49 protein-coding genes and 1 pseudogene (2 of these 50 cut by a window edge) are annotated in these 57,275 nt (G+C 63.5%); 21 read left to right on the forward strand and 29 right to left on the reverse strand.

Annotated elements, in window-relative coordinates; genetic code table 11:
- On the forward strand, window positions 1–418 hold the final stretch of the coding sequence (locus tag DXK50_RS17135; RefSeq protein WP_212631162.1) for a glycogen/starch/alpha-glucan phosphorylase. The gene continues 2,048 nt to the left of window position 1, outside the view; only the last 418 of its 2,466 coding nucleotides appear in the window; its start codon lies off the left edge, out of view; the stop codon is at window positions 416–418.
- Window positions 419–477: 59 nt separating this feature from the next.
- Here the strand turns inward: DXK50_RS17135 and DXK50_RS17140 are convergent, their stop codons facing one another.
- The 11 genes from DXK50_RS17140 to glgA all read right to left on the reverse strand — a co-directional run bounded on the left by DXK50_RS17140 (window position 478) and on the right by glgA (window position 16,556).
- Window positions 478–699 (reverse strand): hypothetical protein, encoded by a 222-nt coding sequence (locus DXK50_RS17140; RefSeq protein WP_161866865.1) that lies wholly within the window; start codon window positions 697–699, stop codon window positions 478–480.
- Between the two features lie 168 nt (window positions 700–867).
- Window positions 868–1,842: a lysylphosphatidylglycerol synthase domain-containing protein gene (locus tag DXK50_RS17145; RefSeq protein ID WP_161866866.1), complete on the reverse strand. Its 975-nt coding sequence runs from the start codon at window positions 1,840–1,842 to the stop codon at window positions 868–870.
- Complete coding sequence (gene clsB / locus DXK50_RS17150; protein WP_161866867.1) at window positions 1,839–3,041, reverse strand: cardiolipin synthase ClsB; 1,203 nt, start codon at window positions 3,039–3,041, stop codon at window positions 1,839–1,841. Before clsB ends, DXK50_RS17145 begins: the two co-directional genes overlap by 4 nt.
- Window positions 3,038–3,826 (reverse strand): endonuclease/exonuclease/phosphatase family protein, encoded by a 789-nt coding sequence (locus DXK50_RS17155; RefSeq protein ID WP_212631163.1) that lies wholly within the window; start codon window positions 3,824–3,826, stop codon window positions 3,038–3,040. Before DXK50_RS17155 ends, clsB begins: the two co-directional genes overlap by 4 nt.
- 16 nt (window positions 3,827–3,842) lie before the next feature.
- Complete coding sequence (locus DXK50_RS17160) at window positions 3,843–5,111, reverse strand: zinc-dependent alcohol dehydrogenase (protein ID WP_212631164.1); 1,269 nt, start codon at window positions 5,109–5,111, stop codon at window positions 3,843–3,845.
- A 955-nt stretch (window positions 5,112–6,066) separates the two neighbouring features.
- Window positions 6,067–8,187: a glycogen debranching protein GlgX gene (gene glgX / locus DXK50_RS17165; RefSeq protein WP_212631165.1), complete on the reverse strand. Its 2,121-nt coding sequence runs from the start codon at window positions 8,185–8,187 to the stop codon at window positions 6,067–6,069.
- Window positions 8,188–8,197: 10 nt separating this feature from the next.
- Window positions 8,198–8,461, reverse strand: coding sequence for a DUF2934 domain-containing protein (locus tag DXK50_RS17170; protein ID WP_212631166.1), 264 nt, complete (start codon window positions 8,459–8,461; stop codon window positions 8,198–8,200).
- Window positions 8,458–11,223, reverse strand: coding sequence for a malto-oligosyltrehalose synthase (locus DXK50_RS17175; RefSeq protein ID WP_212631167.1), 2,766 nt, complete (start codon window positions 11,221–11,223; stop codon window positions 8,458–8,460). Before DXK50_RS17175 ends, DXK50_RS17170 begins: the two co-directional genes overlap by 4 nt.
- On the reverse strand, window positions 11,216–13,270 hold the full coding sequence (gene malQ, locus DXK50_RS17180; protein WP_212631168.1) for a 4-alpha-glucanotransferase: 2,055 nt from the start codon (window positions 13,268–13,270) through the stop codon (window positions 11,216–11,218). The genes DXK50_RS17175 and malQ overlap by 8 nt, the downstream gene beginning before the upstream one ends.
- Window positions 13,267–15,021: a malto-oligosyltrehalose trehalohydrolase gene (gene treZ, locus DXK50_RS17185; protein WP_212631169.1), complete on the reverse strand. Its 1,755-nt coding sequence runs from the start codon at window positions 15,019–15,021 to the stop codon at window positions 13,267–13,269. Before treZ ends, malQ begins: the two co-directional genes overlap by 4 nt.
- Window positions 15,021–16,556, reverse strand: coding sequence for a glycogen synthase GlgA (gene glgA, locus DXK50_RS17190; protein ID WP_212631170.1), 1,536 nt, complete (start codon window positions 16,554–16,556; stop codon window positions 15,021–15,023). The genes treZ and glgA overlap by 1 nt, the downstream gene beginning before the upstream one ends.
- A gap of 227 nt (window positions 16,557–16,783) precedes the next feature.
- On the opposite strand from glgA, the gene DXK50_RS17195 reads away from it, so the two are divergent.
- On the forward strand, window positions 16,784–17,266 hold the full coding sequence (locus DXK50_RS17195; protein ID WP_212631171.1) for a CinA family protein: 483 nt from the start codon (window positions 16,784–16,786) through the stop codon (window positions 17,264–17,266).
- Between the two features lie 47 nt (window positions 17,267–17,313).
- Here DXK50_RS17195 and DXK50_RS17200 read toward each other — a convergent pair whose 3' ends face one another.
- On the reverse strand, window positions 17,314–17,838 hold the full coding sequence (locus DXK50_RS17200) for a DUF4142 domain-containing protein (protein ID WP_212631172.1): 525 nt from the start codon (window positions 17,836–17,838) through the stop codon (window positions 17,314–17,316).
- Between the two features lie 276 nt (window positions 17,839–18,114).
- On the opposite strand from DXK50_RS17200, the gene katE reads away from it, so the two are divergent.
- Window positions 18,115–20,253, forward strand: coding sequence for a catalase HPII (katE, locus tag DXK50_RS17205; RefSeq protein WP_212631173.1), 2,139 nt, complete (start codon window positions 18,115–18,117; stop codon window positions 20,251–20,253).
- Window positions 20,254–20,265: 12 nt separating this feature from the next.
- Here katE and DXK50_RS17210 read toward each other — a convergent pair whose 3' ends face one another.
- The 7 genes from DXK50_RS17210 to coxB form a co-directional block, all read right to left on the reverse strand.
- Window positions 20,266–20,448 carry a hypothetical protein gene (locus DXK50_RS17210; RefSeq protein WP_161866878.1) on the reverse strand — a complete coding sequence of 61 codons (183 nt, stop codon included), beginning with the start codon at window positions 20,446–20,448 and terminating at the stop codon, window positions 20,266–20,268.
- Between the two features lie 2 nt (window positions 20,449–20,450).
- Window positions 20,451–20,780, reverse strand: a complete 330-nt coding sequence (locus DXK50_RS25000) for a four-helix bundle copper-binding protein (protein ID WP_249186914.1) — start codon at window positions 20,778–20,780, stop codon at window positions 20,451–20,453.
- Between the two features lie 333 nt (window positions 20,781–21,113).
- Complete coding sequence (locus DXK50_RS17215; RefSeq protein WP_212631174.1) at window positions 21,114–21,497, reverse strand: hypothetical protein; 384 nt, start codon at window positions 21,495–21,497, stop codon at window positions 21,114–21,116.
- A gap of 82 nt (window positions 21,498–21,579) precedes the next feature.
- Window positions 21,580–21,897: a hypothetical protein gene (locus tag DXK50_RS17220; RefSeq protein ID WP_212631175.1), complete on the reverse strand. Its 318-nt coding sequence runs from the start codon at window positions 21,895–21,897 to the stop codon at window positions 21,580–21,582.
- Window positions 21,898–22,514: 617 nt separating this feature from the next.
- Window positions 22,515–22,868 (reverse strand): hypothetical protein, encoded by a 354-nt coding sequence (locus tag DXK50_RS17225; RefSeq protein ID WP_161866881.1) that lies wholly within the window; start codon window positions 22,866–22,868, stop codon window positions 22,515–22,517.
- Window positions 22,868–25,399: a cytochrome c oxidase subunit I gene (gene ctaD, locus DXK50_RS17230; protein WP_212631176.1), complete on the reverse strand. Its 2,532-nt coding sequence runs from the start codon at window positions 25,397–25,399 to the stop codon at window positions 22,868–22,870. The genes DXK50_RS17225 and ctaD overlap by 1 nt, the downstream gene beginning before the upstream one ends.
- A complete protein-coding gene (gene coxB / locus DXK50_RS17235) occupies window positions 25,396–26,286 on the reverse strand; it encodes a cytochrome c oxidase subunit II (RefSeq protein WP_212631319.1) in 891 nt (296 codons plus the stop codon). Before coxB ends, ctaD begins: the two co-directional genes overlap by 4 nt.
- Before the next feature lie 147 nt (window positions 26,287–26,433).
- Between coxB and DXK50_RS17240 the strand changes: the two genes are divergently transcribed.
- A complete protein-coding gene (locus tag DXK50_RS17240; RefSeq protein ID WP_161866883.1) occupies window positions 26,434–26,892 on the forward strand; it encodes a DUF2231 domain-containing protein in 459 nt (152 codons plus the stop codon).
- A 79-nt stretch (window positions 26,893–26,971) separates the two neighbouring features.
- Here the strand turns inward: DXK50_RS17240 and DXK50_RS17245 are convergent, their stop codons facing one another.
- On the reverse strand, window positions 26,972–27,385 hold the full coding sequence (locus tag DXK50_RS17245; protein ID WP_212631177.1) for a CopD family protein: 414 nt from the start codon (window positions 27,383–27,385) through the stop codon (window positions 26,972–26,974).
- A 405-nt stretch (window positions 27,386–27,790) separates the two neighbouring features.
- On the opposite strand from DXK50_RS17245, the gene DXK50_RS17250 reads away from it, so the two are divergent.
- The 3 genes from DXK50_RS17250 (at window position 27,791) to DXK50_RS17260 (ending at window position 29,480) form a co-directional block, all read left to right on the forward strand.
- On the forward strand, window positions 27,791–28,360 hold the full coding sequence (locus DXK50_RS17250) for an ATP-dependent Clp protease proteolytic subunit (RefSeq protein WP_212631178.1): 570 nt from the start codon (window positions 27,791–27,793) through the stop codon (window positions 28,358–28,360).
- 129 nt (window positions 28,361–28,489) lie between these two features.
- Entirely contained in the window at window positions 28,490–28,954 is a 465-nt protein-coding gene (locus DXK50_RS17255) for a PA2169 family four-helix-bundle protein (RefSeq protein ID WP_212631179.1), read from the forward strand.
- Window positions 28,955–29,042: 88 nt separating this feature from the next.
- On the forward strand, window positions 29,043–29,480 hold the full coding sequence (locus DXK50_RS17260) for a DUF2383 domain-containing protein (RefSeq protein WP_212631180.1): 438 nt from the start codon (window positions 29,043–29,045) through the stop codon (window positions 29,478–29,480).
- Between the two features lie 24 nt (window positions 29,481–29,504).
- On the opposite strand, the gene DXK50_RS17265 is transcribed toward DXK50_RS17260, so the two are convergent.
- On the reverse strand, window positions 29,505–30,986 hold the full coding sequence (locus DXK50_RS17265; protein ID WP_212631181.1) for an FAD-dependent oxidoreductase: 1,482 nt from the start codon (window positions 30,984–30,986) through the stop codon (window positions 29,505–29,507).
- Between the two features lie 278 nt (window positions 30,987–31,264).
- On the opposite strand from DXK50_RS17265, the gene DXK50_RS17270 reads away from it, so the two are divergent.
- Window positions 31,265–31,774 (forward strand): ferritin-like domain-containing protein, encoded by a 510-nt coding sequence (locus DXK50_RS17270; protein ID WP_212631182.1) that lies wholly within the window; start codon window positions 31,265–31,267, stop codon window positions 31,772–31,774.
- A gap of 38 nt (window positions 31,775–31,812) precedes the next feature.
- Window positions 31,813–32,067: a DUF2061 domain-containing protein gene (locus DXK50_RS17275; RefSeq protein WP_212631320.1), complete on the forward strand. Its 255-nt coding sequence runs from the start codon at window positions 31,813–31,815 to the stop codon at window positions 32,065–32,067.
- A gap of 52 nt (window positions 32,068–32,119) precedes the next feature.
- On the opposite strand, the gene DXK50_RS17280 is transcribed toward DXK50_RS17275, so the two are convergent.
- Window positions 32,120–32,839: a ferritin family protein gene (locus DXK50_RS17280; protein WP_212631183.1), complete on the reverse strand. Its 720-nt coding sequence runs from the start codon at window positions 32,837–32,839 to the stop codon at window positions 32,120–32,122.
- Window positions 32,840–32,849: 10 nt separating this feature from the next.
- Window positions 32,850–34,022, reverse strand: coding sequence for a hypothetical protein (locus DXK50_RS17285; RefSeq protein ID WP_212631184.1), 1,173 nt, complete (start codon window positions 34,020–34,022; stop codon window positions 32,850–32,852).
- A 234-nt stretch (window positions 34,023–34,256) separates the two neighbouring features.
- Between DXK50_RS17285 and DXK50_RS17290 the strand changes: the two are divergent.
- Window positions 34,257–35,221 (forward strand): annotated as a pseudogene (locus DXK50_RS17290) (bifunctional GNAT family N-acetyltransferase/nucleoside diphosphate kinase regulator).
- A gap of 195 nt (window positions 35,222–35,416) precedes the next feature.
- Here the strand turns inward: DXK50_RS17290 and DXK50_RS17295 are convergent.
- Window positions 35,417–36,436 (reverse strand): GlxA family transcriptional regulator, encoded by a 1,020-nt coding sequence (locus DXK50_RS17295; RefSeq protein ID WP_249186925.1) that lies wholly within the window; start codon window positions 36,434–36,436, stop codon window positions 35,417–35,419.
- A 329-nt stretch (window positions 36,437–36,765) separates the two neighbouring features.
- Between DXK50_RS17295 and DXK50_RS17300 the strand changes: the two genes are divergently transcribed.
- On the forward strand, window positions 36,766–37,290 hold the full coding sequence (locus tag DXK50_RS17300; RefSeq protein ID WP_233787610.1) for a DinB family protein: 525 nt from the start codon (window positions 36,766–36,768) through the stop codon (window positions 37,288–37,290).
- Here DXK50_RS17300 and DXK50_RS17305 read toward each other — a convergent pair.
- Window positions 37,287–38,189 (reverse strand): LysR family transcriptional regulator, encoded by a 903-nt coding sequence (locus DXK50_RS17305; RefSeq protein ID WP_161867137.1) that lies wholly within the window; start codon window positions 38,187–38,189, stop codon window positions 37,287–37,289. The two genes, DXK50_RS17300 and DXK50_RS17305, sit on opposite strands and share 4 nt — an antisense overlap.
- Window positions 38,190–38,392: 203 nt before the next feature.
- On the opposite strand from DXK50_RS17305, the gene DXK50_RS17310 reads away from it, so the two are divergent.
- From DXK50_RS17310 to pdeM, 4 genes are read left to right on the forward strand one after another with little or no spacing between them, the layout of a single operon-like run.
- Window positions 38,393–39,400 (forward strand): ligase-associated DNA damage response exonuclease, encoded by a 1,008-nt coding sequence (locus DXK50_RS17310; RefSeq protein ID WP_003246911.1) that lies wholly within the window; start codon window positions 38,393–38,395, stop codon window positions 39,398–39,400.
- Window positions 39,397–41,055 carry an ATP-dependent DNA ligase gene (locus DXK50_RS17315; protein ID WP_212631185.1) on the forward strand — a complete coding sequence of 553 codons (1,659 nt, stop codon included), beginning with the start codon at window positions 39,397–39,399 and terminating at the stop codon, window positions 41,053–41,055. The genes DXK50_RS17310 and DXK50_RS17315 overlap by 4 nt, the downstream gene beginning before the upstream one ends.
- The gene (locus tag DXK50_RS17320) at window positions 41,055–43,667 is read left to right on the forward strand and encodes a ligase-associated DNA damage response DEXH box helicase (protein WP_212631186.1); all 2,613 of its coding nucleotides are present in this window, start codon (window positions 41,055–41,057) and stop codon (window positions 43,665–43,667) included. Before DXK50_RS17315 ends, DXK50_RS17320 begins: the two co-directional genes overlap by 1 nt.
- Before the next feature lie 13 nt (window positions 43,668–43,680).
- Window positions 43,681–44,361, forward strand: coding sequence for a ligase-associated DNA damage response endonuclease PdeM (pdeM, locus tag DXK50_RS17325; RefSeq protein ID WP_212631187.1), 681 nt, complete (start codon window positions 43,681–43,683; stop codon window positions 44,359–44,361).
- A gap of 2 nt (window positions 44,362–44,363) precedes the next feature.
- Here the strand turns inward: pdeM and DXK50_RS17330 are convergent, their stop codons facing one another.
- Window positions 44,364–44,783 (reverse strand): DUF1810 domain-containing protein, encoded by a 420-nt coding sequence (locus DXK50_RS17330; RefSeq protein WP_212631188.1) that lies wholly within the window; start codon window positions 44,781–44,783, stop codon window positions 44,364–44,366.
- A complete protein-coding gene (locus DXK50_RS17335; RefSeq protein WP_212631189.1) occupies window positions 44,780–45,106 on the reverse strand; it encodes a hypothetical protein in 327 nt (108 codons plus the stop codon). Before DXK50_RS17335 ends, DXK50_RS17330 begins: the two co-directional genes overlap by 4 nt.
- Window positions 45,107–45,292: 186 nt before the next feature.
- On the opposite strand from DXK50_RS17335, the gene imuA reads away from it, so the two are divergent.
- The 4 genes from imuA (at window position 45,293) to DXK50_RS17355 (ending at window position 52,555) form a co-directional block, all read left to right on the forward strand.
- Window positions 45,293–45,910, forward strand: a complete 618-nt coding sequence (gene imuA / locus DXK50_RS17340; RefSeq protein ID WP_212631190.1) for a translesion DNA synthesis-associated protein ImuA — start codon at window positions 45,293–45,295, stop codon at window positions 45,908–45,910.
- 7 nt (window positions 45,911–45,917) lie between these two features.
- Window positions 45,918–47,327, forward strand: coding sequence for a Y-family DNA polymerase (locus DXK50_RS17345; protein ID WP_212631191.1), 1,410 nt, complete (start codon window positions 45,918–45,920; stop codon window positions 47,325–47,327).
- Entirely contained in the window at window positions 47,324–50,392 is a 3,069-nt protein-coding gene (locus tag DXK50_RS17350; protein ID WP_212631192.1) for an error-prone DNA polymerase, read from the forward strand. Before DXK50_RS17345 ends, DXK50_RS17350 begins: the two co-directional genes overlap by 4 nt.
- Window positions 50,393–51,301: 909 nt before the next feature.
- The gene (locus tag DXK50_RS17355) at window positions 51,302–52,555 is read left to right on the forward strand and encodes an OprD family porin (protein ID WP_212631193.1); all 1,254 of its coding nucleotides are present in this window, start codon (window positions 51,302–51,304) and stop codon (window positions 52,553–52,555) included.
- 34 nt (window positions 52,556–52,589) lie between these two features.
- Here DXK50_RS17355 and pdxR read toward each other — a convergent pair whose 3' ends face one another.
- Window positions 52,590–54,089 carry a MocR-like pyridoxine biosynthesis transcription factor PdxR gene (gene pdxR, locus DXK50_RS17360; RefSeq protein ID WP_212631194.1) on the reverse strand — a complete coding sequence of 500 codons (1,500 nt, stop codon included), beginning with the start codon at window positions 54,087–54,089 and terminating at the stop codon, window positions 52,590–52,592.
- Between the two features lie 123 nt (window positions 54,090–54,212).
- On the opposite strand from pdxR, the gene DXK50_RS17365 reads away from it, so the two are divergent.
- On the forward strand, window positions 54,213–55,418 hold the full coding sequence (locus DXK50_RS17365; protein ID WP_212631195.1) for an NAD(P)/FAD-dependent oxidoreductase: 1,206 nt from the start codon (window positions 54,213–54,215) through the stop codon (window positions 55,416–55,418).
- Window positions 55,419–55,486: 68 nt separating this feature from the next.
- The gene (locus DXK50_RS17370) at window positions 55,487–56,524 is read left to right on the forward strand and encodes a hypothetical protein (RefSeq protein ID WP_349292102.1); all 1,038 of its coding nucleotides are present in this window, start codon (window positions 55,487–55,489) and stop codon (window positions 56,522–56,524) included.
- Window positions 56,525–56,583: 59 nt separating this feature from the next.
- Here DXK50_RS17370 and DXK50_RS17375 read toward each other — a convergent pair whose 3' ends face one another.
- A protein-coding gene (locus DXK50_RS17375) for an SDR family oxidoreductase (protein ID WP_212631196.1) crosses the window boundary here: on the reverse strand, window positions 56,584–57,275 show its 3' portion. Its footprint extends 139 nt past the window's final position; 692 of the gene's 831 nt are visible here — the last part of the coding sequence; its start codon lies off the right edge, out of view — the gene reads right to left on this strand; it ends in the stop codon at window positions 56,584–56,586.

Genomic DNA, 57,275 nt, shown 5'->3' on the forward strand with positions numbered 1-57,275 from the left:
GGAAATGAGCGAGCAGGTCGGCGATGAGCATATGTTCATCTTCGGCATGACTGCCCAGCAGGTGGCTGCCCGTCAGCGCCTGGGCCTTGACATGGGCGACGTGGTCGCCGATTCCGAGCGGCTGGAGGCCGCGCTCGGCGCCATCCGGGCCGGCGTATTCTCGCCGGACGATCCGTCGCGTTACGTGGGGTTGGTCGATTCGTTGCTGTACGAAGACCGCTTCATGGTCTGCGCCGACTTCGATGCGTACTGGAAGGCGCAGCGCCAGGTCGATCAACGCTGGCAGCGGCCCGAACACTGGTGGCGTTCGGCTGTGCTCAATACCGCGCGCATGGGCTGGTTCTCCTCTGATCGCACCATCGCCGAATACGCCCGGGACATCTGGCAGGTGCCGCTGCCGCCTCGTGAAGGGGACTGAGGCCTGCAGCCGGTTCAACCTCTGCTGCTCAAGATGCGCAGCAGAGGTTGAACGGGTACTCAGCGCTGCACGCGGTGCGCGGGTGTCGTGCCGCTTTTCTTCGGGTGCAGGATGCGCGTGACCTGCACGTCGGTGAACTCATTGGGCCACTCGAAGGTGTGCAGGGCACTGAGGTAGTGGCGCGCCTGGTCTGGCGTGAGCTGCTCGCGGTCCGACTCGACTTCGACGCTGTGTGGCTGGTTATGCAGGATGTAGCTGATCAGATGCAGTGGCTTGGCCATGGTATGCCTCCGGTTTTGCTGAGTAATGTGTGATAGACCAGACCTTCACGCTCGCAAGTTCCCGCTATCCGCCAGATGGTGCTTCCCCGGGCCTGCTTATGCGCACCAGCCTCGCGCCTTGACCGGGTGGCGAAGGCACAGGCTGCGTCGGTACGGGCTTTACTGGCGCTAACCGGGCTGGGTTTCGGCCGTTTGCTCACCGCGCTTGCGCAGGGTTTTCGCGCGTTTCTCCAGCACCAGATAGGTGACGCTGGCCACCAGCAGCGGCAGCAGGTAATAGAGCACGCGATAGGCGAGCAGGGCGGCGATCAGGCTGGCCTGGCTGTACTGGTGTTGCAGCAGGGCGAGAAACACTGCTTCAAGCACGCCAAGTCCGGCAGGAATGTGCGCCACCACCGCCGCCATGCAACTGATCAGCAGCACGCCGAGCACGGAAGGGTAGGAGGCGCCGTCCGGCAGCAGCCAGAAGATCAAAGCCGCCATCAGCGCCCAGTTGCTGGCACCCAGGCACAGCTGCAGCAGCGCCATCTTCAGCGAGGGCAGGGTGATCGCACGTTCGCGCAAGTGCCACACGCGTTGCCGGGCAAAGGCGCAGATGCCGATGTAGGCGCTTACCACCCCCAGCAGAGCGAATCCCAGCAATTGCAGGCCGGTGACGCCCAACCCCCAGTTGTCGGGTAGCTGCACCAGGCGCAGGGAGAAGATCACTCCGGCCAACGCCATATAGCCAGTCCAGTTGGTCAGCAGGCTGAGGCTGAGAATGCGCGTCACCGTCGAGGCGCTCAGGCCCAGACGCATGTACAGCCGGTAGCGCATGGCCACGCCGCCGATCCAGGTGGTGAAGTTGAGGTTGAAGGCGTAACAGACCATCGCCACCGGCATGACCTGACGCGCCGGCAACTGGTGCCGGCTGTACCGGCGGCCGAGTAGGTCATAGCCGCTGAACACCACATAACTGGCGAAGGCGATCAGCACTCCAACCAGCAGAGTCTGTGCACTGTAATCACTGAGCGACTGGCGTACTTCGCCCCAGTCCAGATTGCGTATCAGCATGTACAGCAATGCCGGCACCGCCAGGAGGAAGAACAGGGTCAGTGCGCGTTTGCCCCAGCGCATCCAGGGGTTGTTCTGAGCACTGTTCATCCGGTTTTTTCCTCTTCGTAGCCGCTGACCTTTTCGGCAGGCTCCAGCGGTTTCAGTCTTTTGCGGTGCGCTGGCAGCCAGCCGGCGATAGCCGGGAAGCGGCGCAGAAAGTGAAAGCACAGGAACACAATCGGCGCGCGCCACCAGTAGCCGCGTATCACGCGTTCGAGCTCGATGCGTTTGCAGTGCGCGGCCGAAAGCTGGGTCAGGTGCTCGTAAAGGTACTGGTTGAACGGCCGGTCACGGATCACCAGGTTGGCTTCCAGGTTCAGCGCCAGGCTCAGTGGGTCGAGATTGCTCGAGCCCACCGTGGACCAGTCGTCGTCCACCAGCGCCACCTTGCCGTGCAGCGGGCGCTGGCAGTATTCGTAGACCACCACGTTGTGGCGCAGCAGGTAGTTGTAGAGCAGGCGAGAGAAAGCCTGGACCCAGCGCATGTCCGGCTGCCCCTGAAGGATCAGCGTTACCTCCACGCCGCGTTGCGCCGCGTTGCGCAAGGCGCGCAGCACGCGGTAACCGGGAAAGAAATAGGCGTTGGCGATTACCACGCGCTTGCGTGCGGATTCGAACGCACGCAGGTGTTCATCCTCGATATCGGTGGTGTGGCGCTCGTTGTCACGCTCGAGCAGCATCACCCGCGCATCGCCCATCGGCTTTCTGGAGGGTTGAGCAGGGCTCGGTTCGCTGACGGCAGGACGCAGCAGTCGCAGCATGGCCACGTGCAGATCGCTGACGACAGGGCCCATGACCTCGACGGCATAGTCCTGCTTGGCCATCTCGCCGAAGTCGCCGAGATGATCGGCCGAGTAGTTGATACCGCCGACGAAGGCGCGCTCACCGTCGATCACCACCAGCTTGCGATGCAGACGCCGGAACAGGTTGGTGCGCATGCCCAGGTGCCTTGGGCTGGGATCGAAGACATGGATCTTCACCCCTTCGCGGGTCAGCGCGGCGACGTACTCGTGCTGCAGGTCGGCGGTGCCGTAGCCGTCCACGGCAATGACCACGCGCACGCCGCGCCGCGCCGCCTCGATCAGCACTTGCTGCAGTTCGAGGCCGACCTTGTCCTCACGGATGATGAAGGTCTCGAGCAACACTTCGATGCGTGCCGCGCGGATGCATTCGAACACGCGCGGGTAATAGCCTTCGCCATTGATCAGCAGGCGCAGCTGGTTGCCGTCTCGCCATATGCCGCTCACAGATGAATCTCCGCTGCCAGTGGCGCGTGGTCGGACAGGTGCGACCAGGGCCGGGTAGACAACACCTGCGGCTCATGCGCCGTGGCGTTGCGGGTGTAGATACGGTCCAGGCGCAGCAGCGGCATGCGCGCCGGGAAACTGCGTGCGGGCTTGCCGAGGCGATGTTCGAAGGCTTCGCGCAGGCCGTGCGGTGCCAGCTGTTCGTCCGCACGCAGGCGCCAATCGTTGAAGTCGCCGGCAACGATCACTGGTGCGTCCGGGTCGAAAGTGGCCAGCAGGTCGAGCAGCAAGCCCATCTGCTGACGGCGATGCGCCTCACGCAGGCCCAGATGCACGCATACCGCGTGCACAGCGTTCTGCCCCGGCACGTCCAGGCGACAATGCAGCAGACCGCGCTGCTCGGTGCCGCTGACCGTCACGTCGAGGTTGTGGTGTTCGACGATGGGAAAGCGCGAGAGCAGGGCGTTGCCGTGGTCTCCGGCCGGGTAAACGGCATTGCGTCCGTAGGCGAACTGCGGCCACATGCTGTCGGCGAGAAATTCGTACTGCGGCACGCTGGGCCAGTCATGGAAGCGCTTGGCGTGCAGGGCATGATTGCCGAGCACCTCCTGCAGGAATACCAGATCGGACCCTGTGGCCTGCACGGCGCTGCGCAGCTCCGGCAGGATGAAACGTCGGTTGAGAGCGGTGAAGCCCTTGTGCGTGTTGATCGTCAGCACGCGCAGGCACTTGACCGGCGTCACGCGGTCGATGATCACCTCCGGTTTGGCAATGGTGTTGTTCATCTTCAGCCCCGCTCAGTCACAGGCTGCCGGGCTTCTTCGAGCGTGATTCGCCAAGCGGGTCGGCTTCGGCGATGGCGCGATCAAGAATCGCGCCGCTGTGCACGCACTCTTCGCTGCCGTGGCTGGCGTCGTTCTTCGCCGGCTGCAACTGCACCTTGATCCAGCCGCTGTCACGCCGGTCGAAGGCCTTGAAGGCTTCGATGGCATCGCTCATGGGTTTGACCTGGGTGAGGATCTTCGCCGGGTCGATGCGACCGGCCTGGACCATCTCGATCAGCAGGGGGATGTAGCGGCGGTGGTTGCAGTTGCCCATATTGACGCTGAGGTTCTTGTTCATCGCCTGACCGATGGGAAACTCACGCGCCTGCTGCGGATAAACACCGATGATGCCCAGCGTACCGGCCTTGGCCAGCGCGTCCACAGCCCATTGCAAGGCCTGCTCGGGGGCGTCGCCAGGTTGCCATTCATGACCTTCGGGCTGGCGTGGCGAGTGACCGTGGGCAGGGCACTGCGCGTCGACGCCTACGGCATCGATAGCACGATCCACGCCGATGCCGTTGGTCAGGCGGCGCAGGGTTTCCACCGGGTCCTCACGGTCGAAGTTGATCACTTCGGCGCCCTGGCGGCGCGCCATGTCCAGACGGTCGTCGAGGTGATCGATGGCGAACACCCGCGCGGCACCGAGCAGCTTGGCGCTGGCGATGGCGAACTGGCCGACCGGGCCGGCGCCGAACACTGCGACGGTGTCGCCGCTGCCGACTTCGGCCAGTTCGGCACCGAAGTACCCGGTGGGGAAGATATCGGAGAGCAGGATGGCCTGGTCGCCGCTGATCTCGCTGGGCAGCTTCACCAGGCCGATGTTGGCGAAGGGAATGCGCGCCATCTCGGCCTGCAGGCCATGGAACGCCCCGGTGATTTCCGGGCCGCCGTAAAAGGAGGTGCCGGCCTGTTTGCCGTTGGGGTTGGCCTCGTCGCATTGGGCGTAGTAGCCGGCGCGGCAATAGCTGCAGTTGCCACAGGCGATGGTGGAGGGCACCACGACGCGATCGCCGATGTTCAGATTGCGCACGTCACTGCCCAGCGCCTCGACGATGCCCACGGCTTCATGACCGAGGATGGTGCCCTTGCGCATGCCGCCGACAGTGCCGCGCACGAAATGCAGGTCAGTACCGCAGATGGCCGAGGCAGTGATGCGGATGACCGCATCGGTACTGGCCTGCACCTCAGGCTCGGGTACGTCGTCCAGGCGAATATCGCCTATGTCATGGAATACCACTGCTTTCATGATTGTCTCCCGTTGTCGGTCAGATGCCGTGCGTATCGCTGTCGCAAGGCAGCTGCCATAGGGCACGCCCGTACGCGCCAGAAAGAACGGCGCCACGGTTTACCCGACGTCTTTGTTTTTCGAGTCGACGGACAAAAGCAGGGTTCAGGCTTTTTTTCGGTTCTTCGTATAGCTTGGGGGAAGTGCGGGTTGAGATCGGACTGGCAATGTAAGTGTTAGCTGCCGATGACTCGGCACTATCCGTTAGCGCGCCGCCTGTCCTGATGGTTTCGCCCCTACGGGCGAGTCACTTTCTCTTGCTTGCCCAAGAGAAAGTAACCAAAGAGAAGGGCACCCCGACATCCGGGTTTCGCTACGCGAAACTTCCCTCGTTCCGGCGCTGCTCCGGGGACCGGCTTACAAGGGCCGTCCATGGCCCTTTAAGCCTTTCGCCGCATCCATGCGGCTCATCCCCCTACGCAACACCTCCACTCGGCCTCCTGACGGGGACTTGGGCGCCGTCTGTGAGATCGCGCTTCAAGAACAAAAGCCAAACGCTACCGACTTTGATCTTGTGGAGATCTCGCAAGCTCGCGAACTGGCCCCCTTCAGGAGGCCGAGTGGAATCGCCGTGGAAGAGGTTGAGCGACATGGATGTCGCGAGAGCCGTGATGGGCCAGGGATGGCCCTTCACGGCGTGCCCCTGGAACGGTGATGGAGCGAGGGAACCCCGGCGCAGCAGGGCGGGGGCGCCTAGCTCGTATGCAGGGGGTGTGTTTCTTTGCTTACTTTCTTTGCACAAGCAAAGAAAGTGAGTCGCCCGTAAGGGGCGAAACCCATCAGATCAGACGATCTCGCTAACGAAGAGTGCCAAGTCATCGGCAGCTAACACGTAATTGTCAGTCCGGTATCAAGCGTATCCTCCCCGCGAGAACGCGAAGGACCTCTTTCCTGCCTGCCATCCATGGCTCCGTTTTCAGCGCTGCAATTCCAGCAGTTGCAGAGAGCGGCCGGCCAGTTCCAGGGTTTCGCTGTACAGCGGACGCTGTTCACCGGCCTCGTCGGGACGATGGGTGTCGAGCAGGCAGATCCAGTGCTTGCCGCCGGCCACTTCCGGCAGTTGGAAACTGCGGCCGTCGTGATAGGCATTGAGCAGCAGCAACAGGGTGGCGTCGGCGCCGCTGCGCTTGATGCCGGTTGGCTGAGCGCGGCCGTCGAGCAGCATGCCCATGCAGCGCGCCTCGCCGTCGTGCCAGTGCGCCTCGGTCATTTCCTCGCCGCCGGGGGCCAGCCAGGTGACGTCCTTGACCCCCAGTTCCTCGTTGTAATGACCGACCAGAAAGCGCCCGCGACGCAGGATCGGGTAGCTGCGGCGCAGGGCGATCAGGCGTTGGCAGAACGCGGTCAGCGCCTGACCTTCCTCATCGATCGCCCAGTCGACCCAGCTCAGCTCGTTGTCCTGGCAGTAGGCGTTGTTGTTGCCGTGCTGGGTGCGGCCAAACTCGTCGCCGGCCAGCAGCATCGGGGTGCCCTGGGCGAACAGCAGGGTGGCCAGCAGGTTGCGCATCTGCTGCAGGCGCAGCTGGCGAATGTCCGGATCATTGGTCTCGCCCTCGCAGCCGTGGTTCCAGGAGATGTTGTGGTCGGTGCCGTCCTGGTTGTTCTCGTCGTTGGCCTCGTTGTGCTTGTGGTCGTAGGACACCACGTCGCGCAGGGTGAAGCCGTCGTGGGCGGTGATGAAGTTGACCGAGGCGAACGGCCGCCGCCCACGCTGGTTGTAAAGATCGCCGGAGGCGGTGAGGCGACTGGCCAGTGCGGCCAGCTCGCCTTCGTCACCCTTCCAGAAGGCGCGCACGTTGTCGCGAAACTTGTCGTTCCACTCCGCCCAGCCTGGCGGGAAGCCACCGACCTGATAGCCGCCGGGGCCGCAGTCCCAGGGCTCGGCGATCAGCTTGACCTTGCTCAGCACCGGGTCCTGCCTGCAGGCGACGAGAAAGCTGTGGCGTTCGTCGAAACCGTCGGCATAGCGGCCGAGAATGGTCGCCAGGTCAAAACGAAAGCCATCCACGCGCATCTCGGTGGCCCAGTAGCGCAGCGAGTCGGTGACCATCTGCAGCACACAGGGGTGGCTGAGGTCCAGGGTATTGCCGGTGCCGGTGTCATTGACGTAGTAGCGGCGCTCGTCGGGCATCAGGCGGTAGTAGCTGGCGTTGTCGATGCCGCGCATGCACAGGGTCGGGCCGCGTTCATTACCCTCGGCGGTGTGGTTGTAGACCACATCGAGGATCAGCTCCAGACCCGCTGCATGCAGGTGGGCGACCATTTCCTTGAATTCGCTTACCTTGCCACTGGCGAGGTAAGCGGGGTGGGGCGCGAAGAAACCGATGCTGTTATAGCCCCAATAGTTGTTCATGCCCTTTTCCAGCAGATGCTGGTCGTTGACAAAGGCATGCACCGGCAGCAGTTCCAGGCTGGAGATGCCGAGCTCGCGCAGGTAGCGCAGCAATTGCGGGTTGGTCAACGCCGCGCAGGTGCCGCGGTGCGTGTCGGGCACCGCCGGATGGCGCATGCTCAGGCCGCGCAGATGCGCCTCGTAGATCACCGTGCTGTCCCAGGGGATGCGCGGCGGCGGTTGCTCGCCCCAGGTGAAGGCTGGGTCGATCACCTTGCACTTGGGCACGAAGGGCGCGCTGTCGCGCTCGTCAAAACTGAGGTCGCCGTCCGGGTCGCCTATGGTGTAGCCGAACAGCGCTTCCGACCACTGCAGCTTGCCCACCAGTTGCTTGGCATAGGGGTCGATCAACAGCTTGTTGGGGTTGAAACGGTGCCCGGCTTCCGGCTCGTAGGGGCCATACACGCGGTAGCCGTAGACCTGCCCGGGACGTGCATCGGGCAGATAGCCATGCCAGATCTCGTCGGTGTATTCCGGCAGTTCGATGCGTTCGATTTCGGTCTTGCCCTGTTCGTCGAACAGGCACAGCTCGACGCGCGTGGCATGCGCCGAGAACAGGGCGAAGTTGACTCCAAACCCGTCCCAGGTGGCGCCCAGCGGAAACGGCCGGCCTTCGGTAACGCGTGAGCGCTGCTGCTTGCGCATGGTGACGACCTCAGGCTTTCGGCGTTTTGGGCGTGCGTGGGGCACGGGGTTTCTTCAGCAATGCCGGCTGTTCGGCTTCGCTCAGCGGCACCGTCTTAGGTTTGCTGATGCGTCGCGGCTTGGGTGCGGCCTGGGTTTCGGCTTGCGCTTGCGCCTCGGCTTCGGCCAGCTTGCTGGCCATCTTCCAGTGCCGTTCGTGTTGGCCTTGGGGGCGGCCTTCGGACTCCCAGATCTGGAAGGCAAATTCACGGATACGCTGTTCATCGATGCTCATGGCGTGGCTCCTTTGGTAACAGGGGTGATGCGAAGCAGGTTGAGCGGAAATTTGGCCAGGGCCGCGGCAAGCGCTATGCCCTGACCCGTGGCGACATGGCAGTCACCGAGCAGGTCCACGGCCTGTCGGGCATGCAGCTCTTCGGGCAGCACGACGGTGGTATTGCCCCAGCGTTGTGGCGGCACGTGCGGCACATCGTCCTCACCGAGAAGACCGGCGGCCAGCCGCGGCACGATGACCAACAGGTGTTCATCACCCTGGCTGCGCAGGAACGCGAGTACCTGAGCGGCGTGCTCACCCCTGACGCCCAGCGGGCGGTAGCTGCCCTGGCTGAACAGCTGCGGACGCTCGGCGCGCAGCGCCAGGGTGCGTCGGATCAGCCACTGCTTGATGCGTCCGTCCTGCCAATTGGCCAGTTGAGTTGCCGGCGCATCTTCGGCCTGCAGGGCTGCCAGTCGTGCGGGAAAGTCCACCGGACGGCGATTGTCCGGGTCGACCAGGCTGAAATCCCACAATTCACAGCCCTGATAGAGATCGGGCACGCCGGGAGTGGTCATGCGCAGCAGGCATTGCGCAAGGCCATTCAGGGCTCCGGCCGGCGCGATGGAGGTCACCGTGCTGACCAGTTCGCGACGCAGCGCCAGGCCCTCGGGCTCGACCAGCAGGCGCTTGAGAAAGTCCGCGCAGGCATTTTCGTGCTCGTCATTCGGGGCGCTCCAGGCGCTATTGAGCTTGGCCTCGCGCAGCGCCTTGCGCTGCCATTCGAGCAGGCGCTGCAGGTAAGCGTCCAGGCCTGCGGCGTCGTCAGCCTGCAGCCCCAGCGGCCAGCTGCCGATCAGCGCCTGATAGAGAATCGCTTCTTCGCCGCCGTCCGGCGCCTGCTGCACATGGCCGCTGCGCAACGGTTGAGCGAGGCGCTGCCATTCCCGGACACGCTCGGCGTACCAGGCGGCACGTTCGCTGAGCACCGCCAGGCGCGCGCGGCAGTCTTCGCCGCGCTTGTGGTCATGGGTGGCGGTGGCCAGCAGGTTCAGCGGGTGGTGGGCCGCACGCTCGGCGCAGGCCTGATGAAAGCGCTCGATGCTGGCACTGAAATGCTCGGCATCGAAGCCGACGTCATAACGTGACAGCAGTATGCCGGCGCGATACAGCGCGGTATCTTCCACTGCCTTGGCCGCGGCCGGCGAGGTCAGCTGCTGGAAGCGCGTCAGCGCCTGGGCCCGCAGACGGCGCGCACGGCCGGGCGGCAGCGCGCGCAGGACGGCACCGCCAAGCCAGTCGTCGAGATGCGGCAGCAAGGGCCAGTCGGCCTCGGCCAGGGTCTGCCGTGCGCCGTCCAGCGCCTGCTGGAAGAAGTGCCGATCCTGCTGTGAGCGGCCACAGGCCTGGGCATAGGTGCGGTACACCGGGAAATGCACGATCAGCTCGCGCAGCGCGCGGCGGATCGCGCCCAGGGTCAGGTCGCGCGTGTCGATGTCATGGCGCGCGACGTGCAGCAGGCGCTGGGCAACTTCTTCCAGATCACCGGCCAACGAGCCTTCCAGCACCAGGCGGCGTGCCTGCTGAATTTCCTCCTCGAACGCCGTCGGACGGCCACTGAGCGCTTGCCAAAGTTCGCTGAGCGGCAGCTCGCCGTGCGGGTCGTGCTGCAACAGAGAAACCTGATTCATGAACTCGTAGCCGGTGCTGCCGTCCACCGGCCATTCCTGCGGCAGGTGTTCGCCTGCGCCGAGGATCTTCTCCACGAAAATGGGGAAGGGCGCGTCACCGCGCAGTTGCCGGACACGACGACGCAAACGGCTGCAATAGGCTCGCGGATTGGCCAGCCCGTCGATATGGTCGATGCGCAGGCCGTCTATCAGGCCGCGCTCGATCAGTTCGAAGACCTTGGCGTGGGTCTGTTCGAACACCTGCCGATTCTCGGCGCGCAGCGCGCCAAGCTCGTTGATATCGAAAAAGCGCCGCCAGTTGATGTCATCCGCGGCGGTACGCCAGCTGGCCACGCGGTAATGCTGACGCTCGAGCAGCGCGTGCAGGCGCTTCTGCGCCGCTTCGTCACTGCCCTGAAAGCCGGCGAGCAGGGAAGGCACCTTGTGCGCCTGAGCGGCCAGTTCTGCGCACAGTTGCTCGGCCTGTGCCCGGCTGGCGTCATCGTTGCCCAGACGGGCGAAGCGCTGGCCCAGTTCGCGCAGCGCGGCGTCGTCACTGCTGCGCAGGATGCTAGCGTAGCTGGAAGGGGTCAGTGGCAGGCGGTGCTCGAAGTGCTGCGCATGAAAGCGCCCGCGCTGCGCATCGAAGTGCAGCTCCAGGGTGCCGTCGCGCAGCGCCGCGCCGTAGTCGCTGCGCAGGAAGGGCACCAGCAGCTGGCCGCTGAGCAAGGGATCGTGGGATTGCCACTGAATGTCGAAGAAGGCCGCATAGGGGCTGCCTTGCCCCCATTCCAGCACGTCCAGCCACCAGGGGTTGCCGTCGCCACCAACGGCCATGTGATTGGGCACGATATCCAGGATCAGCCCCATGTCATGGGCGCGCAGGGTGTTAACCAGCTGCACCAGTGCCTCTTCACCGCCCAGTTCGGGGTTGATCCGGGTCGGATCGATCACGTCATAGCCGTGTTGCGAGCCGGGACGGGCGGTGAGAATCGGCGAGGCGTACAGGTGGCTGATGCCCAGCTGTGCCAAATAGGGCACCTGAGCTGCCGCGTCGTGCAGGGTGAAATTCTGGTGTAGCTGCAGGCGCAACGTGGCGCGCAATTCAATCATTGCCAGCCTCCCGGCGTGCGTCATCTAGGGTGGCCAGGCGCGCACTGGTGGCGGTTTGTTCAAGCAGTTCGCTAGCCGCCAGCGGATAGCGCCGGCGCCAGTTCGGGTGGATATCGCCAGGTCCGGGCAGGTTGGGTTGCTGCTCCAGGCCGCAGGCGTCCTCCAGCGGCAGCAGCGCCAGTGGCGCGGGGGTACGACCGACATGTTCTATGCAGGCTTGCAAACAGGCATCGTCATCACCGCCGGCCACCATGCCTTGACGTTCCAGCAGTTGGCGCAGCGCCACGCGCTCACCGGCACGCTCGGCGTGGTCGCCCTCAAGCCGTTCGGCGTCACGCTGGCCGGCGCGCACCCGCCACTCCAGATCGCGGCCGGCGAGCCAGCCCTTGATCGTCGGCAGGTCGTGGGTCGTGGTGGTCGCCAGGGCATCGTCGGGCCAGCGCTCGGCCGGGACGAAGCCGAGGTCGTCCTGCTCGAACAGCAGCACTCGGGTACCGAGTATGTTGCGTGCGGCGAGCTTGTCGCGCAGCCCCTCGGGCACGGTGCCGAGGTCTTCGCCGATCACCAGCGCCCGATGACGGTGCGACTCCAGAGACAGCAGGCGCAGCAGGTCGTCCAGCGGGTAGCGCAGGTAGGCGCCGTGTTGCGATTCCGCGCCCTGGGGGATCACCCACAGTCGCTGCAACCCCATCACATGATCGATGCGGATACCGCCGGCATGTGCCAGGTTGGCCTGGAGCATTTCGATAAAGGCGCGAAAGCCATGCTGACGCAGGCCCTGCGGCGAGAAAGCGGCGACGCCCCAGTTCTGCCCCTGGCGATTGAGCACGTCTGGCGGGGCGCCGACCGTAACTCGCGGCAGCAGTTCGTCCTGGCGCGACCAGGCCTGGCTGCCGGCGCAGTCGGCGCCCACCGCCAGATCGGCGATCAGGCCGATGCCCATACCGGCGCCGCTGGCACTGGCCTGAGCCGTTTCCAGGCCGTGGGCGATCAACCATTGGCAAAAGGCATGAAAGCCCAGCTCATCGGCATGCTCGAGGGCGAAACGGGTCACCGCGCCCTGAACCGGGCTGCGCAGGGCATCGGGCCAGGTACGCCAATCGCCGCTGGCGCCATCGCGCAGGCGCTGCGCATGGATGGCCTCGAAGCAGCAATGTTGCTCGAGAGCTTCGCCGCCAGCTGCGCGAAATGCGTCGAAACGCGTTTGCAGCTGCCCGGGGTTCTGGCAGAAGTCCGCGTACAACTGGCGCAACAGGCGCTGACGTGTGGCAGCCGCGGCGGGCCAGTCGATCAGTTCCAGTGACTCCAGGCGCGTCATTTCGCTGTGCACTCCGGCGGCCTGTACGGCGCGTCTGACGCGCTCCTCACCCAGCAGGGTGACCGGGGCGGCGTACAGCGTATTGAAGAACAGGCGGCTGGACGGCGAGTAGGGGCCGTAACTGTGCAGATCGGCGCTGAATTGCGCGTGCACCGGGCTCAAGCCAATGGCATCGGCACCGTGATTGGCCGCATGCTTGGCCAGGTCGGCCACCGCCAGGGTATCGCCCAGCCCGCCGTCGCCTGCGCGGCGCAGGCCATAGAGCTGGGCGGTCAGCCCCCAGATGCGTGGTTTGCCGCACAGCTCCTGCACCGACATACAGGCCTGGGGGGCCACCGCAAGCGCGTGCCGAGTGTCGCGAATTTCCAGTTGGTAGTAGCCAGGCTGCTGCTGGGCCGGCAGGCGACCATCCTGATCGAGTCGCCCCTCGCTGACGTTGCCTTGCTCGTCGGTCAGCCGGTAGGGGCTCTCGGCCGGGTATAAGGCGAGGGCCAATGGCTGGCCCTGGTCCTGCAGGAGCAGGTTGGAATCTTCCGGCACATGCTGGCGGTGCACCAACGAGGTCAGGCTTTCACGCAGCTGTTCGGGGCTTTGCGCGGGGTAGCCCAGCGCTTCCAGCAGGTTGCGTTGCGCCTCTGGAGTGACGCGTTGTGGCTGGCCATAGGCATCGATCCAGTCGACGCTGATATCCGCAGCCTGAGCCAGTTCGGCCAGTAGTTGATCGCTCATCGGGCGGGCTCCAGGGTGACCAGGACGCTGCGCGACGGTAGTTGCGTTTGGCGCAGGTCGGCATCGTCGATTCGCAGCGTGTACAGGCGCTCGCCGTGCATGGCATCTGCAGGCAGGGACACGGCGCTGCTGCCCAGATTGATGGCGATGCTCAGCGCTGACCCGTTGCCCAGCCGCCAGCGCGCCAGCACCGCGCCGTCGCCCAGTACCTGTGCGCCGAGGCTGCGCGTTTCCCGCAAGCCCGGTAGCAAGCGGCTGTGGCGCACCTGCAGAAGGCCGCGATAGAAGGCCAGCCACTCACGTTGCTCGGGTTCCAGCGCCGGTGCCAGGTCCGGCTGCGAACGCTGGAAGCTGGCCTCGGCATTGGGATCGGCGATGGCCTCGCGGCTGTGCGCGGAATTGAACTGGGAGAAGTCGGCGAACTCGTTGCGCCGACCTTCGCGCACGGCATTGGCCAGTTCGTCGTGGTAATCGGTGAAGAACAGGAACGGTCGCTTGCTGCCCCATTCCTCCCCCATGAACAGCAGCGGCACCATCGGGCACAGCAGCATCAGCACCGTCGCGGCCTTGAGCGCGTCGCTGTCGGCGAGCAACGTCAGGCGTTCGCCAAAGGCGCGGTTGCCCACCTGATCGTGGTTCTGCAGAAACAGCACGAAAGCATGCGGCGGCAGATCGGCACTAGGCTCGCCGCGTGGCTGGCCGTGGCGATTGGCCTGGCCCTGATAGACGAAGCCCTGTTCCAGGCAGGTGGCCAGCTTGCGCGTCGGCGCCTGGGCGTAATCGGCGTAGTAGCTTTCGTTCTCGAAGGTGAGTAGCGCATGCAGGGTGTTGTGGCCGTCGTCGTTCCACTGCGCATCGAAACCATCGCGCAGCAGATGCGCGGCGTTGTGCTCGTTCTCCAGCACCAGGTGAACCTGGCGTTGTTGCGGCACTGCCGAGCGCACGCGCGCTGCCAGTTCCTTGAGAAAGTCGTCATCGTCGATGGCGTGCACGGCATCCAGGCGCAGGCCGTCGACGCGATAATCCAGCAACCACATCAGGGCGTTTTCGCAGAAGAAGTCGCGCACCTGCGGTCGGCTGAAATCAATGGCCGCGCCCCAGGGCGTGATGCGCTCCTCGTGGAAGAACTGCCGCGCGTAAACGCCCAGATAATTGCCGTCGGGGCCGAAGTGGTTGTAGACCACGTCGACGAACACCATCAGGCCATGGGAATGGGCGCTGTCGACCAGCTGCTTGAGTTCTTCGGGCGTGCCGTAGGCGTTGGCCGGGGCGAAAGGCAGCACACCATCGTAGCCCCAGTTGCGCGCCCCGGAGAAGGCATTCAGAGGCATCAGCTGCAAGGCGGTGACGCCCAGATCGGCCAGGTGCGGCAGATGCTCGATGACCTGTTGGAAACCTCCGAACAGGCCCACGTGCAGTTCGTACAGCACTGTCTCGTGCCAGGGGCGACCGTTCCACTCAGGGTGATGCCAGAGGTAGGCCGAATGGTCGACCACCTGGCTGAAACCATGCACGTCCTCGACCTGTCGGCGCGAGGCCGGATCCGGAACCGACCACTGACCGTCGATACGGTAGCGATAGCGGGTATCGGCCGGGCACTCCAGCAGTGCCACGAACCAGCCGTCTTCCTGCGCCTGCATCGGTTGCAAGCCACCGTCCTGCAGTTCCACATCCACTTGGCTGCTGCTGGGCGCCCAAAGGGCGAAGCGCACGCGTCCATCGGCCAGTGGCCGGGCTCCATGGCTGTACATCAACGCAGGGCCCGACGGGCGCTGACCTGGCTCAGCAGGCTCTGGAACAGCCGGTCATACGGCTGCACCGACTGCCGCCAGTAGAGCGGTGAACGCATCGCCTGGCAGCGCATGGCCTCCAGCAGTTCGGGGTGCTCGAAGACCTGCAGCGCACGGTCGATGGCTTCGCGGTAGGCATCGGCGTGCGGGGCATCGAAGAGAAAGCCGTTGACGCCGTCCTCGATGGTGTCGGCCAGACCGCCGGTGCAACGCGCGATGGGCAGCGAGGCATAACGCTGGGCGTACATCTGGCTGAGGCCGCAGGGCTCGAAGCGCGAAGGCATGAGCAGGAAATCGCTGCCGGCATACAGACGCCGCGCATCGCTCTCGTTGAAGCCGATATGCACCCCGATGCGACCAGGGTGACGCCGGCCGAGCTCCGCCATGGCGGCTTCCAGCGCCGGCTCGCCCTGGCCGATCACGCCGATGCGGCCGCCGCGGGCAACGATGTGCTCGGCCACTTCCAGGGTCAGATCTATACCTTTCTGCTGCACCAGGCGCGACACCACAGCGAACAGGGGGCCATCGGCGTCGAGATTCAGCCAGCGCTGGACGTATTCGGTATTGGCCTGTTTGCCGGCCCAGTCGCCAACGCTGAAACCCTGCTGCAGGTGCGGGTCACTTTCGGGCTGCCAGCTTTCGTCGATGCCGTTGGCGATGCCGCTGAGCTGATTGGCCAGTACCTTGGCCCGCAGCAGGCCGTCCAGGCCGCAGCCCTGTTCCGGCGTGGTGATTTCCCGGGCATAGCGGCGGCTCACTGTGGTCACGTGCTGGGCGTAGGCGATACCGGCCTTGAGGAACGACAGCTGGCCATAGAACTCCAGGCCGTCGACGCCGCAGGCAGACTCCGGTATTGCCAGCTCACTGGCGCAGCGCATGTCGCACAGCCCCTGATAGGCCAGGTTATGAACCGTCAGCACGGCCGGCGCGCTGGCCTGGCGCCAGGCCATGTAGGCCGGAGCCAGCGCCGCGGGCCAGTCGTTGGCGTGTACCAGATCCGGACGCCACTGGATGCCGGCATCGCCGGTGGCGATTTCCGCGGCGGCCAGGCCGAGGCGGGCGAAACGAATGTGGTTGTCGGCCCAGTCGCGTCCCTGTGCATCGACGTAAGGCGAACCGTCGCGCTCGTACAAGGCGCTGTTGAGCAGTACGTAGACGATCAACCCATCGGCCAGATCCATACGCCCGATCTGGCAGGGCGGCAGGGCGGCCACGCCTGGCAATTGCCCTACGATGCGGATCGGTCGACCGCTCTCCACGACCTTGCGATAGCCGGGAATCAGCAGGCGCATGTCGTGTTGTGGCGACAGCGCGCGAGGCAGCGCGGCCGAGACGTCGCCCAGCCCGCCGCACTTGATCAGGTCGGCGAACTCCGAGGTGACGAACAGCACGCGCTTGCGATCGGGATGCTCGCTGTGCATCTGCAGGGGAGGCTTGGCGGCGGCGCAGAACGTGGGTGTGGACGGAATATGTGCGGAGGCTGCAGCACTTGCCATGTCTCTCTCCAATTGGGGTGAACCTGAGGACGACTCGCCTGCTCGGCGAGGGCCTTTGGAGGAGCGCGATGAACATGATCGGAAATCTCCCCCGTACCCTTCTCCTGACGGGGCGACTGCGACAAAGGTTCGACCTTTTTTTAACAGGCAAGCGCAACGTGAAAGATTGAACTTAACGCACGGCTGGCGCTTCCACAGAGCTCACGGTTAGTCGAGGAGAACTGCAGATGCACAGCATCGAGCAGGTGGTTAATTTTCTGAGCAAATACAAACTGCGCCTGGCCACCGCCGAGTCCTGCACGGCCGGCCTGATCAGTTCACTGGTTGCGGACGTTCCCGGCAGCGGCCAGGTGCTCGACTGCGCATTCGTGACCTATTCGCCGCAGGCCAAGCAGCGCTGTCTTGGCGTCAACCCGGAGACTATCGAGCGCTTCGGCCTTACCAGCGAAGAGGTCGCGCGGGAAATGGCGCTCGGCGCCCTGCAGCGCAGCGATGCCGATATCGTGCTGGCCAATACGGGGCTGGCGGAAGCGGAAGGGGATATGGATGGCGTGCAGTGCATTGCCTGTGCGATCCGTCTCGACCAGCACCAGGGCATTGTCAGTGAAACGGTGCAGTTCAGCGGTGCTCGCAATGAAGTGCGCGAAGAGGCGGCGCGCTATGCCTTGATGCAACTGTCCTATTACTACGAGCGCCTGCGCCAGGTCTGATCGGCAAGAGCCTGCCGAACCGCATAAGCGGCCCGGCAGGTGAGCGATCACTCTTCCGGCAACTGACCGTTGATCTGCTCGGCACGCTGCAGATGTTGCTCAAGCTTGGGCAAGGTTTCGCGAGCGAAGGCGGCGATTTCCTCGTCGTCGGCATTCACGCCACGACGAAACAGCTCGATGGTTTCGCGGTGGGCGACCACCTGGTTGTTCATGTAAGCCTTGTCGAAACTCGCCTCACCGCGCATTTTCAGCACCATGGCCTTGGCCTGGTTGAGCAGTTCGGCGTCGTCAGATACTTCCAGGTCCTTGCTCTTGGCCAGATCGGCCAGTTTCTGATTCGCCTGACGGTGATCGTCGATCATCATCTGAGCGAAGCCCTTGACCGTTTCGTTCTGCGATTTTTCCAAAGCCAGCTTGGCCGTTTCGATCTCGGCGACGCCCTTCGCCGAAGCCTCCTCGACGAACTCTTCGCTGCTGATCGACTCAGCCTGGTTGGCAGCCTGCAGGCTGGTGATGGTGCAGACGGCGAAGGCGGCAGCGGCCAACAGGGCCATTGGTTTCAATAGGTGCATGTTCGATCCTCCAGGGTGGGTGTTCACAGGGGTAGAAGGGCCTGGCGCCGACGAAGTTCAGGACAAATTTGCTTCAGCGAAACCGCCTCACCACAAGCGAAACGGTCGAAAGCCGCTGCCTGCATAAGAAAATTCAAGTCGAACGGAACAGCCACCGCTTGCCTCAAAAATTACCCGTGGCGACCTGTCGTCGCCTGCGTGGCCGCCATGCCTGGCATGGCCACCGACAACCAAGCGCGCGGTCCTATGCGTGCCTCCAACAGCCGGGAGTAGCCGATGAGCAAGCAACCGAAAACCGCCGGACCCAGCCAGATGGCCGGCAGCGATACGCTCGACAGAAGCAATAGCAACGCCAAGCTCGAGCAACTCGAGCGATTCCGCGAGGACGCCACCGGAGAGGCGCTGACCACCAATACCGGCACGCGCATCGCCGATAACCAGAACAGCCTGCGCGCGGGTGAACGTGGACCGACGCTGATGGAAGATTTCATCATGCGCGAGAAGATCACCCACTTCGATCATGAACGCATTCCCGAACGCGTGGTGCATGCGCGCGGATCGGCAGCCCATGGCTACTTCGAAGTCACCGATCCGGCAACCGATCTGACGTGCGCCGACTTCCTCAGCGAAGCCGGCAAGCGCACGCCGGTGTTCGTGCGCTTTTCCACCGTGCAGGGGCCGCGGGGTTCGGCCGATACGGTGCGTGACGTACGCGGCTTTGCCGTGAAGTTCTATACCGATGAAGGCAACTTCGACCTGGTGGGCAACAACATGCCGGTGTTCTTCATCCAGGACGCGATCAAGTTTCCGGACTTCGTTCACGCGGTCAAACCAGAGCCTCACAACGAGATTCCCACCGGCGCATCGGCCCACGACACCTTCTGGGATTTCGTCTCGCTGACGCCAGAGTCCGCGCACATGGTGCTCTGGACCATGTCCGACCGCGCCATTCCCATCGCCTATCGCTCGATGCAGGGTTTTGGCGTGCACAGCTTTCGTCTGGTCAACGCCGAAGGCCAGAGCAAACTGGTGAAGTTTCACTGGCGGCCCAAGGCCGGCGTCTGCTCGCTGGTGTGGGACGAGGCGCAGAAACTCGCCGGCAAGGACCCGGATTTTCACCGCCGCGGCCTGTGGGAAGACATCGAACGCGGCCTCTATCCGGAATGGGAACTGGGCCTGCAGGTGATGAACGAGGAGGACGCGCAGAGTTTCGGCTTCGATCTGCTCGATCCGACCAAGCTGGTACCCGAAGAGCTGGTGCCGGTGCGCGTGGTCGGGCGCATGGTGCTCAATCGCAACCCGGATAACTTCTTCGCCGAAACCGAGCAGGCGGCGTTTCACGTTGGCCATGTGGTGCCGGGCATCGACTTCAGTAACGACCCACTGCTGCAGGGCCGGCTGTTCTCGTATACCGACACCCAGCTGCTGCGTCTTGGCGGCCCCAACTTCAACGAAATCCCGATCAACCGGCCGCTGTGTCCATTTCACAACAACCAGCGCGACGCACCGCACCGCCAGCAGATCAATCGGGGGCGTGCGTCCTACGAGCCGAACTCGATCGACGGCAACTGGCCGCGCGAGACGCCTCCTGCGCCAAGCGGGGGCGGTTACAGCTCCTATCCCGAGCCGGTTCACGGCACCAAGATCCGCGTGCGCTCGCCAAGCTTTGCCGACCACTTCTCCCAGGCCACGCTGTTCTGGCGCAGCATGAGCGAGGCCGAACAACAGCACATCGTCGACGCCTACAGCTTCGAACTGTCGAAAGTCGAGCGCCTGTACATCCGCGAGCGCCAGGTGAAGGAAATACTCGCCCACATCGACCCGCTGCTGGCGTTGCGCGTCGCGCAGAACCTGGGCATCGATCTGGACAGTACCTCGACGCCGACGTTGGAAGGCAAGCCGCAGGTTTCGCCGGCGCTCAGCCAGATGAACCTGCTGCCTGGCGATATTCGCGGACGTCGCGTCGCAGTTCTGCTGACGCCCGGCTGCAAGGCCGACGAAGTCGCCAGCCTGAAGAAGATGCTCGAAGGGGCCGGCGCCGTGGCCAAGCTGCTGGGGCCTTCGGCTGCGGCCTTGAAGGACTCCGACGGTCAGCCCATGCAGCCTGATGGCAGCTTCGCTTCGGAACCGTCGATCACCGTCGATGCGGTGTTCGTGCCGGGTGGCGAATACGTGCTCAAAACCCTGCAGGACGATGGCGTCGCCAAGCATTACCTGCTGGAGGCCTACAAGCACCTCAAGCCCATCGCGCTCAGCGGGGATTCCGCTCAGCTGGCGGCGATGCTGGGCCTGGACGAGGATGACGGCATGCTTTGCGGCGATAGTTTCGATCCGCTGTACATGCGCTTCGAGACGGCGCTCAAGCAACATCGGATCTGGGCGCGGGAGATGCGCGCCAAGAGCATCCCTGCCTGAGCCGACGCCCGGCTAGCGCGCTTTCGGAGCGTGCTGCCGGGTACTCTTTTCGCGCCGGGCCTTGGTCGATGGGTACAGCGGTACCGGTGCATCGAGCTGCGAGCCCGGGTCTTCGTTACCAGGGTCGTCCAGTAGCGCTTCGCTGGAACGCGCCACTGGCGCTTTATTGGGTGCGTCCGGCTTTTGCCTGTTCATGATCAATCTGCCTCCAGCAAGGGATCTTCTGCGCATACCTGGCAGGTTCGCGCACACTCCTGGCAGTGCTGACTGGCGTGCCGAGCGCATTCCTCCGCGCAGGCCAGGCAGGCCACCCGGCACAACTGACTGGCCACCGACGCATAGGGGCTGTTGCGCAGCATCAGTGTTGCTGTCAGGCGGCACAGGTCGGCGCAATCACGACATAACTCGATGCAGCGATAATGACCTGCGTCCCCTTCGTTAAGACAGGCCGATGCACATTGCTCACATGCATTGGCGCAGCTGCTGTAGGCAGTAATGTGGTCCAAATAATTGTACTGCTCTGTCATATTGTCACCCACCCGTATAAATACTGCACAAATATTGGGTCGCGCCAATAAAAACGCGACTTCAACTTACGCTCCTCAGCATGCGACATAACCTTCTCTTTCTAGGGAAGAAATAACGCGCTTATCTGATCCTTGCCTATGAATTCAGCAGAGCAATTAACAGCGCCGCTGTAACGAAGGCGTAAATCACTGAGCAGTCATGACATGCCAATTGCAGATCGAGCCTATGCATATCGACAACCACTGCGACCATTTCGCTCAAACAATTGGATACGTGAAGCTATAAGGGGGCAGGATGAAGGCTGGAAATACCAGCCGAGGGTCGCCAGGCGACTAGAAGGAGTGATTGGTTCTGATCACTTCGATCATCATGTTTTGGGGTCTATCGCCGCTGCGGTCATCCAGAGTCTCGCCACGAGCGTTCATGCAGGTGAGAATCGAGCGGGTGAACTGAAAGGCCGGATCAGGCATGGCACTCACCGAATCGTTATCGCAGCTCTCGCAACTCGGACCGCTGAGCATTTCGCTACGCACCTGATAGCAGTTCGAATCAATCTCCTGCAGCGAGCGCGGTGCGGCATGGGCGCCGGGCTGTGGCTGGGACAACATCCCTGCCAGCCCAGACGGCTGTAAGGGTTGCCAGACCAGAAGTACTACCAGGCAGGTGGAGCCTGCGATATAGGGCCATTCATACATCAGCTGATGCCGATAGGGCATGTGCCTTCTGATTCGTCCCATCAGATCTTCGGGCGTGTTCCGAGTCGTTGCTGAATCCTTGCATCTGGGCACGTGCGTATCCTCAATCTTTCGTGAGCTTTCTCATGGCCCACAAACGGGAGGTGCGCGTGCGGAAAATCGGCTCGCGCGAGTAGGTTGGCAATTGCATGGCGTTACAATGCTTGACCGCTTCGTTTATCGATTCGCCATCTTCCTCCAGTGTCATATCGAAATGAATCAGCCGGATCACCTCCTGGGTGGGGCAGGTCCCATCGAGAACGCGAACGAGCTGTCGTTCATTATGTGCGACGGTAAGCACGATGCTGCCGTCCGGCCTTGGCGTCATATCAACTTCATAATTGGATAACGCCGATCTAATGCTTTCCAAGTCGTGTTTCATGAGTATCTCCTTAGTGGCACTCATGAACATAGCGATGTATCTAGCGCATACCAACAGCTGGGACGATTGGTAAAAAATAAATTCAAAGTGACAGCATTTACCAAAATTATACGCCTGGCGCCGCTTGCGACTTTCATTCGAGACGAAAGAAATCCATATGAATTTCCGTTCCAATTTTTCGTTTGGCCACAGCGTGTTGCGCGGCGTAATAAAATATTGGGTTGGCTGTGACGAAAAAAATAACCTGAACCAAATGTGAACCATGTGTTCGCCGAGCGCTTACGACAACCGCTGAACTTGGATGAAAGTTGTACAAAACGTTAGCACGCCCGAAACATGCGCTAATGGGAGTTAAGGGGGTTCTCGCACTGTTGCCATCGAACGCTGCGCTGACAGGCGCCACAGGTCCGGATCAGCTGCAGGCTGCGTCCGGGCATCGGCGGGGCCATTTATCAGTCAGGGTGCCGAGCGTTGTCCTGCATCCATCCCGGTTACCGAAGCACACCCTTGCGACAACTCCGGAAAAGACCGTCAGCCGGGCGGCACGGCACTCAAGACGGCTGAATGTTTCCACTCAGCTGCATGGCCATATGGGCAGCAGCAAGGAGGAAAGGGGTTCACAGGCATGGCGGCAGGGTGAGGATCGGCAAGGCGACGAAGACGGTGGCGATGGCACCGATCAGGTTGATACCGGCTGCGAGACGGGCGACGAAACGCTCGGATTGGCTCGCATGGTCTTGTCTGGCGGCGCGCTGAAACAGGCGCGCCAGCATGAGCAGCGCGATCGCGGTAAGCAGGCTGAGCAGGGCAAGCAGCCCGTTCAGCCAGGTCCATTGGCCCTGTGCAGGCTCCGGCGGCAGCAGCGCGCAGCCCACCGATAGACCGCCGTAGATCATGACGAACCAGATACTCCAGAGTACCAGCCCGAGTGGGATGTGGACCGGGTTGTAAGGGCTGCGTAGTGGTTGCATCACGCACCTCCGAAGGTGGACGGGAACAGCACCACGCTGCCATAGGTGATCCATATCACCGCCAGGTTGTATTGCCAGAGCTGCTGCACCACCAGCGGCTCGTAAGGGGTGCGTTTGCATACATAGCCGTAACGCACGCGCAGCGCCTGCAAGGCGCTGAGGATGGCCGCCAGCACGCCATGCACCAGGCTGTAGCCGAGCATGACGGTGATCACCGCATCGTGTGCGGTAGCACTTGGCGCCAGTTCGCCAGCCAGCAAAACCCAGAGCAGCAGCCCGGCGTGCAGTGCGCCGAGTAGCGCCACGCCGGCAAAGCAGGTGAGCAGCGCGCGCGGTTCGCCCTGGCCCTGACGCAGGCGGCGCAGCACCGGCCGCTGCCAGAACACGGCGGCGCTCAGCAGTATCGCGCTGGCCAGGAGCAGGCGCTGATCGATCACCGGGTCGTCCGGCACCAGCCAGTTCGGCGACACGGTCCACAGATAGAACCAGCCGAACAACAGCGACAGATAAAGGGCACCATTGGCCAGCAGGGTCACGCCCATGCCCCAAAGTCCCGGTCCGTCACAGGTACGTGAGTGCAGCGGGGGTTCACCAGGCTGCACACGGGCATCCGGCGCCGCCAGCGGATGCGCGCCGTTCTCCCAGCTCCAGCGCAGCAGCACCGCCACCGCAATGATGCAGGCCGCCAACGCAACCCAGTAGAACTTGCTCAGCAATCCCAGGCACATGATCGCGATGAATGCCGAGGCCGCGAAGGGCAGCCAGCTGTTGCCGGGCAAATGGACGATCTCGCGAACCTTGCCGGTCAGCGGTTCGACGCCCCAGGTTTCGCGCCGGCCATGGTCGATCACGGTCAGGGCGAACTCGCCTCTGTCGATGCGCTCCGCCAGATCGGGCTGGTCCCACATCGGGTGGCGGGTAGGCACCGGCGGCAGGCTGACGAAGTTGTAGGCGCTGGGCGGCAGGTGCGTGCTCCACTCCAGGGTGTCCGCGTTCCACGGGTTGTTGGACGCCTTCTGGCCGAAGCGAAAGTGCAGGACGATATCCAGCAGCACCGTGGCGATGCCGACGGACATGATGAAGCTGCCGACTGAGGAGATCAGGTTGGGCAAGTCCCAGCCCAGGCCGGACTGGTAGGTGTAAATGCGCCGCGGCATGCCCATCAGCCCTGTCCAGTGCATGATCAGGAAAGTCAGGTTGAAGCCGATGAACACCAGCCAGAAACCCCACTTGCCGAGGCGCAGCGACGGCATGCGCCCGGAAAAGTGCGGCAGCCAGTAATAGATGCCGGCCAGCAACGGAAAGAACATGCCACCGACCAGCACGTAGTGCATGTGCGCCACAACGAAGTGGGTGTCGTGTACCTGCCAGTCGAAGGGCACCAGGGCCAGCATCACGCCGGTCAGGCCGCCGCAAACGAAGATCACCAGAAACCCTACCAGCCACAGCATCGGCACGTGGTACAGCGGCCTGCCGACCCACAGCGTGGCGATCCAGGCGAACACCTGGATGCCGGTCGGAATCGCCACCAGCATGCTCGCGGCTGAAAAGAACACCTGAGCCAACTGCGGGATGCCCACGGTGAACATGTGATGCACCCACAGGCCGAAACTGATGAAGCCGGTGGTCAGGACCGACAACACCACCCAGCGATAGCCCACCAGCGGCCGTTGGCAGAACACCGGCAGCAGGGTCGAGACGATGCCCGCCGCCGGCAGGAAGATGATGTACACCTCGGGATGACCGAACAGCCAGAACAGATGCTGCCAGAGAATCGGGTCGCCACCGCGCGCCACCTCGAAGAACGGCATGCCGACGGCGCGCTCCAGCTCCAGGAGGATGCTGCCGAGGATCAGCGGCGGGAAACCGACCACGATCATCATGGCCATGACCAGAATGTACCAGGCGTAGATCGGCATCTTGTTCAGGGCCATGCCTTCGGCGCGGGTACGCAGGATCGACACCACCAGCTCGACGCCGGCCGACACGGCGGATATTTCCACGAAGGTGATGCCGATCAGCCAGAAATCCGAATTCGGCCCCGGCGTGTGTACCGCGCTGGACAGCGGCGTATACATGAACCAGCCGGCCTTGGGCGCTATGCCCAACAGCAGGCTGGCACACAGGATCAGCCCGCCGAACAGGTAGCACCAATAACCCAGCGCCGACAGACGCGGGAACACCAGGTCACGTGCGCCGAGCATTTTCGGAATCAGGTAGACCGCCAGGCCCTCCATCATCGGCACCGCGAAGAGGAACATCATCACCGTGCCATGCATGGTGAACACCTGGTTGTAGACGTCCGGTTCCAGGAACTGATAGCCGGGTATCGCCAGCTGCGTGCGTACCAGCATCGCCAGCAGGCCGCCGAACAGGAAGAAGCCCAGCCCGGTGAGCATGAAGCGAATGCCGACGGTGGTGTGATTGACGATGGTCAGCGACTTCCAGCCGCGCGGGTTACCCCAGACATCGTTGAACTGATCGTGCAGTTGCTCGGGGTCGGCAACGCCCTGGTTGCTTGGTTTGCTCACGGGTTCAGGGTCTCCAGCCAGTCGGCGATGGCACTGAGGTGGTCAGGGTCGAGATCGTCGTGCAACGGCATGGCGTTGCCGGGTTTGAGCCGCTGGTGCTCCTGCAGCCAGCGCAACAGCGCGCCCGGCTCGTTGTTCAATACGCCGGCGCCGAGCATCGAGCGTGCGCCGATATCGCTCAGATCCGGAGCACGATTGCCATCGCTGACGCCCGCCACACGGTGGCACTGACCACAGCGCGCGGCGAAGGCTTCGCCGGCAGGGCCGGGCAGGGCGCTGGCCTGCCAGTCGCTGCGGGTCTGCAGCCAGTTGGCGAAGTCCTCTTCTTCATGGGCCTGCACGTCGAGAATCATGTGGGTGTGCTGGGTGCCGCAGAATTCCGAGCACTGCCCGCGAAAGGTGCCGGGACGGTCGGCCTGCAGGCGGATACGGTTGTGCCGGCCGGGAATCATGTCGATCTTGCCGCCCAGACGCGGCACCCAGAACGAGTGGATGACATCGGCGCTGGTGACATCGAGGTCCACCGGGCGATCGACCGGCAGGTGCAGCTGGTTGGCGGTGACCACGCCGCTGTCCGGATAGCGCACTTCCCACCACCATTGATGGCCGATCACTTCGATGCGCAACGGCTGCTCGCCGCTCAGCGGCAAGGGCAGCATACGCTGGCCAATGGGAATGCCGAACACAAGCAGCGCCACGATGCTCAGGGTCGGCAGCAACAGGCCGCCGCCGATCAGCCAGCGCAACGTCAGCTGGCGTGCCCGTGCGGCGTCCACCTGCGGGCCGGTGCGGCGCATGGCATGCACCCACAACGCGGTCACCACGATCAGTACCAGGGTGGCGAAAGCGCACATCGCCCACCACAGGATGGCCACCTCGCGCGCGATCGGCCCGGCGGGGTCGAGTGCCGATTGTGGCCCCTGACAGGCAACGAGAAACGGAACTGCCAGCGTCAGCGTGGTCAACTTGAAACAGGGCGTCAGCCAATGACGCTCCCGTTTCACCCCATCATTCACCTGTTCAGGGAGGCCGGGATGGCCGAAATAAAGGAAGTTATCGTCAGTCGCGCCGCCATCGCCGGGCATCCGTTGCATCCGATGATGATCCACTTTCCGGTGGCCGCACTGCTGGGCCTGGTGGCGACCGATGTTGCTTATCTGCTGCTGGCCGATCCGTTCTGGGCGCGGGCCAGTCTCTGGCTGGCGGGCGTGGGCGCCTTCGGTGGCTGGGTTGCGAGCATGGCCGGACTGGTCGATCTGCTTACCGTCGGCAGTATCCGCCGCAAGATCACCGCCTGGTGCCACGCCATCATCGCCGTGATGATGCTGTCGCTGGCATCGCTGAACTGGCTGCTGCGCTACGCCGGCCCGGAGCAGGGCATGGAGCGCTGGGGTTTGTACTTGTCGCTGCTGACCGCTGCCCTGATCGGTCTGGCGGCTTATCTGGGCGGGCGCCTGGTGTATGAACACGGCGTCGGTGTGGATACACGCTGAACGACTCACCCCCTGCTTGCCGGCCACTGGTGGGTAGGGGGAGAGGGGCAGGGCATGCATGTTCTCGAATACTCCGTGGTCAGAAAGGTTTGGCCAGCACCAGCCACAGCGTGGCGCTGATCAGCGCGACCAGCAGCAGGCCGATCAACAGGCAATCGCGGCGCAGCGCAGGGTCGGTGACGCGTTCGATTCGCAGAATCAGCACGCCGCACAAGGCATGGCACAGCACCATGCCGGCGACGGTGCTGAGCTTGACGATCAGCCAGGCATCGAAGATCGACTCACGCAGGAACAGCGCCGTGCCCGAGCCGATGGCCAGCAGCGCAGCTGGCGTGGCGATCAGGTTGAAAATGGTGCGGGTAAGGTGGGCGTGGTCGCGGTAGAACAGTTCGTCGCTGCTGCGCGTGCCTGCTGCGATCATCGCGGGCAGGTACAGCAGCGCGCCGCACCATCCGATCAGCGCCATGAAATGCAGCAGTTTGAGCAGTGGCATCGATGCTTTCCCGTGCGTCCGTTCGTTTCGAGCACATGGCCCTGGAGGGGCAGGCCACGACTGTGTGACTGCCTGACGGTGTCTGAGTTCGGCCGCTCTCCTGAACGAGCCGCGATCGTCCCCCTGAAGGAAAAGAAGGAACCGCCGCAAGGAGAAGGAGGGAGACGCTGCGGCGGCCCGGGGGAAGCAGAGATGCTCGTTCGTCGTGGCGCTAGTGCGCCGGCCAGGCCGAGGTGCGAAGCCCGGCACGCCTCCCTTGAAACAAACAGAGTTGCAGCACCTCGCTTGCGTTCAAGCTTTTTTGCCTGAATTGTGCAGGGCGCCACGGATCATGACGGGCAGAAAAATTGAAACCCAGGGTTTAGTTTTCACTCACTTCAAGAGACGACATCGCAAAGGTGCTTCATGGCAGAGGAGAACATCATGAGAACTCACGTCGTGCACTTCACCGCACCGATCAATTCCTACACCTGTGGCCAGTTGATCGATAAATGCAGCCAGGCCATCCATCAGGGCGCCGATGAGCTGGTGCTGAAGATCGCCACCATGGGCGGGGAGTGCAGTTACGGCTTCTCCCTATACAACTTCCTCATCTCGCTGCCGGTACCGGTCAAGACGCACAACCTCGGCACCGTGGAATCGATGGGCAACATCATCTTCCTCGCCGGGGAAACCCGCACCGCCTGCCCGCACAGCAAGTTCCTGTTCCACCCCTTTCACTGGACGGTCAACGGCGCGGTGGACCATGCGCGCATGTCCGAATACGCGATGAGCCTGGACTACGACCTGCAGCTCTACGCCGACATCGTCGCCGAGCGCACGGCCGGCGCCGTGGCGCCCCTGGATGTGCTGCAGTGCCTGATGTCCGCCCCACGCATTCTCAACGTCGAAGAGTCGTTGGCTGCCGGCGTGATCCACCGCGAAGACTGCCTGGGCATGCCGGCCGAGTCGGTGAACTGGTGCGTGCATACCTGAGCGCCGTTCAGACGACCGCTTGGAATTTTCCCTGAACGATCAGCGAAGCCTGAGCGTCGGAATCCATGTACGCCCCGCCAGGGGACATACCACCAAGCAATGGCCGTTTAGCCGGCCCGGAGGCGACTTATGGATCTCACAGACGATCGCAAAGACCTGGTACGCACCCTCAACAAGCTGATCGAAACTTGCAAGGACGGTGAGGAGGGCTTCAAGGTCTGCGCCGAAGACGTCAAACGACCGGATATGAAGCAACTCTTCTCGCAACGCTCGCGGCAGTGTGCCGAAGCGGCTGCAGAGCTGCAGCGTACCGTCTTGGAACTGGGCGGCCAGCCCGAGGACAGCACCAGCATGGGCGCTGACCTGCACCGCCGCTGGGTCGACCTGAAATCGCTGATTACCGGCAAGGATGAAGAGGCGATCCTCAACGAAGCCGAGCGTGGCGAGGACGTGGCCAAGGAGCGCTACAGCGAAGCCCTGACTCAGAATCTGCCGCCGCAAATCCGCACCCTGGTGGAGCGCCAGTATCAGGGCGTACTGCGCAATCATGACGAGGTCAGAGCCATGCGTGACGTGGTCCGCGCCAAGAGCTGATCTCGCTATCTGCCGGGTGTCGCGCATCACCGCGCGCACCCGGCTGGTTCATTATCGTAAGTGTCAGCAAGCGTAGGAGGCGCAACGCATGCCGACCTTGGACAAGACCATCACCCAGCTCAACCACCTTCTGATGACCAGCCACGACGCCAGCCTGAGCTATGGGCGCCTTGCAGGCGGCACTGGCACGTCCGAGCAGCAGCGACTGCTCAGCGAACGAGCGCAGCAGTGCGCGCTGCTGATGGACTGCCTGCATGACCAGATTCTCACCTACGGCGGCATTCCGGCTGAGCGTCCAAGTGTGCCGGGCGTGCTTCGTCACGCGTGGAACCGCTTTATCGCTGCGCTACACAGACCCGAGCGCGGCCGGGCTCGCTTGCGCGCTGCACTGCGCACCGAAAAACAGATTCGCCACGGTTTCGAGCAACTATTGGCCGAAGAGCTGTCACCGCAGTTTCGTCAGCAGTTGCAGGAGCACAACAGCCGCAGCATCGAGTTCGAAAGACTGATCCGCGCGCGGCTCTAGGTTACTGACGAAACGAAGGACGGCTCAGCCCGGCACGGAACGTTTGGCCAGCGGCTCACAGGCAGGCCCGTGCCTTACCTTGCCGTCAGCCTCGAAGATTGAACCATGGCACGGACAGTCCCAGGTGCGATCAGCATTGTTCCAGGTCACCGGGCAGCCCATGTGCGTGCACTCCGCGTTGAGCGCATGCAGCTTACCGCTGTCATCCCGCCACACTGCCAGCTTGTCCTCGCCATGGCTGATGACGCCGCCCTGTCCGGGCGTCAGCGCCTGCACGTCATCGATCAGAGTATGGCTGTCGCTGCTCTGATTGAGATCTTCCCCCGCATCACGCTTGGGATCGAAGAGCGTACCCCAGGGCCAGTGGCCGCTAGCGATCTGCTGCGCCAAGCCGATTCCGGATGCGGTGCCATTGGTGATCCCCCAGGCGCTGAACCCGGTGGCCAGATAAAGGCCGGGCGCTTTCTGCGCATCCGGCTCGCCGACGTAGGCCATGCGGTCGGGGGTGTCGTAGTCCTCATTGCACCAGCGCCACACAGCCTCGTCGACCGGCAGGTGCTGCCGCGCCCAGCGCTCCAGTTCGACGAAACGCTGCGCCACGTCGGCGTCCTGGCCCGTATTGAAACGTGGGCCGAGCACCAGAATCAGCGGCCCGTCGTTGTCCTGCGCCATACGGATGGAGTGCGTGGGCTCGTCAGCGGCGATGAACATGCCGTCCAGGGTCTCCTCATCACTCGGACGAAAGGCGATGGCGACGTGGCAACGCGGCTGTGTCGGGCTGACATAGTCCACCGGCGTCTTGACCGGCATATGGGTCGTGATCACCAGCTTGTCGGCGCTGAGGAGGCCGCCTTCGAAACCGATCTCCCAGCGTTCATGGTGTTCGAAGTCAGTGGCGCGGGTATTTTCGAATATTCGTCCGCCCTTGGCCTGCACCGCTTGTGCAAGACCCAGCAGATAACGGGCTGGATTGAACTGTGCCTGCTGCGGAAATTCCAGCGCACTGGAGGTCGCGAACGGCAGCGGCGCCCGCTCAACGACGCGCGCATCCAGGCCCAGCGAACGAGCGGCCTCGGCTTCGCTCCTCAAGGCTTCGTCCTGTTTTTCGCTCAGCGAATAGACATAGGCCGAACGACGCTGGAAATCGCAGTCGATCGCGTATTGCTCGACCCAGTCGGCGATGCGCTGCAGAGCCTGCTTGTTGGCGTCTGCATAGGATTGCGCCGTAGCGCGGCCGGCCTTGGCGATCAGGTCGCGGTAAATCAGCGCGTGCTGCGTGGTGACCTTGGCGGTCGACAGGCCGGTCACCTGACGGCCGACCTTCCTCGCCTCGAGCACCACCACCGACTTACCGGCCTCGCGCAGCGCCAGCGCAGTGCTCAAGCCGGCAATGCCGGCGCCGACGACCGCGACCTCACATTCGCAATGACCGGAGAGACGGGGGAAGTCGCTTTCGGGCGTGGAGGCGGGCCAGCAGCAGCCAGGCTTGGCAGATAGCGCGGTCATGGGCTTTTCCTCGTTTCTGTAGGAACAGGTTCCCGTGTAGAAACCCCTTCATGCGGCGCGGTTCAACCTTTCTGCCCGTCGGTACAAGCGCTACGCCGCTCGTCAAAGGCCTTCGCAAATAACCTGAACCGGCGCGGCCGAGGGCGACTCAGCACTAGAGAGGGCCAACGCAATCGCGACCGCCCTTTACAGATACTTCGTCATCACCGTTCTGTTCTGCCTGTTACCAACAGGCGTTGGAGCAGGGCGGCCCGATCAGACCGACAGGAGAAATTCCAATGTCCACCGCCAAAGACAACCTGCTGGATTGGCTGCGCGACGCCCATGCCATGGAGCAGCAAGCAGAGAAAATGCTCACCGCTCAATCAGAGCGCCTGGAACACTACCCGGACCTGAAAGCGCGAATCGTCCAGCACATCGATGAGACCCGCGGCCAACGCGAACTGCTGGAGTCTTGCCTGCAGCGGCTGGGCAGCAGCCCGTCGTCCTTCAAGGACCTCTCCGCCAAGGTTACGGCGTTCGGCCAGGCTGTTGCCGGCATGACCGTCAGCGATGAGGTGGTCAAAGGTGCGATGAGCGGCTACGTCTTCGAGAACGTGGAAATCGCCGCCTATACGGTGCTGATCGCCGCCGCCAAAGAGGTCGGCGACGCCCAGACCCAGACTGCTTGCGAGCAAATCCTCAAACAGGAAGTGGCGATGGCGGACTGGCTGCGCGAGCACCTGCCTCAGATCACCACGGCGTTTCTCCAGCGTAGCGCCTCGCCGGATCTGGAAGCCAAGCGTTGAGCAAACCCAGCACCGGCAAGCCGGTGCTGGGGCCTTCCATGCTGAAGACCTTCACCTTCGCCATCCTGCATTTTTCCATTGCCTTCGGTATCGCCTTTGCACTGACCGGCGACCTCCTCACCGGTGGCCTGATTGCGCTGCTGGAGCCGGCGTGCAATACGGTCGCGTACTACTTCCACGAGAAATTCTGGAATCGCCTCGAAAACAAGGCAGACCAGCAGAACGACAGCGCGGGGAAGGGTAGTCATGGCCGCATACTGACCAGCTTGCGGCAATTGTTGCGCGGCGATTAAAGCCCCTTATCAGTGCCGCGCGGGGGGCCGTCGGCCCCTCCGCGCTGCTGCGCTATACCTGCCTTACGATCTCATCCCTGAGCCAGCTTCGTATCGTTTCCAGGTGCACCTGTTCCTGATTCAGCGCCTTGTAGAAGCTCTCGGCAATCTCAGGTTGGCCGCAGGTGTCGGCGAGCTCGATCAGCAGTTCCCAGCCAGCATTGTCGGTAAGCTCTGCCGTGAGCAGGGCGTTGAGCGACTGCGCCAGGTTGGTTCGCGGATCGCTGATGGTTTGTAAAACACCAATCCCGGTCACCCCCACGACATCGGCGCAGGGCGTCATCGCCGATGGGTCAGCCCCGAGCTTTTCCATGGCAGCCACCACCAGTTCGAAATGCTCGGCTTCCTCGGCGCGAAAGCGCTGCAGGGTTTGCAGCTGAGTCTTGTCGACCACCTCGATCACCGATGCCTTGGCCAATAGCGCTTCGTACAGACGCACCCCGGTGCGCTCGAAGGCCAGCCTCTCACCGAGTTTGTCGATGAGCATTTCCGGACTGACGCCGGTCAGCTTGTTCAGCGCGGCCTTCATCATGCCCTTGACCGATCCTGGCAAGGGCACCGAGCCAATGCTGTCGGCCCGCGCCACTTCCTCGCTGCGGACCGCCGCCAGCTTGCCCTCATTGCCTGGCACGTCTGGTGGCACTTCCTGGCTGGCCTTGAGCATGGCTTCACTGTCTATTGGCGACATCTGCACGCCGGTGTAGTTGAGTCCCATCTTGGTAGCGTTTTGCATGACGTGATCCTCAGGATATTTTCTTCTGGCTGAGCTCGGTACCCGGGGCCCATTGATAGCCCGCGGAAACCACCTCGGCGGGAACGCCTTCGGAGTTCAGGTGGTTGCGATAGTCGCGGCTGGCGTGGCCCTCGTGCTTCTTGTCGACGTAGTCGTGGCCCTTGGCACGCAGGTCCATTTCCTCGGCCAGGGTCTTGCGTACGAACTCGCGCTGGCTCTTGAACTCGATCAGCTTGGGTACCGAGCCGCCGAGAATTTCCGCCGGGTCGCGGCGCTCGTACTTCTTGAACAGCTCGCCGACCAGGTGCAAATGGCCTTGCTCGTAGTCGAGAAAACGTTCCCAGATCGCCTTGATCCGCGGGTTTTCTTCCTGCTCCATGCAACTGTTGTAGGCATACACCTCCATCGCCTCATGGATCAGCCACTTCTCCAGAAAGCTTTCATCAGGGTCCTGCAGCGAACCGTACTGGGTCACGTGCTGCTCCTCGACCGAGGCAATTTCCGCGTACAGCTGGCGGGCGAGGGGATCGGCGAAGGTCGGACCGATGGTCATGTAGTAATCGTGGGTCTGGTATTCGGCTGCGGTGATCATCGCTGCGTGAATCTTGGTAATCAGCGCCGCGCTTTCGCGCTGATAGGAGTCGCGCAGATCATCCTCGGGCGCGCGGTGATGCACGGTGGTCGGGCGGCTGGGAATGATGTCGGTGTAGCCTTGGAGGATGTTGTTCGCGTCCTTGCCCTCCAAGCGATCAAGCATCGCCGAATAGCGGTAAAGGTGATCGAAATCTTCCAGCAGGCCGAAGCGGTAGGTCTGCGCCTGATAGGGATCAGGTTCGGTCTGCGCCACGGCTGCGGTCACCTCGATCGCCACCTGTTCATAGGCCACCGTGGTTTCCAGCGGCGAGTGATCGGCAGACAGCAGCCAGTTGACCATCGTGGCCTGGTGCTGCTCGGTGCGCCGCACCTCGGCCAGCGCCTGGCGCAGGTGCCCGTTGAAGCGCGCGCCGATGTTCTTCAGGCGTAGGGCATCGGTTTCGATGCCGTTCATCAGAATGATACGCACGCGGGTAAAGGCATCGTCGTCCAGCTTGCTGATGGGCTTGCCGGCCATTTCGCGCCAGGTGAATTTTTGCTTTTCCAAGGGGCAGCCCTTGGTGTCGAACAGGCTAGTCAGGGTTTCCATCTGTGTTCCTCCAGATTGGTCCAAAGGCAGGAGAGCCTTTCAGACTGGAGTGGGGGTACAGAGGCGATGTTGCAGTTGGGCGATGAGCGGCAGGGGTGGCTGAATGCCTTGATTCGCCTGAGCGCCGGCTGGCTCGGAGCCGCACCCAGAGAACCGAATACCGGAAAAATACGCGGACGGTTCGGCTTTATTCGCGTTATGGCTTAAAGTAGCCGGTTTGCCGAAAGAACCGTCATGGCCATAGCCATGAAGGGCTTTCATTCTTTACAAATTGGTGTGTGGTGAAGATGAACGAGCCTTTCATTTCGCTGTGCCCTGAAATTACTCGGGCACACGCGCTGACGTTGATGGATTGGTTGGAAGATGAGCGCGTAACTTGCTATCTGAGTGACTCGCGTCATGTTGCCCGAACCATCGAACAAGCCATCGATCGGACTCAGTTGCCGATCCTGACTCATCTATTCAACCGGGGCGGCCGATTCTTCATGGCCTATGACCGGCATGATGCCCCGGTGGGCTTTGTCCGGCTGATCAAAACCGGCTCGGATTGCGAGATAGTCCTGGCCATCGGAGACAGCGAAAAGTGGGGCCAGAACCTTGGCACCCGCACGATCCTCGAAGGCATGAAACTGGCGTTTCTGGAGATGCGGGCGGAAAAGCTGATCGCCAAGATCCATCCGGACAACCTGCGTTCGCACAAAGCCTTTATGCGCAGCGGCTTCGTGCTTGAGAGCGAAACGCCGACATTGAAGACATTTGCCATGACGGCGGGGCGCTATCTGCAGTTCTTGCGCGAAGATGCCTTCAATAACGCCCCGGCGATCTACATCACCGAATTCGACAAGGCCAGACTCGAGAGCCTGATCGCGCTTGAGCAGGGCCCGGCCGTAGTCGAACTCGAACATGAGCTTGAGCGCGCCGTTGTGGTCGAGCCGCAGCAGGTGCCGGGCAATGTCGTAACGATGAACTCCAGGGCCTTGCTGCAGCTCGACGATGAAGAGATCGAAGTGGCTCTGGTTTACCCTGAAGACGCGGACGGGAGTGCCGGCAAACATTCCGTGTGTTCCGACATCGGCACCGCCATCCTTGGCTACCAGGAGGGAGACGCCATCGACTGGCGGATCTCTGACAGGACCCGCCGGATCGAGATCAGGAAAGTGCTTTACCAGCCGGAAGCCGCGGGCGATTTCCATCTGTAATTGCCCTTGGCTCAGCGCTCGTCCATCAGGCACCAATGACCGTCCGAGTCAGGGACGGTCGTTGGCATCAACTGCAGGCCTGGAAGGTGACTGATCCGAGACCTTTGAAAGCTGAACCTTGATCGAGGTGGGGCACCTGCGATAACAAGCGATTTAACATAATATACATTATGCGAATCTTTGAGCCTGGTGCCGCTATGTCCGCCCCCCGGATTTATCCCCCTTCGCCGAACGAACGTTGCCGAAGCGCATCTCCTTCGACGGCGGATATCCGTAGAACTCCGTGTAGCATTTGCTGAAATGACTCGATGAAACGAATCCACAAGCCAGGGACACATCGAGGATCGGCAAATCGGAATGCTGCAGCAGCCGTCGCCCTTCAGTCAGGCGTAGCTCCAGGTAGTAACGAACTGGCGTGGTCGTCATCTGATCCTGAAACAACCGCTCGATCTGCCGCCTGGATCGCCCGACATACTGGGCGATCTGGCTAAGGCTCAGCGGTTCTTCGATGTTGGCGCACATCAGTTGCACTACATTGCGCAGCGGCTCGCTCATTTTGTCGTGCAGCGACGGACGTGCGCGACGGTAGCGCGACTCTTCGAACGCCAGGATGTCGGTAATGCCATCGGCCAGTTCCCGGCCATGCCGCTTGCGAATCCATTCCATCACCATATGAAAGGCACCACTGGGGCTGGCGGCCGTCAGACGATTGCCATCGACCATATAACTTTCGCTGGTCACCTCACTGTTTTTGGCGACCTCAGCCAGTACGGCGCGATTCTCCGGATGGATTGCGCATTTGTGACCATCCAGCAGCCCGGCCTGGCCGAGAAACCAGGCGCCATTCCACAGCCCTGCGAGTTCTACGGACTGCTTGTTCGCGCTGTGCAGCAAGGCGCTGAGTGCTGGCGAGGCTTTCAGTGGCGTACGCAGGCCACCACAGACCACCAGCAGATCCATGTGCGCCATGTGCGACAGCTGAATCTGCGCGCCAGGACAGATCACCAGCCCCAGGTCGCTGGTTACCGACTCGCCAGTCAGACTATAAGACTCGGTAACGAAGCAGCCAGGGCTGATCAGGTTGGCCGTGACCATGGTATCGAGCGCCTGGGTATAGGCCGGCAAGGAGAAATGCTCGAGCAACAGAAAACCCACCCGGGCCTGTTTGACCGGCTGTTTCTTATCATCGACGAAACGCAGGTTCTTCCCCTGCATGGCTTCGCTGAAGCTGCGTTTTGGTAACACTGTCACGACCTTATCCGAATACGTTTTTATTGGACTTGTTATCAGAAGCGGTATGCTCAAGCCGCTTTTTGCAATGCATCATCGCGCAAGAGCACCCTCCTCTGCCGACTCCACGGCGACCATCAGAGCATCGATTCTTCCCGATTAGCTTGCGCGCGGCAAACCGCAACTGGTTCCGCGTTACGGCCCGATATCTGCCGATCAGGCCGCACGTAAACCAGTATGTGCCTACACTGTTTGGCCATATCATTGTGGCTTGCACGAAACGAACGATACCGCCTGACTTTCCGGGAGGGCTTATGATGGTCAGTACTGCCATGGGCAGCATGCTCATCGAATACAAGCGTTGGGCAGACAAGCTTTTTCTCGACAGTGTCGCTGAGCTTCCCACTCAAGAACTGACTCGCGAACACGCAGGTCCTATCAAGACCATCATCGCCGTCCTGAACCATATGTACGTGGTGGATCGAATCTGGCAAGCCCACCTCGAAGGCCGGGAGCACGGTTTCACCTCGCGTCAGGCGATGCCCTATCCAGAGCTGTCCGAATTGCGTCAAGCGCAACTGGAGATCGATAACTGGCTCGTTGACTGGTATGCCGGGCAAACCGAGGCGACGTTGGCTCGTAGCATCGACTTCTCCTTCATCTCGGGTAATCGCGGGAGCATGTCCGCCGAAGCCATGATCTTGCATCTCGTCAATCATGCGACCTACCACAGAGGCTGGCTGGTACAAATGTACTTCGAGATCCCGGCTATGCCCCCAATGACAGACCTGTGCGTTTATCTGACCGAAGCGCAGCAGGGTTCTTTGAGCAACTGCTAAGCGCTCATGTGCTCGATTATCTTGCTCCTGAGCCAGCGCTCGGCGGGATCGTTGTCGGTTACCCCACTCCAGACCATGGCCAAATCCGATGTCACGATGGGAAATGGCGGATCGTCGGCACGTAGATGGGTACCTTCGATCAAGGCTGCAGCGGCGTAATCGGGCACTGATGCCAACAACTCCGTGCCGGCCAGGATAGAGCGCAACCCACTGAACTGCGGTACCGCCAGCACGACTCTACGCGAGCGTCCCAACTTGGCCAGGTCATTATCGATATTGCCGGTGAGGTCTCCCGAGAATGACACCAACGCATGCGGCCTTGCGCAATAATCGTCGAGCGTCAGAGGCCCGGGACGGCTATCACCTCTTAGTACCTTGACCTTCAGTTCGCGCAGCTTGCGACGTTTTGCATTGGCAGGCAGCTCAGCGGTGTAACTGACGCCTACGGATATTTCTCCCGAGGCCAGCATGGGTGACATGAGCAGAAAGTTGACGCGCCGGACGACGATCACCACTTCTGGCGCTTCCTCGCGCAATTGATTGAGCAACGCAGGGAACAGTCCGAACTCTGCGTCATCGGACAGGCCGATGCGAAACGTGTCCCTGTTGGTAGCCGGGTTGAATTCGCGGGCTCGGCTGACAGCGCTGGAGATGGTGTCCATTGCCGGCTGCAGCTCTCTGAGAATCGCCAGCGCGCGTGCCGTCGGCTCGAAAGCACGCCCGTTACGCACCAGCAGCGGGTCGTCGAAGAGATCGCGTAACCGCGCCAAAGCGGCGCTGACGGCGGGCTGCCCCAGGAACAGCTTCTCTGCTGCCCGAGTCAGGTTTTTCTCGAACATCAGCGTTTCGAAGATTACCAGCAGGTTCAAATCGACACGGCGCAGATCGTTGCGATTCATGAACAGACCTCGTGGAGTGCAATCTGACAAGCATTAAAGCACCCCCTGTCTGCAGGTACTTCGTTTTGCCTGTGGCGTGTTGCAACTGAGCGTCGTTAAGGGGCCGTATGCCTCAGGGTAGCTTCGGCGCTGGCCCCGCCTGAAATCCGAACCTAATCTCCTGCCTGTCGCTCTAAGCTCTATCAATGCGCCAAGGGGATTTCATGGATCTGGTCGTTGCCCGTCCCGAAGGTCTTTACTGTCCACCCGGTGATTTCTACATCGATCCGTGGCGACCGGTGGAACGCTCGATCATCACCCATGCCCATGGCGATCACGCCCGCCGCGGCAATGGTCATTATCTGGCGGCGGCGCCCGGCGAAGGCATTCTGCGCTCGCGCCTGGGCGACGATATCCGTCTGCAGACCCTGGCCTACGGCGAACGCCTCGAGCACCACGGCGTAACCCTGAGTTTTCATCCCGCCGGGCACGTGCTCGGTTCGGCCCAGGTGCGTCTGGAATACCAGGGCGAAGTCTGGGTCGCCTCGGGGGATTACAAGGTCGAGCCGGACGGCACCTGCGCCCCCTTCGAGCCGGTGCGTTGCCATACATTCATCAGCGAATCCACCTTCGGCCTGCCGATCTACCGCTGGCCATCCCAGGCCGAGATCTTCGCCGGTATCGACGCCTGGTGGCGCGCCAATGCCGCCGCCGGCAAGGCCAGCGTGCTGTTCGCCTACGCCTTCGGCAAGGCCCAGCGCATTCTCCACGGCATCGACGCCAGCATCGGGCCGATCCTGGTGCACGGCGCCGTCGAGCCGCTGAACGAGGTGTATCGAGCCGGGGGTGTACATCTGCCGCCAACCCGTTACGCCGGTGATATCGCCAGGAACGACCCGCTGCTGCGCCAGGCGCTGATCCTCGCACCGCCCTCGGCCGGCGGCAGTACCTGGATGCGCCGCTTCGGCGACTACAGCGACGCTTTCGCCAGCGGCTGGATGCTGCTGCGCGGCACGCGTCGGCGGCGTGGCGTGGACCGCGGCTTCGCCCTCTCCGACCACGCCGACTGGCCCGGCTTGCTGTGGGCCATCGAGCAGACCGGCGCCGAACGGGTGATGGTCACCCACGGCCAGGTCAACGTGCTGGTGCGTCATCTGCGCGAGCAAGGCCTCGATGCCCGCGCCTTCCAGACCGAATACGGCGATGAAGACGATGTGGAGCCGAGCCCATGAAAGCCTTCGCCGAACTCTACGCGCGGCTGGACGCCACCACCTCGAGCAACGCCAAGCTGCAGGCGATGCAGGAGTATTTCGCCGAAGCGCCGCCAGCGGATGCGGCCTGGGCGGTGTACTTTCTGGCCGGCGGCCGCCCACGTCAGGTCGTGCCGACGCGGGTGCTGCGCGAGCTGGCCACCCGGCTTGCCGGCCTGTCCGACTGGCTGTTCGAGGAGAGCTACCAGGCCGTCGGCGATCTGGCGGAAACCATCGCCCTGCTCCTGCCCGAATCGCAGCACGCCTCCGAACAGGGGTTGGCCTGGTGGCTGGAAGAACAACTGCTGCCCCTGCGCGGCCTGCCGCCCGCGGAGCTGGCCGAGCGTCTGCCACCTTTATGGGCGCAGCTGGATCGGCAAAGCCTGATGGTCAGCCTCAAGCTGCTCACCGGCGCCTTTCGCGTCGGCGTCTCCAAGCTGCTGGTGACCCGTGCCCTGGCCGGCCTGGCGCAGATCGACGCCAAGCGTGTGGCGCAGCGGCTGGTGGGGTACACCGATCTGTCGCATCGGCCGACCGCGCAGCGCTACCTGGCACTGATCGCCGCCGAATCGGAGGACGAACACGCCCAGCGCGGCGGCCAGCCCTACCCCTTCTTCCTCGCCCATCCGCTGCAGCAGCCTTTGGAGCAGTTCGACGCTCAGTTGGGGCCGGCCAGCGACTGGCTGGTGGAATGGAAGTGGGACGGCATTCGCGCCCAGCTGGTCAAGCGCGACGGGCGCCTGTGGCTGTGGTCCCGCGGCGAGGAGCTGATCACCGAGCGTTTCCCGGAGCTGCACGAACTGGCCGAGGCGCTGCCGGACGGCAGCGTGCTCGATGGCGAGCTGGTGGCCTGGAAGGAGCCCGCCACAGGCAGCGGCGCGGTGTTCGGCATTCAGCCCTTCGCCCTGCTGCAACAGCGCATCGGCCGCAAGACCCTGAGCAAGAAACTGCTGGAAGAGGTACCCGCCGCGCTGCTGGCCTACGACCTGCTGGAATGGCGTGGCGAAGACTGGCGTTCGCGCCCCCAGGACGAGCGCCGCGCCCGCCTGGAACTGCTGGTGGCGGAGGTCGGCGATGCCCGTCTGCAGCTCTCGCCGCAACTCACCGGCCGCGACTGGCAGGACTTTGCCCGCCAGCGCGAAGCCTCCCGTGAGCTGGGCGTAGAAGGCATGATGCTCAAGCGCCGCGACTCCCTGTACGGGGTCGGCCGCACCCGCGATCTGGGCCTGTGGTGGAAATGGAAGATCGACCCGTTCAGCGTCGACGCGGTGCTGATCTATGCCCAGCGCGGCCACGGTCGCCGGGCCAGCCTGTACAGCGACTACACCTTCGCCGTGTGGGACGACTCCACGCCTGGCGAGCGCGTGCTGGTGCCCTTCGCCAAGGCCTACTCCGGCCTTACCGACGACGAGATGCGCAAGGTCGATGCGATCATCCGCAAGACCACCGTGGAGAAATTCGGCCCGGTGCGCAGCGTCACCCCGACCCTGGTGTTCGAGCTGGGTTTCGAGGGCATCGCCCTGTCCAAGCGGCACAAGAGCGGCGTCGCCGTACGCTTTCCGCGCATGCTGCGCTGGCGTACCGACAAGCGGGTGGAGGACGCCGACACCCTGGCCACGCTGCAAGGGCTGCTCTGATGGATCAACCCGTTCGTCGCCGCAGCCTGTCCGGCGCCTGGTTCGCCCAGCGCGGCTGGAAGCCCTTCGCCTTTCAGAAGGAAGTCTGGCAGGCGGTCAAGGCAGGCGAGTCCGGCCTGTTGCACGCCTCCACCGGAGCCGGCAAGACCTACGCCCTGTGGTTCGCGGCCCTGGAGCGTTTCGCCACGCCCTCTCCTGCCGAGACCACCAGCCCTCGCTCGCGTAAAAAACCGGTCATGGCGCCGCTGACGGTGCTGTGGATCACCCCGATGCGCGCGCTCGCCGCCGACACCGCGCGCGCCCTGCAGGCGCCGCTGGATGACCTGCAGATTCCCTGGGACGTCGGCCTGCGCACCGGCGATACCAGTAGTGCCGAACGCGCCCGGCAGAGCCGCAAGCTGCCGAGTACGCTGATCACCACACCGGAAAGCCTGACCCTGCTACTGACCCGCGCCGATGCCCGCGAGGCCTTCGCCCACCTGCGCATGGTGGTGATCGACGAGTGGCACGAGCTGCTCGGCAACAAGCGCGGCGTGCAACTGCAACTGGCCCTCGCACGCCTGCGCCTGTGGCATCCGTCGCTGCTGGTATGGGCGCTGTCCGCCACCCTCGGCAATCTCGAACATGCCCACGAGGTGCTGATGCCCGCCGGGCGCCTGGTGCAGGGCAAGCTGGCCAAGGATCTGCGCATCGACAGCCTGCTGCCGGCCGGCCTGGAGCGCTTTCCCTGGGCCGGGCACCTGGGACTGCGCATGCTGCCGCAGGTGGTCGAGGAGCTGGAGGCCAGCAGCACCGCACTGGTGTTCACCAACACCCGCTCGCAGGCGGAGAGCTGGTACCAGGCCCTGCTCGAGGCGCGTCCGGACTGGGCCGGCCTGCTCGCCCTGCACCACGGCTCGCTGTCGCAGGAGGTGCGCGACTGGGTCGAACAGGCGCTCAAGGAAGGCCGACTGAAAGCCGTGGTCTGCACCTCGAGCCTGGACCTCGGGGTGGATTTCCTGCCGGTGGAACGCGTGCTGCAGATCGGCTCGCCCAAGGGCGTGGCCCGTCTCATGCAGCGCGCCGGCCGCTCCGGCCATGCCCCGGGGCGCCCGTCCCGCGCCACGCTGGTGCCCACCCATAGCCTGGAAGTGCTGGAAGCGGCCGCCGCGCAAAGCGCCGTGGCCGAGCGCAAGGTCGAGGCGCGGCTATCGCCGGACAAACCACTCGACGTGCTGGTCCAGCACCTGGTGAGCATGGCCCTGGGCGGCGGTTTCCACGCCGATGCCATGCTGGCCGAGGTGCGCAGCGCCTGGGCCTACCGCAGCCTCAGCGATGAGGAGTGGCAGTGGGCATTGGCCTTCATCCGCCACGGCGGCCATTCGCTGACCGCCTACCCCGATTACCGCCGCGCCGAGCCGGACGCCAGCGGCCTGTGGCAGGTGCCCGATGCGCGCCTGGCGCGGCGTCATCGGATGAGCATCGGCACCATCGTCAGCGACGCCAGCCTGGCGGTGAAATACTGGAGCCAGGGCGGCGGCGGAGGCTCTCTGGGCAGCGTCGAGGAAGGTTTCATCGCCCGTCTGCGCCCCGGCGATACCTTCCTCTTCGCCGGTCGCCCGCTGGAACTGGTGCGGGTGGAAAACATGACCGTCTACGTGCGCCGCGCCACCAGCCGCAAGGCCGCGATCCCGCGCTGGAACGGCGGACGCATGCCGCTCTCCAGCGAACTGGCGGACGCCGTGCTGGCCAAGCTCGACGCCGCTACCCAGGAAGAATACGTCGGCCCGGAGATGCAGCTGCTGCGCCCATTGCTCGACGTGCAGCAGGCCTGGTCCGCCCTGCCCGGCGCCGCCACCCTGCTGGCTGAGGTGCTCAAGTCCCGCGAAGGCTGGCATCTGTTCCTCTACCCTTTCGCCGGTCGTTCGGTGCATCTGGGGCTGGCCAGCCTGCTGGCCTGGCGCCTGGCCCGCGAACAGCCGCTGAGTGTTTCCATTGCGGTCAACGACTATGGCCTGGAGCTGCTGTGCCCCAGCGAGGTGGATTTTGCCGCACGGCTCACGCCCGCGCTGTTCAGCACGGACGACTTGCTCTCCGACGTGCTCGCCAGCCTCAACGCCGGGGAGCTTGCGCGCCGGCGCTTTCGCGAGATCGCCCGCATCGCCGGCCTGGTGTTCAGCGGCTACCCCGGCGCGCCGAAGAGCACCCGTCAGCTGCAGGCCTCCAGTGCACTGTTCTTCGACGTGTTCAGCCAGTACGACCCGGGCAACCTGTTGCTCGGCCAGGCCCAGGAAGAAGTGCTGCGCCAGGAGCTGGACGTGCAGCGTCTGCAGCACACCTTGCAGCGCCTGCAATCGCGTCGGCTGGATATCCGCACGGTCAAGCGCGCCACGCCGTTCGCCTTCCCCCTGCTGGTGGAACGCTTTCGCGAAAGCCTGAGTTCGGAGAAACTCGCTGACCGTATCCGGCGCATGGTGGCCGATCTGGAGCAGGCCGCCGGCCCGGGTGGTTATCAGGACCCGGCATTCGCCATTGACGACGAGCGCCCGGCTCCACGCAAGGGCCGCTCCCCGCGTCAGGGCAAGGACGGCCTGCCACGGCCACCGGCGCAGCGCCCGAAAAAACGCCGCTGACTAGAGAGGTTTCATGAGCGAGCACCACCCCGGCCATCTGATCGTGTCGCTGGCCGGCGCCGAACTCTGGCTACTGGCGGACAAGGCCATCTGGTGGCCGCAGCAGCAGGCGCTGCTGATCGCCGATATCCACATCGGCAAGGCTGCGGCCTATCGCGCTCTGGGCCAGCCGGTGCCACAGGGCACTACCGCCGCCAACCTGCAGCGGCTGGACGCCCTGTTGCAGCGTTTCGATTGTCGCCAGCTGATCTTTCTCGGTGATTTTCTCCATGCACCCGGCTCACGCACGCCGGCCACCCTGGCGGCGCTGGCGGAATGGCGAGAGCGTCACGCCACGCTGGCCATGACCCTGGTACGCGGCAACCACGACAAACGTGCAGGCGACCCGCCTGAAGACTTGCGCATCGCAGTGGTGGAAGAACCGCTATTGCTCGGCCCCTTCGCCCTGCAGCACGAACCTCGCGCGCATGCCAGCCACCATGTGCTGGCCGGCCACCTGCATCCGGCCTACCCGTTGCGCGGCAGGGGGCGGCAGCGTCTGCGCCTGCCCTGCTTCGTCCTGGGTAACGAGGTCAGCCTGTTGCCAGCCTTCGGCAGCTTCACCGGCAGCATGACCTTCCGCGCAGAGCCCGATCAGCGCATCGTGGTGGTCGGCGACGGCGGTATCTGGCCCGTCCAGCACAGCGTGCCCTGAGCCTACAGACGCTGCAAGGTCGCAGCATCCTGCTCGCCGTCGTAGAACGCCTGCAGCACCTCGGCAAACAGCGGCTGCGTCGGCGCAGCTGCATGGAACAGGGTCATGCTCGAGCGCAACTTGAGATCGTCCGGCGAGCCCATGATCTGCCGCACCGGACGCCCACGATGAGACAGCAGCGCCCGCGCACAATCTTCCAGGCGCGGGCCCAGCAGCGGGTGCGCCAGGTAGGCCCGCGCCTCGTCGAGGCCGGAGATGCCGTAGTGCTCGGCCATTTCACTGCGGCCCAGGCCGCGCAACTGTGGGAACACGTACCAGATCCAGTGACTGCGCTTGGCCCCGGCACACAGCTCATCGAGGGCCCGCGCATAATCGCGCTGCTGCGCCTCGACGAACCGCGTCAGGTCGAACGGATCGCTCATCGCGCTGACCGTTCGTGCCCCATCGGCGTGGTGTCGGGCAGTGCGCTCTGCGTGGCAAAGTCCGGGCTGTGCACCTCGGAATCCAGCGGCATGTGCGCGTAACGGGCCTTTTCGGCACCTGGTCCGATTGGGTCGGCCAGCCCCGAACGCTTGAGTTCGTGATGCCCGCCAAGGCCGCGAGCCAGCAACCATCCGCCCAGCGCGGCGCCCGCCACGCCCAGCAATCCGCCGCGCCGTAAACCGGCGCCCAGCAGCGCCAGACCGCTGCCGAGCGACACATAGCGCTGCCAGTCGTGGAGGTCGTTATCGTTGTGTTCGTTCATGGCAATTCTTCCTGAAGGTGACCTATCAGCTGACAGGTGCGCCCCTCCGATGTTCTGTCATATTGGACGACCGCTTATCGCATCGTGCTCGACCATGAACGGCGACGGACTGCCCTGCTCAGACCCTTGACCGCTACGACGGCTGACACAATACTGTATTCATATACAGTATTTTGGTCATTACCCATGTCATCCGTGGTCGCGCTCGACCGGCTGATCGACGCCCGCCGTGTATGGCGAGGCCAGGCCGTTTCATCGCCATCGAGCACCAGTTTCTCAACCGGACATCGCTTTCTCGACGCCGCACTGCCCGGTGGCGGCTGGCCTACGGCTGCGCTCAGCGAAATTCTCACGACGGTACCAGGCATCGGCGAACTGAGCCTGCTGTGGCCAACCCTTGCCAGGCTGACGGCCGCCAGCGAGCGGGTCGTGCTGGTCGCCCCGCCGCACCTGCCCTACCCGCAGGCCTGGATTCAGGCCGGTATCGATCTGCGCCAGCTGAGCATCATCCAGGCCGACGGCCGCGATGCCTTGTGGGCGGCCGAGCAATGCCTGCGCTCGGGCAGTTGTGGCGCGGTGCTGAGCTGGTTGCGCCAGGCCGATGATCGTGCGCTGAGGCGCCTGCAGGTGGCCGCCGCGACCGGGCAAACCCTGGCATTCGCCTATCGGCCGCAGGCAGAAGCTGCCAACCCGTCACCGGCAGCGCTGCGCCTGGTGCTCGAAAGCCAGCCGTCACAAGTAAGGGTGATCAAGTGTCGTGGTGGTTTGCCGCCTGCGCGGCCGCTCGCCTTTGCCTGGCATTGAGCCTGCCATGCTCTGGGCTTGCATCCTGCTGCCGCAACTGGCCATGGACGGCGTGCAGCGTCACCGTGCCAATCCCGACGAGCCGCTGGCGCTGCTCACTGGCTCGCCACAACGGCGCATCGTGCAGGCCGTCAACCCGGCGGCCCGGGCCCTGGGGCTGAAACCCGGCCAGTCACTGACGGCGGCGCATGCACTGACGCGCGGCTTTGCCAGCGCAGAATACGACCTCGTGGCCATCGAGCGCTGGCAGCAGTTTCTGGCCGCCTGGGCCTATGGTTTCAGCGCCCAGGTCAGCCTGCATTACCCGCGCTGCCTGCTGCTGGAAGTGCAATCGAGCCTGGGGCTGTTCGGCCCCTGGCCGCGCTTCGAAGCACGTTTGCGCGCCGAGCTGTCGGCGCTAGCCTTCCAGCACCGCATTGCCGTCGCGCCGAACCCGGCCGCTGCGCGGGTGCTGGTCAATATCGGTGATGGCCTGATGGCAGGCGATGGGCAGACGCTCAGGCAGATGCTCGAACCCTTGCCCGTGGATCGGCTCGGGCTTGACACTACGGTAACCACAGCCTGCAACCGCATGGGCCTCAGGCAGTTGCGCCAGTTATTGGCTTTGCCGCGTGACCGCCTGGCCAGGCGGTTTCCTGCCGATGTGCTGCGCCATCTCGATACCCTGCTGGGCCAGCGCCCGCTGGCGCTGGATTTCTATACGCCCGCGGACGTGTTCGATGCCCGTATCGAGCTGAATTTCGAGGTCGAATCCCATCAGGCGCTGCTGTTCCCGCTGCGTCGGCTGACGGCCGATCTGGCCGCCTACCTGGCCGGGCGTGACAATGGCGTGCAGCGTTTCGTCCTGCGCCTGGAACACCGCGTGGGTGTCGATACGCAGATACAGGTGGGCCTGCTCAGCGCAGAGCGTGATCCCGGCATGCTGTTCGAGCTGACGCGCGGACGCCTGGAGCATCAGCAGCTACCGGCACCGGTGCTGGCCGTGCGCTTGGTGGCGCGGGAACTGCCGGCCTTCGCGCCGCAGCATCAGCAGTTGTTCGACGAGCGACCACAACAGAACCAGCCCTGGGAGCAACTACGCGAGCGATTGCGTGCGCGCCTCGGTGATGACGCCCTGCATGGCCTCGGTGCCAGAGCCGATCACCGCCCCGAGTGTGCCTGGATGAACGAATCGACCAGCTCCGTGCTGCCACCCAGCGGCCCTCGGCCCGGCTGGCTGCTGAAAGAACCGCAGCCGCTGCACGAGGCCTCGCTACGCATTCTCGCAGGCCCCGAACGCATCGAGTCCGGCTGGTGGGATGGCGAAGATGTACGCCGCGACTATTACGTGGTGCAGACCCGTACCGGCCAGCGCGGCTGGGCGTATCGCCCGGTCGGCAGTGAGGGCCCATTGCTGCTGCACGGGTGGTTCGCATGAGCGATTACGCCGAGCTCCATTGCCTGTCGAATTTCACTTTCCAGCGCGGCGCATCCAGCGCCCAGGAGTTGTTCGAGCGTGCGGCTCGGCTGGGTTACCACGCCCTGGCGATCACCGATGAATGCACCCTGGCCGGCATCGTGCGCGCGTGGGAGGCCTCTAAAAAAACCGGGGTAAAGCTGATCGTGGGCAGCGAAGTGCAGATCGAGAAAGGCCCGAAGCTGGTGCTGCTGGCCGAGAACCTGGTGGGCTATCAGGCGCTATGCGGCCTGATCACCCGGGCGCGACGCAGGGCGGCAAAGGGCACCTATCGGCTGTTGCACGAGGATTTCGTGGTACCGCTCGATGGCCTTTTGGCCATATGGCTCAGCGAAGGCGAGGCCACCGCCCTGCCATGGCTTCGCTCGGTTTTTCCCGAGCGACTGTGGCTGGGTGTCGAACTGCATCGCGGCGCGGATGATAGCGCGCGTCTGCAGCGCTTGCTCGAAATGGCCGCCGTCCATGACTTGCCGGCGGTGGTCTGTGGCGATGTACACATGCATGCCCGTGGCCGCCGCGCCCTGCAGGATTGCATGACTGCCATCCGTCATCATCTTCCCGTGGCCGAGGCCGGCGCCCATCTGTTCGCCAATGGCGAACGGCATCTGCGCCGACTTGAGGAGCTGGGCGAGCTGTATCCGCCCGAGCTGCTCATGCAGACGCTGTGCATCGCCGAACGCTGCCACTTCGATCTCGACGAGCTGGAGTATCACTACCCACATGAGCTGGTGCCGGCAGGTCATGACCCCACCTCCTGGCTGCGCGTTCTGGTGGAGCGTGGCGCTGCCGAGCGCTGGCGTGAGGGCGTGCCGGCCGCCGCCCGCACACAGATCGAGCATGAACTGGCGCTGATCGCCGAGCTGAAATACGAGAGCTACTTTCTGACCGTGCATGACATCGTCCGCTTCGCCCGCGAGCAGCACATCCTCTGCCAGGGCCGGGGTTCGGCGGCCAACTCGAGCGTCTGCTTCGCGCTCGGCATCACCGAGCTGGACCCCACCGAGAGCCGCCTGTTGTTCGAGCGTTTTCTCTCCCGCGAGCGCAACGAGCCACCGGATATCGACGTCGATTTCGAGCATGAGCGCCGTGAAGAGGTCATCCAGTACGTATTTCGCCGCTACGGGCGAACGCGTGCGGCGCTCACGGCCGTGGTCAACACCTACCACGGCGCCGGGGCAATACGCGATGTCGCCAAGGCCCTGGGTTTGCCGCCGGATCAGGTTAATGCGCTGGCTGATTGCTGTGGCCGCTGGAGTAGCGGCCCGCCAACGCCGGAACGCCTGCAGGAAGCGGGCTTCGATCCGCAGAATCTGCTGCTCAGGCGCGTGCTGATCCTGACCGGCGAGCTGATCGGCTTCCCCCGGCACCTGTCGCAGCATCCAGGCGGTTTCGTCATTTCCGAGCACGCGCTCGACACCTTGGTGCCGGTGGAGAACGCGACCATGGCTGAGCGCACCGTGATCCAGTGGGACAAGGACGATCTCGACAGGGTCGGCCTGCTCAAGGTCGACGTGCTGGCCCTGGGCATGCTTAGCGCACTGCGCCGCTGTTTCGGCCTGATCGAGCGCTACCGCGGCACGCAGTGGACGCTGGCGACCCTGCCCAAGGAAGACCCGGCCACCTACGCCATGATCAGCCGCGCAGATACCATCGGCGCGTTCCAGATCGAGTCTCGCGCGCAGATGGCGATGCTGCCGCGCCTGCGCCCGAAAACCTTTTACGACCTGGTGATCCAGGTGGCCATCGTCCGTCCGGGGCCGATCCAGGGCGACATGGTGCATCCCTACCTGCGTCGGCGAAACGGCGAAGAAGCCATCGATTACCCCTCCGATGAACTCAGGCCGGTCTTCGAGCGCACCCTCGGCGTGCCGCTGTTTCAGGAGCAAGTGATGGAACTGGCCATCGTCGCCGCCGAGTACACCCCAGGCGAAGCGGATGAGCTGCGCCGCAGCATGGCCGCCTGGAAACGCCATGGCGGCCTCGAACCGCATCGGCAGCGGCTCACCTCGCGCATGCTGGAAAAAGGCTACTCGCAGGCATTCACCGAACGAATCTTTCGCCAGATCGAGGGCTTCGGCAGCTACGGCTTTCCCGAGTCGCATGCTGCCAGCTTCGCCCTGCTCGCCTACGCCAGTTGCTGGCTGAAGTGTCACGAGCCCGCGGCCTACGCCTGCGCTCTGGTCAACAGCTGGCCGATGGGTTTCTACAGCCCTGATCAGGTGCTGCAGGACGCGCGGCGGCATGACGTCGAGGTGCGTCCCGTGGACGTACGCTACAGCGACTGGGATTGCAGCCTGGAGCCCGATGAACATGGCGAGCCGGCCATCCGCCTGGGCCTGAGGATGATTCGTGGCATGCGCGAAGACGACGCGCGCCGTATCGAACAGGCGCGCCAGTCAGGTGCATTCCGTGATGTCGAGGACCTCAGCGTGCGTGCACGCCTGGATGCTTCGGCGCGCGAGCGACTGGCCGATGCCGGCGCACTCAGCGGCCTGGTTGGCCACCGCTATCAGGCGCGCTGGGCGGTGGCTGGCGTCGAGGAACAGTTGCCGCTATTCGCCGGTGTATCTGCGCCGAATGAAGCCGCTCCGGGCCTGCCTGCTCCATCGCAGGGGGAAGATCTGCTGACCGACTATGCGACGCTCGGCACTACCCTCGGCCCGCATCCACTGGCCCTGCTGCGCCAGGCGCTACGGGCGCGGCGCTGCCGAAGCTCACGTGAACTGCAGGCAGTCGAGCACGGCCGACCTATCAGCGTTGCCGGCCTGGTGATCGGCAGGCAAAGGCCGCAAACCGCCAGCGGCGTCATATTCGTCACGCTCGAAGATGAGTTCGGCATGGTCAATGTGGTCGTCTGGCATGACCTGGCCGAGCGCCAGCGGCGAGTCCTGGTGCAGTCGCAGATGCTGCGCATCGACGGCCATCTGGAAACCCAGGATGGCGTGCGCCATGTGATCGCCGGGCGCCTGACGGATATGACAGCGATGCTGACCGGGCTGGACATACGCAGCCGCGACTTTCATTGAGTCTCTCGCCTGATCCGGGTTTCGCTACACGAAACTTGATTCGCTTTGCTCACCCTGCGGGCCAGCCTGCGGCTGTTACTTCGCTTCGCTGCGTTTCCCCGCTCCGGGGGGCGGCTTACATGTGCCATCCCTGGCCCTCTAAGCCTTTAGCCGTATCCATGCCGCTCATCCCCCTAGGCAACACCTCCACTCGGCCTCCTGAAGAAGGGGACCAGGCCGCGAGCAGCAGCGTTTGGCTTTTGCTCTTGAAACGGGATCTCACAGACGACGCCCAAGTCCCCTTCAGGAGGCCGAGTGGAATCGCCGTGGAAGGGGTTGAGCGACATGGATGTCGCGAGAGCCGTGATGGGCCAGGGATGGCCCTTCACGGCGTGCCCCTGGAGCGGTGATGGAGCGAGGGAACCCCGGCGCAGGCGGGGCCGAATGGTGGGGTGCCCTTCTCTTTGGTTACTTTCTCTTGGGCAAGCAAGAGAAAGTGACTCGCCCGTAAGGGGCGAAACCCATCAGATCAGACGACACGCTAACGGAGAGTGCCAAGTCATCGACAGCTAACACAAACTTGCCAGTCCGGTGTCAACCCGCACTTTCCCCAAAATATGCGAAGAACCAAAAAAAAGGCCGCACTGGATCACCAGGCGGCCACAAGTCGTCTTAACCAAAGGAGATGAAGTGGAGCCAGGGCGACGGCGTCCGGGAGTGATGCAACAACCGCTGCCCGAGGAATCTTCATCGGGGCCAAGCCTATCGCCGATCGAGCGCAACGGTGCATCGAAGTCGTTGATAGTGATCATCGATCAGCTTGACTAGTGCCTCGGCCGGCGGGGTGATAACTCTAAGCGCGCCCTCTGGGCCGGGCCTTACCTCGCTGTGAGGCGCGTTTAGAACAGCACACCGACACCGGGAGCATCCATGTACAAGAAGCACTGTCTCGCGCTGGCTTGCAGCCTCGCGCTGGGCGGGCAGTTGGCGCATGCCAGCAGCCAGTCCGAAGCCAAGGGATTCATCGAGGACGCCAACCTCGATCTGTTGCTGCGCAACGCCTACTTCAACCGCGATTACAAGGACAACACCAACGACGCCAAAAGCTGGGGGCAGGGCTTCATCGCCACCTTCGAATCCGGCTTTACCCAGGGTACCGTCGGGTTCGGTGTCGATACCTTCGGCCTGCTCGGGATCAAGCTCGACAGCGGCCGTGGCCGCAACTATCGCGCGTTCTTCGACACCGACAGTGAAGGTCGCCCGGTGGACGACCTGTCCCAGGCTGGGGGCGCGGTGAAGCTGCGCGTTTCCAACACCGTGATCAAGTACGGCAACCAGTTCCCTTCCCTGCCCGTCCTGGCCCATGACGACAGCCGCCTGCTGCCGCAGTCGTTCACCGGTACGCTGGTGACCAGCAACGAGATCGAGGGGCTGGAACTGAATGCCGGTCGCTTCACCGCCGACAGCCCGATGGGCGACCCGGCTCGCGACCCCAACCGTCTCAAGAGCATCGACGTGCTCGGCGGCAGCTACGCCGTCAGCGATGACCTGAGCCTGGCGGTCTATCACGCCGATCTCGAGGACATGTACAAGCGCTACTACGCCAACGTCAATTACAACCTGGCACTGGCTGCCGACCAGGCGCTGAACTTCGACTTCAACCTCTACCGCACCAAGTACGACACCGGCTCGGTGGCTGCCCTGGATCTCGGTGGCGATGGCCAGGGTGATCGCAACACCATCTGGAGTCTGGCCGCCAAGTACAGCATCGGCGCCCATGCCTTCATCGTCGCCCACCAGCGCAACACCGGCGATGCCGGCTTCGCCTATGACTACGGCGATGGTGGTGCCAGCATCTACCTGGCCAACTCCTACTACTCGGACTTCAACCTGAAGGACGAGCGCTCCTGGCAGGCCAGCTACGAGCTGGATTTCGCCGAGTACGGCGTGCCGGGCCTGCGTTACAAGTTCGCCTACGTACGCGGCGACAACATCGATACCGGCAGCGACAACAACGGTACCGAGCGCGAGATCTTCAACCAGATCGGTTACACCATCCAGAGTGGCGCTGCCAAGGACCTGCACCTGCGCCTGCGCAACTCGATCTACCGCTCCAGCACCGACGTAGGGCCGGATCTCAACGAGATTCGGGCATTCGTCGAATACCCGCTGAGCATCCTCTGATGGTCGCTGCCCCGGCCTGGCCGGGGCAGTTCTCTCAGTTGCGCAAGGCCCGAGCGACAGCCTGGGCCGCTTCTTCGATTGCCCGCTCCTCGTAGGGTGCGAAGCCCATCACCAGACCTGGCGCTCGCAGATTGACGCAGTAACTCGCCAGCGGCAGCACATCGATGCCGGCTGCCTGCAAACGGGTGAAGGCGTCCTGCTCGTTCTCGACCTGCAAGCGACAGGCGATATCCATACCTGCGCGAATCTCCGGCACCTCGATCAGCCCCCGCCAATGCCTGTGCGCCGCTTCGGCGAAGGCAACGGCACGCGCTGCGTAGATCTTGCGCATGCGCCGCACATGGCGGTCGAAATGCCCTTCATGGATGAAGTCGGCCAGCACGGCCTGAGCCAGACTGTTGGCATGCCGCGACATCAGCGCTGCAGCGTGGGTGAAACGCTCGGTCAAGTGCTCGGGTACTACCAGATAGGCCAGGCGAATCGAAGGAAACAGCAGTTTACTGAAGGTTCCGGCGAGGATGACCGAGTGCTCGGCGCCAGGCATCGAACGCAGTGCCGGTATGGGCTTGGCGATAAAGCGGTATTCGCTGTCGTAGTCGTCCTCGAAAATATAACTGTCCTGTTCCGTTGCCCAGCGCAGCAAGGCCAGACGCCGTGCTGGCGAGAGCTCGCCACCGAGCGGCGCCTGACGCGACGGCGTGACATAAGCCAGTCGAGCGCCCGGCGCCAAACGCATGCCCTCCTCGACCTTGAGACCGGAGCGGTCCACCGGCACATCCACACGGTTCACACCGGAAATCTCCATCAGTTGCCGTGCACCAGGGTAGCCGGGATCCTCCATCCACACCTGCGAGTCGCCAGGTGCCAGCAATCGCAGGCAGATATCCAGGCCCTGCTGCACGCTGCCAATCACCAGGATACGCTCCGGCGACACCTGCACCCCACGCGCGATGGCAAGGTAGCCGGCGATGGCTTCGCGCAGCGCGGGCAGACCTGCCGGGTCACCGTCCAGCAACATCGACAGACGCGAACTGCGCAGCTGCTGCGTATGCAGCTTGCGCCAGAGGTCGATGGGAAAGGCGCTGATATCACCGCGATGCGGAAAGAACGGGCGCTGACCGGTGGGCAAGGTGCGACGGGAAAAGATCGGCTCGATCTCAGCCAGTTTGTTCAGCCATGGCGTTTGCGGGGCAACGCGCACTTCCTCACTGCGGGCGACCACTTTACGCCGTACGTACCCGGCATTCATCGTCGGATCCGGTAGCACCTCGCTGACACGCGTACCGCTGCCGGTCCGCGCTTGCAGATAACCTTCGGAAAGCAGTTGCTGGTAAGCCGTCTGCACGGTTCCGCGCGCAAGGCCGTAGTGCTCGGCCATGGCGCGGGTGCTGGGCAGTTTGCTGCCAGCCGGCAGGCGCCCTCCCAAAATGGCCCCGCGCAATGATTCATACAACCAGCTCTGCAGGCTGACCCCGACTTCCGGTGCTCCCAGCGGCAGAAACACCACTTGTGGTGCGGCTTTCTCGAGTGGCATGTCAGCTCCAAAGTGGACCATTTATTTGCACCAATAATGGATCAATACCTTGATCCAAGCCAGCAGCACAATCCGCTCCGTAGTCAGCCAACAGCCCCCTCTCCCCACTACGGACACCACGACATGAAACAGCAAATCCTGATCATCGGCGCAGGCTTCGGCGGCATGTGGAGTGCGCTGAGCGCCATTCGCCTGCTGGACCAGCACAAGCGCCTCGACATCGCAGTAACCCTGCTCGCCCCACAAGCCGAACTGCGCGTACGTCCGCGCTTCTATGAAGCCGACCTGGCGGCCACCGTCGCTCCGCTCGGCCCGCTGTTCGATGCAGCCGGCGTACAGTTCGTGCAGGGCAGCGCCTCGCGCATCGATGCGCAGAACAGGCAGGTGTTCTACCGCAGCGCCTCCGGCGAGCAATCGAAGCTGGCTTATGACCGGCTGATTCTGGCCTCTGGCAGCCAGGTTGCCCGCCCGCCGCTGGCCGGAATCGACCGTTTTGCCTTCGACGTCGACAGCCTGGAATCAGCGCAAAAGCTCGAAGCGCATCTGCAAGGCCTGCGTCAGCGGCCAAGCAGTCAGGCGCGCAATACCGTGGTGGTGGTGGGCGGTGGTTTCACCGGCATCGAGACAGCCACCGAGATGCCGGCGCGCCTGCGTGCCATCCTCGGTGACGAGGCCGATATCCGCGTCATCGTCGTCGACATGGGCCAACAGGTCGGCAGCGCCATGGGCGGGCAGATCGCCACGGTGATCGCCGAGGCCAGCGATACGCTGGGGGTGACCTGGAAACTTGGCAGCCCGGTCTCGAGGGTCGATGAACAGGGCGTGCAGCTCGACAACGGCGAACGTATCGAGGCCAACACCGTGATCTGGGCCGTCGGCGTGAAAGCCTCGCCCCTGACGCAGCAGATCGACGGCGAGCGCGATGCCTTTGGTCGCCTGCATGTCGACCGCAACCTCAAGGTACTGGGCCAGGACGCCATCTTCGCCACGGGCGATACGGCCTACGCGGCAGTGGACGACCTGGGCAACCATGCGCTGATGACCTGTCAGCACGCCATTGCGCTCGGCCGCTCCTCCGGCAACAACGCAGCCGCCGATCTGCTGGGCGTGGAGCCGATTCCCTACAGCCAGCCCAAGTACGTCACCTGCCTCGATCTGGGCGCCTGGGGCGCGGTGTTCACCGAGGGTTGGGAGCGCAAGGTGGTGCTGACCGGCAAGGAAGGCAAAGAGCTGAAAACGCAGATCAACACCCAGTGGATCTACCCGCCAGAGGCCAATCGCGACATCGCCCTGGCTGCGGCCGACCCGCTGATTCCGGTAGTCGCCTGAACCTCACCATGCTGGCCCTGGGCGACCTCGCCTCAGGACCGGTTTACCGACACTATTCGGAGCCTCTCGTGACCCATTCCTACACGCCAAGCAACATGCCGGATGCCTGGCCATTGCCCAACGCCAGTCGCTGGCCACTGTGGCTAGCCCCCACGATTGCCGCCTTCTACCCCTACCTGCTCGATGGCTTTCATCTGCTGGTGACTCGCACTGGCACCATTGGCCTGGCGCCCGCGCTAGTGCTACTGATCATTTTCTTCGTTCCTGCACTCGGCCTGTTCTTCGCTTGCCAGGCAAGCGGACATGGCACGCTCGACACCCGCGCCCGGCGTCTTGGCCTGCTACTCGTGGCCGCACCTACGCTGTACTGCTTCGTCGGCGTGAACATGTACATGCTGGGCAGCCCTGTCAGCGATGGCTGGGTATGGACGCCCGCCTGGCTGGCGTTGGCTTTGCTGGCGGCGTTGAGTCCAGCCGCTGGGCCAGCCCGCCAGGCGGTAAACCGCAGTACCCCGGCGTTGCGTGTAGCCCATGGTGTGTCGGGCCTGCTGGTGACTGTCTTCGTGTTCTTTCACTTGTTCAATCACCTGTTCGGCCTGCTCGGCGCGGAGCTGCATGCCGAGGTCATGGACTGGGGGCGCACCCTATACCGCTCTGCACTGGTGGAGCCGCTGCTGGTCGTGGCTTTGCTGTTTCAGGTCGTCACCGGGCTGCGCCTGGTCTGGCAATGGAGCGCGACTCCCGGCGATCTCTATCGTCTGTTCCAGCTCGCGTCCGGCGTATTTCTCGCGGTGTTCTTCCTGGGTCACCTGAATGCGGTCTTTGTCTTTGCACGGCTGTGGGCGGGGATCGAAACGGACTGGGCATTTGCCACCGGCGCGCCAACCGGCCTGATCATGGACCCCTGGAGCATTCGCCTGCTACCGCACTACGCGCTTGGCGTGTTCTTCGTCCTTGCCCACCTGGGTTCTGGGCTGCGCATCGTGATGCTCGCTCACGGCGCCTCTGACAAGAGCGCCAACACGGCTTGGTGGGGCATCGCAGGCGTGTCGGCACTGGTGTCGCTGGCGATCATTCTGGGCATGACCGGGCTGCGACTGGCTTGAGCGGCGTACCCGCCCATCCGTTTGGCCGCCCGCGTCAGTTCGGGCGGCCATCGGGGATATCAGAGCTGCGGCATGAAGCTCGAGCGCATCAACGCCATGAAGTCTTCTTCCGAGGTTTGCCGACGTGCTCTCACCAGAGGCTCGATGTCTTCGGTAGCCACATAACGCAGCCGATCGCTGCCATCGCTGGCGGCCTGCAAAATGACCTCGGCGACCTGCTCGGATGTAGCGTTTCGCGTCGCCCGAATGGAAGCGAAGACCCGCTCGGCGCCGGCAACGAAAGCAGCGTAGTCCTCAGGCGTCTCGGTGAGGCTGGCCTCGGCGGCGACACGCTGCGAGAAACGGGTATCAAGCACCCCGCCCGGCTCGATCAGTTTGACCCGTATGTTCTGGCTGGCGAGTTCGAAAGCGAGGGATTCGGAGAACCCTTCCAAGGCGAACTTGCTGGCGTTGTACGCGCAGATCATCGGCAGGCCGAACACGCCGGCGCCGGAGCTGATATTGATCAGCGTGCCGCTCTGCCGCTGGCGAAAATGCGGCAGTACGGCCCTGGTCACCTCCATGACGCCGAAAACATTGACGTCGAACTGCTCGCGAATTTTCTCGCGCGACAGCGATTCGAACACGCCGTAGAGGCTGAACCCGGCATTGTTGACGAGCGTGTCGATCGCGCCGAAGCGTTCGATTGCTGCATCGATCGCCGTTTGAATGCTGGTTTGGTCCTGAACGTCGAGCCTGGTAACCAGCATGT

Source organism: Pseudomonas sp. KB-10 (genome assembly GCF_018221585.1).
GTDB lineage: Bacteria > Pseudomonadota > Gammaproteobacteria > Pseudomonadales > Pseudomonadaceae > Aquipseudomonas > Aquipseudomonas yangonensis.

Coding starts and splice junctions, on each gene's coding strand:
- DXK50_RS17175 (WP_212631167.1), bottom strand. CDS start 11,223: ATGATTGAATTGCGCGCCACGTTGCGCCTGCAGCTACACCAGAATTTC.
- malQ (WP_212631168.1), bottom strand. CDS start 13,270: ATGAGCGATCAACTACTGGCCGAACTGGCTCAGGCTGCGGATATCAGC.
- DXK50_RS17155 (WP_212631163.1), bottom strand. CDS start 3,826: ATGAACAACACCATTGCCAAACCGGAGGTGATCATCGACCGCGTGACG.
- DXK50_RS17275 (WP_212631320.1), top strand. CDS start 31,813: ATGCTGAAGACCTTCACCTTCGCCATCCTGCATTTTTCCATTGCCTTC.
- DXK50_RS17350 (WP_212631192.1), top strand. CDS start 47,324: ATGAGCGATTACGCCGAGCTCCATTGCCTGTCGAATTTCACTTTCCAG.
- glgA (WP_212631170.1), bottom strand. CDS start 16,556: ATGGCAAGTGCTGCAGCCTCCGCACATATTCCGTCCACACCCACGTTC.
- DXK50_RS17305 (WP_161867137.1), bottom strand. CDS start 38,189: ATGAATCGCAACGATCTGCGCCGTGTCGATTTGAACCTGCTGGTAATC.
- glgX (WP_212631165.1), bottom strand. CDS start 8,187: ATGCGCAAGCAGCAGCGCTCACGCGTTACCGAAGGCCGGCCGTTTCCG.
- DXK50_RS17145 (WP_161866866.1), bottom strand. CDS start 1,842: ATGAACAGTGCTCAGAACAACCCCTGGATGCGCTGGGGCAAACGCGCA.
- DXK50_RS17215 (WP_212631174.1), bottom strand. CDS start 21,497: ATGCCCTATCGGCATCAGCTGATGTATGAATGGCCCTATATCGCAGGC.
- DXK50_RS17330 (WP_212631188.1), bottom strand. CDS start 44,783: ATGAGCGATCCGTTCGACCTGACGCGGTTCGTCGAGGCGCAGCAGCGC.
- DXK50_RS17200 (WP_212631172.1), bottom strand. CDS start 17,838: ATGCACCTATTGAAACCAATGGCCCTGTTGGCCGCTGCCGCCTTCGCC.
- DXK50_RS17280 (WP_212631183.1), bottom strand. CDS start 32,839: ATGCAAAACGCTACCAAGATGGGACTCAACTACACCGGCGTGCAGATG.
- DXK50_RS17260 (WP_212631180.1), top strand. CDS start 29,043: ATGCCGACCTTGGACAAGACCATCACCCAGCTCAACCACCTTCTGATG.
- DXK50_RS17295 (WP_249186925.1), bottom strand. CDS start 36,436: ATGCAGGGGAAGAACCTGCGTTTCGTCGATGATAAGAAACAGCCGGTC.
- DXK50_RS17320 (WP_212631186.1), top strand. CDS start 41,055: ATGGATCAACCCGTTCGTCGCCGCAGCCTGTCCGGCGCCTGGTTCGCC.
- DXK50_RS25000 (WP_249186914.1), bottom strand. CDS start 20,780: ATGACAGAGCAGTACAATTATTTGGACCACATTACTGCCTACAGCAGC.
- DXK50_RS17315 (WP_212631185.1), top strand. CDS start 39,397: ATGAAAGCCTTCGCCGAACTCTACGCGCGGCTGGACGCCACCACCTCG.
- DXK50_RS17345 (WP_212631191.1), top strand. CDS start 45,918: ATGCTCTGGGCTTGCATCCTGCTGCCGCAACTGGCCATGGACGGCGTG.
- DXK50_RS17210 (WP_161866878.1), bottom strand. CDS start 20,448: ATGAACAGGCAAAAGCCGGACGCACCCAATAAAGCGCCAGTGGCGCGT.
- DXK50_RS17140 (WP_161866865.1), bottom strand. CDS start 699: ATGGCCAAGCCACTGCATCTGATCAGCTACATCCTGCATAACCAGCCA.
- DXK50_RS17285 (WP_212631184.1), bottom strand. CDS start 34,022: ATGGAAACCCTGACTAGCCTGTTCGACACCAAGGGCTGCCCCTTGGAA.
- katE (WP_212631173.1), top strand. CDS start 18,115: ATGAGCAAGCAACCGAAAACCGCCGGACCCAGCCAGATGGCCGGCAGC.
- DXK50_RS17335 (WP_212631189.1), bottom strand. CDS start 45,106: ATGAACGAACACAACGATAACGACCTCCACGACTGGCAGCGCTATGTG.
- DXK50_RS17365 (WP_212631195.1), top strand. CDS start 54,213: ATGAAACAGCAAATCCTGATCATCGGCGCAGGCTTCGGCGGCATGTGG.
- DXK50_RS17245 (WP_212631177.1), bottom strand. CDS start 27,385: ATGCCACTGCTCAAACTGCTGCATTTCATGGCGCTGATCGGATGGTGC.
- imuA (WP_212631190.1), top strand. CDS start 45,293: ATGTCATCCGTGGTCGCGCTCGACCGGCTGATCGACGCCCGCCGTGTA.
- DXK50_RS17170 (WP_212631166.1), bottom strand. CDS start 8,461: ATGAGCATCGATGAACAGCGTATCCGTGAATTTGCCTTCCAGATCTGG.
- DXK50_RS17270 (WP_212631182.1), top strand. CDS start 31,265: ATGTCCACCGCCAAAGACAACCTGCTGGATTGGCTGCGCGACGCCCAT.
- DXK50_RS17160 (WP_212631164.1), bottom strand. CDS start 5,111: ATGAAAGCAGTGGTATTCCATGACATAGGCGATATTCGCCTGGACGAC.
- pdxR (WP_212631194.1), bottom strand. CDS start 54,089: ATGCCACTCGAGAAAGCCGCACCACAAGTGGTGTTTCTGCCGCTGGGA.
- treZ (WP_212631169.1), bottom strand. CDS start 15,021: ATGTACAGCCATGGAGCCCGGCCACTGGCCGATGGACGCGTGCGCTTC.
- DXK50_RS17220 (WP_212631175.1), bottom strand. CDS start 21,897: ATGAAACACGACTTGGAAAGCATTAGATCGGCGTTATCCAATTATGAA.
- DXK50_RS17310 (WP_003246911.1), top strand. CDS start 38,393: ATGGATCTGGTCGTTGCCCGTCCCGAAGGTCTTTACTGTCCACCCGGT.
- DXK50_RS17240 (WP_161866883.1), top strand. CDS start 26,434: ATGGCCGAAATAAAGGAAGTTATCGTCAGTCGCGCCGCCATCGCCGGG.
- DXK50_RS17225 (WP_161866881.1), bottom strand. CDS start 22,868: ATGCAACCACTACGCAGCCCTTACAACCCGGTCCACATCCCACTCGGG.
- DXK50_RS17355 (WP_212631193.1), top strand. CDS start 51,302: ATGTACAAGAAGCACTGTCTCGCGCTGGCTTGCAGCCTCGCGCTGGGC.
- DXK50_RS17300 (WP_233787610.1), top strand. CDS start 36,766: ATGATGGTCAGTACTGCCATGGGCAGCATGCTCATCGAATACAAGCGT.
- DXK50_RS17250 (WP_212631178.1), top strand. CDS start 27,791: ATGGCAGAGGAGAACATCATGAGAACTCACGTCGTGCACTTCACCGCA.
- DXK50_RS17265 (WP_212631181.1), bottom strand. CDS start 30,986: ATGACCGCGCTATCTGCCAAGCCTGGCTGCTGCTGGCCCGCCTCCACG.
- pdeM (WP_212631187.1), top strand. CDS start 43,681: ATGAGCGAGCACCACCCCGGCCATCTGATCGTGTCGCTGGCCGGCGCC.
- DXK50_RS17195 (WP_212631171.1), top strand. CDS start 16,784: ATGCACAGCATCGAGCAGGTGGTTAATTTTCTGAGCAAATACAAACTG.
- DXK50_RS17255 (WP_212631179.1), top strand. CDS start 28,490: ATGGATCTCACAGACGATCGCAAAGACCTGGTACGCACCCTCAACAAG.